Annotated in this window: 38 protein-coding genes, 1 rRNA gene and 1 other RNA gene (1 of these 40 running past the window's edge); 25 read left to right on the top strand and 15 right to left on the bottom strand. The window is 71.9% G+C overall.

The window, feature by feature from the left end; all coding sequences use genetic code 11:
- The first annotated feature begins 148 nt into the window (after nucleotides 1–148).
- Nucleotides 149–265, top strand: a 5S ribosomal RNA gene (rrf, locus tag ACWC5C_RS25010).
- 278 nt (nucleotides 266–543) lie between these two features.
- Here rrf and ACWC5C_RS25015 read toward each other — a convergent pair.
- Nucleotides 544–1,758 carry a hypothetical protein gene (locus ACWC5C_RS25015; protein WP_450878718.1) on the bottom strand — a complete coding sequence of 405 codons (1,215 nt, stop codon included), beginning with the start codon at nucleotides 1,756–1,758 and terminating at the stop codon, nucleotides 544–546.
- A 149-nt stretch (nucleotides 1,759–1,907) separates the two neighbouring features.
- On the opposite strand from ACWC5C_RS25015, the gene mtnA reads away from it, so the two are divergent.
- From mtnA to ACWC5C_RS25050, 7 genes are all read left to right on the top strand, one after another.
- On the top strand, nucleotides 1,908–3,065 hold the full coding sequence (mtnA, locus tag ACWC5C_RS25020; protein WP_450878720.1) for an S-methyl-5-thioribose-1-phosphate isomerase: 1,158 nt from the start codon (nucleotides 1,908–1,910) through the stop codon (nucleotides 3,063–3,065).
- Nucleotides 3,062–3,739 carry a two-component system response regulator MtrA gene (gene mtrA / locus ACWC5C_RS25025; RefSeq protein WP_385436830.1) on the top strand — a complete coding sequence of 226 codons (678 nt, stop codon included), beginning with the start codon at nucleotides 3,062–3,064 and terminating at the stop codon, nucleotides 3,737–3,739. Before mtnA ends, mtrA begins: the two co-directional genes overlap by 4 nt.
- Nucleotide 3,740: 1 nt before the next feature.
- Nucleotides 3,741–5,789: an MtrAB system histidine kinase MtrB gene (mtrB, locus tag ACWC5C_RS25030; protein WP_450878722.1), complete on the top strand. Its 2,049-nt coding sequence runs from the start codon at nucleotides 3,741–3,743 to the stop codon at nucleotides 5,787–5,789.
- Complete coding sequence (locus ACWC5C_RS25035) at nucleotides 5,779–7,647, top strand: LpqB family beta-propeller domain-containing protein (RefSeq protein ID WP_450878724.1); 1,869 nt, start codon at nucleotides 5,779–5,781, stop codon at nucleotides 7,645–7,647. The genes mtrB and ACWC5C_RS25035 overlap by 11 nt, the downstream gene beginning before the upstream one ends.
- Nucleotides 7,648–7,776: 129 nt before the next feature.
- On the top strand, nucleotides 7,777–8,559 hold the full coding sequence (locus ACWC5C_RS25040; protein ID WP_450878726.1) for a ComF family protein: 783 nt from the start codon (nucleotides 7,777–7,779) through the stop codon (nucleotides 8,557–8,559).
- A gap of 317 nt (nucleotides 8,560–8,876) precedes the next feature.
- Nucleotides 8,877–9,569: a ribosome hibernation-promoting factor, HPF/YfiA family gene (hpf, locus tag ACWC5C_RS25045; RefSeq protein ID WP_358632107.1), complete on the top strand. Its 693-nt coding sequence runs from the start codon at nucleotides 8,877–8,879 to the stop codon at nucleotides 9,567–9,569.
- Between the two features lie 210 nt (nucleotides 9,570–9,779).
- Nucleotides 9,780–10,517 (top strand): response regulator, encoded by a 738-nt coding sequence (locus ACWC5C_RS25050; RefSeq protein WP_385436837.1) that lies wholly within the window; start codon nucleotides 9,780–9,782, stop codon nucleotides 10,515–10,517.
- 22 nt (nucleotides 10,518–10,539) lie between these two features.
- Here the strand turns inward: ACWC5C_RS25050 and ACWC5C_RS25055 are convergent, their stop codons facing one another.
- Complete coding sequence (locus ACWC5C_RS25055; RefSeq protein WP_450878729.1) at nucleotides 10,540–11,724, bottom strand: winged helix-turn-helix domain-containing protein; 1,185 nt, start codon at nucleotides 11,722–11,724, stop codon at nucleotides 10,540–10,542.
- 50 nt (nucleotides 11,725–11,774) lie between these two features.
- Nucleotides 11,775–12,404 (bottom strand): GNAT family N-acetyltransferase, encoded by a 630-nt coding sequence (locus ACWC5C_RS25060; RefSeq protein ID WP_450878731.1) that lies wholly within the window; start codon nucleotides 12,402–12,404, stop codon nucleotides 11,775–11,777.
- 242 nt (nucleotides 12,405–12,646) lie between these two features.
- Between ACWC5C_RS25060 and secA the strand changes: the two genes are divergently transcribed.
- The gene (secA, locus tag ACWC5C_RS25065) at nucleotides 12,647–15,490 is read left to right on the top strand and encodes a preprotein translocase subunit SecA (protein WP_450878733.1); all 2,844 of its coding nucleotides are present in this window, start codon (nucleotides 12,647–12,649) and stop codon (nucleotides 15,488–15,490) included.
- Between the two features lie 40 nt (nucleotides 15,491–15,530).
- Here secA and ACWC5C_RS25070 read toward each other — a convergent pair whose 3' ends face one another.
- On the bottom strand, nucleotides 15,531–16,115 hold the full coding sequence (locus tag ACWC5C_RS25070) for an Rv3235 family protein (protein ID WP_450878734.1): 585 nt from the start codon (nucleotides 16,113–16,115) through the stop codon (nucleotides 15,531–15,533).
- A 365-nt stretch (nucleotides 16,116–16,480) separates the two neighbouring features.
- On the opposite strand from ACWC5C_RS25070, the gene ACWC5C_RS25075 reads away from it, so the two are divergent.
- Nucleotides 16,481–16,987, top strand: coding sequence for a DUF6912 family protein (locus tag ACWC5C_RS25075; RefSeq protein WP_450878736.1), 507 nt, complete (start codon nucleotides 16,481–16,483; stop codon nucleotides 16,985–16,987).
- 19 nt (nucleotides 16,988–17,006) lie between these two features.
- Nucleotides 17,007–17,675, top strand: a complete 669-nt coding sequence (locus ACWC5C_RS25080) for an HAD family hydrolase (protein ID WP_385436847.1) — start codon at nucleotides 17,007–17,009, stop codon at nucleotides 17,673–17,675.
- 114 nt (nucleotides 17,676–17,789) lie between these two features.
- Here the strand turns inward: ACWC5C_RS25080 and ACWC5C_RS25085 are convergent, their stop codons facing one another.
- Nucleotides 17,790–18,389, bottom strand: coding sequence for a DJ-1/PfpI family protein (locus ACWC5C_RS25085; protein WP_450878739.1), 600 nt, complete (start codon nucleotides 18,387–18,389; stop codon nucleotides 17,790–17,792).
- Between the two features lie 428 nt (nucleotides 18,390–18,817).
- Here ACWC5C_RS25085 and ACWC5C_RS25090 point away from each other — a divergent pair, with 428 nt between their 5' ends.
- Nucleotides 18,818–23,791 (top strand): NAD-glutamate dehydrogenase, encoded by a 4,974-nt coding sequence (locus ACWC5C_RS25090; RefSeq protein WP_450878741.1) that lies wholly within the window; start codon nucleotides 18,818–18,820, stop codon nucleotides 23,789–23,791.
- Nucleotides 23,792–23,861: 70 nt separating this feature from the next.
- Here ACWC5C_RS25090 and ACWC5C_RS25095 read toward each other — a convergent pair whose 3' ends face one another.
- Nucleotides 23,862–25,616: a serine/threonine-protein kinase gene (locus ACWC5C_RS25095; protein WP_450878743.1), complete on the bottom strand. Its 1,755-nt coding sequence runs from the start codon at nucleotides 25,614–25,616 to the stop codon at nucleotides 23,862–23,864.
- Nucleotides 25,617–25,824: 208 nt separating this feature from the next.
- Between ACWC5C_RS25095 and ACWC5C_RS25100 the strand changes: the two genes are divergently transcribed.
- Both ACWC5C_RS25100 and ACWC5C_RS25105 read left to right on the top strand, forming a co-directional pair.
- On the top strand, nucleotides 25,825–28,125 hold the full coding sequence (locus ACWC5C_RS25100) for a bifunctional glycosyltransferase/CDP-glycerol:glycerophosphate glycerophosphotransferase (protein ID WP_450878745.1): 2,301 nt from the start codon (nucleotides 25,825–25,827) through the stop codon (nucleotides 28,123–28,125).
- Between the two features lie 143 nt (nucleotides 28,126–28,268).
- A complete protein-coding gene (locus ACWC5C_RS25105) occupies nucleotides 28,269–30,260 on the top strand; it encodes a glycosyltransferase family 2 protein (RefSeq protein ID WP_450878747.1) in 1,992 nt (663 codons plus the stop codon).
- A 16-nt stretch (nucleotides 30,261–30,276) separates the two neighbouring features.
- Here ACWC5C_RS25105 and ACWC5C_RS25110 read toward each other — a convergent pair whose 3' ends face one another.
- Nucleotides 30,277–32,286, bottom strand: a complete 2,010-nt coding sequence (locus ACWC5C_RS25110) for a glycosyltransferase (protein ID WP_450878749.1) — start codon at nucleotides 32,284–32,286, stop codon at nucleotides 30,277–30,279.
- A 435-nt stretch (nucleotides 32,287–32,721) separates the two neighbouring features.
- Between ACWC5C_RS25110 and ACWC5C_RS25115 the strand changes: the two genes are divergently transcribed.
- A complete protein-coding gene (locus ACWC5C_RS25115; protein WP_450878751.1) occupies nucleotides 32,722–33,672 on the top strand; it encodes a hypothetical protein in 951 nt (316 codons plus the stop codon).
- Nucleotides 33,673–33,805: 133 nt separating this feature from the next.
- Nucleotides 33,806–34,771, top strand: a complete 966-nt coding sequence (locus ACWC5C_RS25120; RefSeq protein ID WP_450878753.1) for a serine hydrolase domain-containing protein — start codon at nucleotides 33,806–33,808, stop codon at nucleotides 34,769–34,771.
- Here the strand turns inward: ACWC5C_RS25120 and ACWC5C_RS25125 are convergent.
- From ACWC5C_RS25125 to ACWC5C_RS25150, 6 genes are all read right to left on the bottom strand, one after another.
- Nucleotides 34,755–35,819: an FkbM family methyltransferase gene (locus ACWC5C_RS25125; RefSeq protein ID WP_450878755.1), complete on the bottom strand. Its 1,065-nt coding sequence runs from the start codon at nucleotides 35,817–35,819 to the stop codon at nucleotides 34,755–34,757. The genes ACWC5C_RS25120 and ACWC5C_RS25125 overlap by 17 nt on opposite strands.
- Nucleotides 35,792–37,678, bottom strand: coding sequence for a stealth family protein (locus tag ACWC5C_RS25130; RefSeq protein ID WP_450878757.1), 1,887 nt, complete (start codon nucleotides 37,676–37,678; stop codon nucleotides 35,792–35,794). Before ACWC5C_RS25130 ends, ACWC5C_RS25125 begins: the two co-directional genes overlap by 28 nt.
- 359 nt (nucleotides 37,679–38,037) lie before the next feature.
- A complete protein-coding gene (locus tag ACWC5C_RS25135) occupies nucleotides 38,038–38,919 on the bottom strand; it encodes a carbohydrate ABC transporter permease (protein ID WP_450878759.1) in 882 nt (293 codons plus the stop codon).
- A complete protein-coding gene (locus tag ACWC5C_RS25140; protein WP_450878761.1) occupies nucleotides 38,916–40,286 on the bottom strand; it encodes a carbohydrate ABC transporter permease in 1,371 nt (456 codons plus the stop codon). The genes ACWC5C_RS25135 and ACWC5C_RS25140 overlap by 4 nt, the downstream gene beginning before the upstream one ends.
- 23 nt (nucleotides 40,287–40,309) lie before the next feature.
- Nucleotides 40,310–41,689 carry an ABC transporter substrate-binding protein gene (locus tag ACWC5C_RS25145; protein WP_450878763.1) on the bottom strand — a complete coding sequence of 460 codons (1,380 nt, stop codon included), beginning with the start codon at nucleotides 41,687–41,689 and terminating at the stop codon, nucleotides 40,310–40,312.
- 161 nt (nucleotides 41,690–41,850) lie between these two features.
- Nucleotides 41,851–46,716: an FHA domain-containing protein gene (locus tag ACWC5C_RS25150; RefSeq protein ID WP_450878765.1), complete on the bottom strand. Its 4,866-nt coding sequence runs from the start codon at nucleotides 46,714–46,716 to the stop codon at nucleotides 41,851–41,853.
- 499 nt (nucleotides 46,717–47,215) lie between these two features.
- On the opposite strand from ACWC5C_RS25150, the gene ACWC5C_RS25155 reads away from it, so the two are divergent.
- The 4 genes from ACWC5C_RS25155 to ACWC5C_RS25170 all read left to right on the top strand — a co-directional run bounded on the left by ACWC5C_RS25155 (nucleotide 47,216) and on the right by ACWC5C_RS25170 (nucleotide 52,755).
- The gene (locus ACWC5C_RS25155) at nucleotides 47,216–48,952 is read left to right on the top strand and encodes a serine/threonine-protein kinase (protein ID WP_450878767.1); all 1,737 of its coding nucleotides are present in this window, start codon (nucleotides 47,216–47,218) and stop codon (nucleotides 48,950–48,952) included.
- A 174-nt stretch (nucleotides 48,953–49,126) separates the two neighbouring features.
- A complete protein-coding gene (locus ACWC5C_RS25160; RefSeq protein WP_450878769.1) occupies nucleotides 49,127–50,557 on the top strand; it encodes a serine/threonine-protein kinase in 1,431 nt (476 codons plus the stop codon).
- 65 nt (nucleotides 50,558–50,622) lie between these two features.
- Nucleotides 50,623–51,735 carry a peptide chain release factor 2 gene (gene prfB / locus ACWC5C_RS25165; RefSeq protein WP_450878771.1) on the top strand — a complete coding sequence of 371 codons (1,113 nt, stop codon included), beginning with the start codon at nucleotides 50,623–50,625 and terminating at the stop codon, nucleotides 51,733–51,735.
- Nucleotides 51,736–52,059: 324 nt separating this feature from the next.
- Nucleotides 52,060–52,755 (top strand): LPXTG cell wall anchor domain-containing protein, encoded by a 696-nt coding sequence (locus ACWC5C_RS25170; protein WP_450878773.1) that lies wholly within the window; start codon nucleotides 52,060–52,062, stop codon nucleotides 52,753–52,755.
- A 119-nt stretch (nucleotides 52,756–52,874) separates the two neighbouring features.
- On the opposite strand, the gene ACWC5C_RS25175 is transcribed toward ACWC5C_RS25170, so the two are convergent.
- The gene (locus ACWC5C_RS25175; protein ID WP_055555454.1) at nucleotides 52,875–53,075 is read right to left on the bottom strand and encodes a hypothetical protein; all 201 of its coding nucleotides are present in this window, start codon (nucleotides 53,073–53,075) and stop codon (nucleotides 52,875–52,877) included.
- A 327-nt stretch (nucleotides 53,076–53,402) separates the two neighbouring features.
- Between ACWC5C_RS25175 and ftsE the strand changes: the two genes are divergently transcribed.
- The 5 genes from ftsE (at nucleotide 53,403) to ssrA (ending at nucleotide 57,281) form a co-directional block, all read left to right on the top strand.
- Nucleotides 53,403–54,092: a cell division ATP-binding protein FtsE gene (gene ftsE / locus ACWC5C_RS25180; RefSeq protein WP_201857601.1), complete on the top strand. Its 690-nt coding sequence runs from the start codon at nucleotides 53,403–53,405 to the stop codon at nucleotides 54,090–54,092.
- A 9-nt stretch (nucleotides 54,093–54,101) separates the two neighbouring features.
- Nucleotides 54,102–55,013 (top strand): permease-like cell division protein FtsX, encoded by a 912-nt coding sequence (ftsX, locus tag ACWC5C_RS25185; protein ID WP_450878776.1) that lies wholly within the window; start codon nucleotides 54,102–54,104, stop codon nucleotides 55,011–55,013.
- 68 nt (nucleotides 55,014–55,081) lie between these two features.
- A complete protein-coding gene (locus ACWC5C_RS25190) occupies nucleotides 55,082–56,296 on the top strand; it encodes a S41 family peptidase (RefSeq protein WP_450878778.1) in 1,215 nt (404 codons plus the stop codon).
- Between the two features lie 18 nt (nucleotides 56,297–56,314).
- Nucleotides 56,315–56,800 (top strand): SsrA-binding protein SmpB, encoded by a 486-nt coding sequence (gene smpB, locus ACWC5C_RS25195; RefSeq protein ID WP_450878780.1) that lies wholly within the window; start codon nucleotides 56,315–56,317, stop codon nucleotides 56,798–56,800.
- 110 nt (nucleotides 56,801–56,910) lie between these two features.
- Nucleotides 56,911–57,281: a transfer-messenger RNA gene (gene ssrA / locus ACWC5C_RS25200) on the top strand.
- A gap of 60 nt (nucleotides 57,282–57,341) precedes the next feature.
- Here ssrA and ACWC5C_RS25205 read toward each other — a convergent pair.
- A protein-coding gene (locus ACWC5C_RS25205; protein ID WP_450878782.1) for a bleomycin resistance protein crosses the window boundary here: on the bottom strand, nucleotides 57,342–57,671 show its end. Its footprint extends 372 nt past the window's final position; the window shows 330 of its 702 coding nt (coding positions 373–702); its start codon lies beyond the right edge, outside the window; the stop codon is at nucleotides 57,342–57,344.

Raw genomic sequence — 57,671 nt, forward strand, 5'->3', positions numbered from 1 at the left:
GGTTGATAGGCCAGATATGGAAGCCGGGTAACCGGTGGAGTTGACTGGTACTAATAGGCCGAGGGCTTGTCCTCAGTTGCTCGCGTCCACTGTGTTGGTTCTGAAATAACGAACTGTGTCCTTGTCCGGTTTGTTTGTTTCATAGTGTTTCGGTGGTCAAAGCGTTAGGGAAACGCCCGGTTACATTCCGAACCCGGAAGCTAAGCCTTTCAGCGCCGATGGTACTGCAGGGGGGACCCTGTGGGAGAGTAGGACGCCGCCGAACAATCTTTAGCCTCGGTCCCGAGCATTTCATGCTCGGGACCGAGGCATTTTTGCGTTCAGCACCAGGTTCCCAGTCGAACTGATGTATCACCGGATCGAGTGAAACGGGGCTGTGGCCCTGGCGCGGCGTGTGCGGGACCGCTCAGAATCGCCAGCAGGAGGGGTGAGGAGAAGCGGGGGTGCCCCATGTGGGTGATGCAGGTCGGGAGGGCGGTGGAGGTGGCGTCAGGGCCCGTTACGGGGTCGGCTCTGACGCCACCACCTGCCACCGTCACCACATCAGTTGCCGTAGCCCGCGGCGCGGGCGAGTTCGAGGTCGAGTGCCTCGCGCCGGATGCGCTGGTCCATGTAGAGGAGAGCGGTCACACCGGCGCTGATCGGAAAGGTGATGGACGAGCTGATCACCCCGCCGATGCCGACGACGATCAGAAAGGCCCAGCCGACGGAGACGGACTCGCCGGACAGGTAGTCGATGGCGCTGTCCCCGCCGAGCACCATCGCGACGGCGCTGGTCGGTACCTCGACGATGGCGGCCACGAGGAAGACCAGCACGATGGAGAGCAGCTGGATGCCGAAGACGCGCCACCACGCTCCGCGTACGAGCTTGGCCGAGCGGCGCAGTGCGGCGATGATGCCCTGCTTCTCCAGCATCAACGCCGGGGCGGCGAGGCTGAAGCGGACCCACAGCCAGATGGCGACGCCCGTTCCCGCGAGGGCTCCGAGCGAGGCGAGCGCGGCGCCCTCGCTGCCCACGCCGGCCGCCACGAGGAGCATCCCCGGAGCCATGCCCAGGCCGATGACGCCCGCGGCGATGGCCGGGATGAGCAGGAGCAGACCGCACAGCTGAAGCAGCCGCGGCCGGGCACCGCCCCAGGCCTCCCCGGTGGACACCGGGCGGCCCAGGACCGCCCGGGCGGTGACCATGGTCAGCAGGGCGGTGGTGACGATGGTGCCCAGCACGCCGACGAGCAGGGTCACCGAGCTGCTGCCCAGAGCGCCGCGCACGGCCTCCAGGGCCTCGCCGAGCGTGGGGTCCGGCTTGTCGACCGTGCCGGTGCCGGAGGTCGTGCGGAACCACAGGCCGGTGACGACGGTGATCAGTCCCTGGGTCACGACCGAGACGGCCAGCGAGATGCCGAGGACCGTGCGCCAGTGGGCACGCATGGTGGCGATCGCGCCGTCGAGGATCTCGCTCACACCGAGCGGCCGCAGCGGGATGACGCCCGGGCGGGGGACGGGTGGTGGCTGTCGCCAGCCGGTGCCCCAGCCGGGGCCGTTCGCCGGTCCGGCAGGTTGCGGGGGCGGCGGGGTGGAGATGCCGCCGCCCGGGGCCGACCAGCGTCCGGCGGGCGGCTGCCGCTTGGCCCAGGTGGCGCCCCGCGCAGGCCGCTCCGGCACGGGGTGGTCGACGGGCTCGTTCGGCTGCTGACTGCCGTGGTCGGGCTCGTCGGAAGGGGACGATCCGGGCGGAGCCCAGCCCGGAGAGTCGTTCATCGTCGCTCCGTAGGTCGTTCGTTGGCCGGTCGCCTATGCGGCGACGGCCGCTTCGTAGCCATCGTGCCACGGTGCGTTGTGGTGCGTACCGGTCGCTGGGGCTGGCTGACCACTTCATCAGAGGGTGCCGCAGGGGGCAGACTGGGCGGATGGCTGATCAGCACCGGGTCTCCCCGGAAGGCGCCGCGGCGCCCAATGCTTTCGCACTGCGCTGGGAGGAACCACCGGAGGGGCCCGTCGTGGTGCTCCTCGACCAGACCCGGCTTCCCGCCGAGGAGGTCGAGCTGGTGTGCACCGATGTGCCGATGCTGGTGGAGGCGATCCGCTCACTGGCCGTACGAGGCGCCCCGCTGCTCGGCATCGCCGGGGCCTATGGGGTCGCCCTCGCCGCGGCGCGTGGCTTCGATGTGGACGAGGCCGCCGAGTCGCTCGCCCATGCCCGCCCCACCGCCGTCAACCTCGGCTACGGCGTGCGCCGGGCCGCCGCCGCGTACCACGCGGCGGTCGGAGACGGGGCGAGTCCCGACCGGGCCGCCGCTGCCGCGCTCGCCGACGCCCGCACCCTGCACCGTGAGGACGCCGAGGCCAGCGAGCGGATGGTCGGGCACGGCCAGGCGCTCCTCGACGAGCTGCTGCCCGCCGGGGGCTACCGCATCCTCACCCACTGCAACACCGGTGGGCTGGTCTCCGGCGGTGAGGGCACCGCCCTGGCCGTGGTCAAGGCGGTGCACCGGGCCGGGCAGCTGCGGCGGCTCTGGGTGGACGAGACCCGCCCGCTGTTCCAGGGATCCCGCTTGACGGCGTACGAGGCGGCACGGGAGGGCATGGCCTACACGCTGCTCACCGACAACGCGGCGGGTTCGCTGTTCGCGGCCGGGGAAGTGGACGCGGTGCTGATAGGCGCGGACCGGATAGCCGCCGACGGCTCGGTGGCCAACAAGGTCGGCAGCTATCCGCTCGCGGTGCTGGCCCGCTACCACCATGTGCCGTTCATCGTGGTGGCCCCGACCACCACGGTGGATCCGGAGACCCCGGACGGGGCGGCGATCGAGGTCGAGCAGCGGCCCGGGCATGAGGTGACGGACGTCATAGTGCCGCATGTTCCCGGTCCCGGTGCCGAGACGGCGATGGGAGTTCCGTTGGCCCCACTGGGCACACAGGCGTTCAACCCGGCCTTTGACGTCACCCCGCCGGAGCTGGTGACCGCGATCGTCACCGAGCGTGGTGTCGTCGCTCCGGTCACCGAGGGAGGTATCGCAGAGCTGTGCGCCAGGTCACGATCAGGTAATGGGATGATGGCCTCATGAAGGGACGCGTCCTTGTCGTCGACGACGACACCGCACTGGCAGAGATGCTCGGCATCGTGCTGCGCGGCGAAGGCTTTGAACCGTCGTTCGTCTCGGACGGAGACAAGGCTCTTGCCGCCTTCCGCGAGGCCAAGCCGGATCTGGTGCTGCTCGACCTCATGCTGCCCGGACGGGACGGAATCGAGGTGTGCCGGCTGATCCGGGCCGAGTCCGGGGTGCCGATCGTCATGCTCACCGCCAAGAGCGACACGGTCGACGTGGTGGTGGGGCTGGAGTCCGGTGCCGATGACTACATCGTCAAGCCGTTCAAGCCGAAGGAGCTGGTGGCCCGCATCCGGGCGCGGCTGCGGCGGTCCGAGGACCCGACGCCGGAGCAGCTGGCGATCGGCGATCTGGTGATCGACGTCGCCGGGCACTCGGTGAAGCGGGAGGGGCAGTCGATAGCGCTGACCCCGCTGGAGTTCGATCTGCTGGTGGCCCTGGCCCGTAAGCCGTGGCAGGTGTTCACCCGCGAGGTGCTGCTGGAGCAGGTCTGGGGCTATCGGCACGCGGCCGATACCCGGCTGGTCAATGTCCATGTGCAGCGGCTGCGCTCCAAGGTCGAGAAGGACCCGGAGCGGCCGGAGATCGTGGTGACCGTGCGCGGCGTCGGCTACAAGGCCGGGCCCAGCTGAGATGACGGGTGGCGGCACGGCTCCGCGGCCCCAGGGTTCGGGAGGCGGGGCGCCGGAGAGCGGCCGGGCGGGGCGACCCGATCCGGCGGGTGACATTCCGTTGCTCCGGAGGCTGTGGAGCGGGGGGCATCTCCTGCCCGACGGGGCCTCCGGCGGACCGGCCCACCCCTTGATCCGGCTGTTCGGGCGGTGGGTGCGCCGTCCGCTGCTGCCCGCTGCCCGGCTGTGGCGGCGGAACATCCAGCTGCGGGTGGTGGCCACCACGCTGCTGATGTCGCTCGGCGTGGTGATCCTGCTGGGCCTGGTCGTCATCGGCCAGGTGCGCAACGGGCTGCTCGACGCCAAGCGGCACGCCGCGCAGGGCCAGGCCGTGGGCGGGTTCGAGGTGGCCGAGCAGATGGCCGACCGTAAGAGCGATTCCGGCGGCCAGGACGGCGCGGGCCCCGGCAGCCGCGGCGCCCAGGACGCCGGGGCCTGGCTGAACGCACTGGTGGAGCAGTTGGCCAGTGGTGGCAAGGGCGCGTATTCGGTGGTCGCGCTCAGCTCCGACTCCGGTGAGACGCCCTATGTGGCCAGCCGCGGCCCCCGGGCCTCCGGTGACGTCAAGGCGGACAGCGTGCCCGCCAATCTGCGGCAGCGGGTGGACGAGGGCCGGACCGCGCCGTACGAGCAGTACGGGCGGATTGAGCACCTCGGCTCCGGCGACAGCGAGGCCGCGCTGATCATCGGCAAGCGGCTGGACGACAACCACGGCGACGCCTATCAGCTGTACTACCTCTTCCCCTTCACCCAGGAGGAGAAGTCGCTGAGCCTGGTGAAGGGCACGCTGGCCACGGCCGGGGTGTTCGTGGTGGTGCTGCTGGGCGCCATCGCGTGGGTGGTGGTGCGGCAGGTCGTCACGCCGGTGCGGATGGCGGCCGGGATCTCCGAGCGGCTGGCGGCCGGTCTGCTGCAGGAGCGGATGAAGGTCACCGGGGAGGACGACATCGCCCGCCTCGGCGAGGCGTTCAACAAGATGGCCCAGAACCTTCAGCTCAAGATCCAGCAGCTGGAGGAGCTGTCCCGGATGCAGCGGCGGTTCGTCTCGGACGTCTCGCATGAGCTGCGCACACCGCTGACGACCGTGCGGATGGCGGCGGACGTCATCTACGAGGGGCGCGAGGACTTCGATCCGATCACGGCGCGCTCCGCCGAGCTGCTGTGGGGCCAGGTCGACCGTTTCGAGTCGCTGCTCTCCGATCTGCTGGAGATCAGCCGGTTCGACGCGGGCGCGGCCGCCCTGGAGGCCGACCAGATCGATCTGCGCGATGTGGTGAACCGGGTGGTCGACGGGGCCGAGCCGCTGGCCGACGCCAAGGGCACCCGGATCGTGGTGCGGGGCGCCGAGGCGCCGGTGGTGGCGGAGGCGGACGCCCGCCGGGTGGAGCGGGTGCTGCGCAATCTCGTGGTCAACGCCGTGGAGCACGGCGAGGGCCGGGACGTGGTGGTGCGGCTCGCGGCGGCGGGCGGCGCGGTCGCTGTGGCCGTGCGGGACTACGGGGTGGGGCTGAAGCCCGGCGAGGCGACGCGGGTGTTCAACCGCTTCTGGCGGGCCGATCCGGCGCGCGCCCGGACGACGGGCGGCACCGGTCTCGGGCTGTCGATCGCGGTGGAGGACGCGCGGCTGCACGGCGGCTGGCTCCAGGCGTGGGGCGAGCCCGGTGGCGGGTCGCAGTTCCGGCTGACGCTGCCGCGCGCGGCGGGCGATGTGCTGCGCGGTTCGCCGATCCCGCTGGAGCCCGACGACTCCCGGCGCAACCGGCAGCCGGCCGACAGCGGGCAGACGCAGCCGGCGGCGGAGCGGCTGGCCTCGGTGCCCGCGCAGCCCCGCTCCGCGCTGCCGCCCGCCGACGCCCCGATGCCCTCGGCCGACCCCACGGCGCTGCCGGGGAACGGGGCGCGGGTCGTGCGCGGCGCCGCGGAGCCGTCGTACGGGGAGGCCAGGGAGCCCCGGGAGCGCCGCGAGCGAACGACACCGAACGAAGGGGAGGGCCGCCCCCGTGGGCGCTGACCGTGCCGACCGCCACCGTTCCCGCTCCGGCGCGTACCGCCGTGCGCGGGGCACGGGCACGCTGCTCGCGTGTGGTGTGCTGCTGCTCTCCGGCTGTGCCTCGATGCCCGATAGCGGGGATGTGCGCAGGGTCGACTCCTCGCCGCGCTCCGATGTGGATTCGCAGGTCCGGGTGTACGGGGTGAGCCCGGGCAAGGGCGAGCAGCCCGCGGAGCTGGTCTCCGGCTTTCTGGAGGCCACGACGAGCGACGAGGAGAACTTCGCCACCGCGAAGGAGTATCTGACCCGGGGCGCGTCCAAGGACTGGGATCCGTTCGCGCGGACCACGGTGTTGGAGCAGGCGCCGGATGTGCGGGTGGAGACCGATCCCGGCGACCGGGACGGCAACAGCAAGACGGTCGTGCTGTCGGGCGAGCGGATCGCCACGGTGGACGCGACCCACGCCTACCGGCCCGATGAGCACAGGTACGAGGAGCGCATCCACCTCACCCTGCGCGGTTCGGAGTGGCGGATCGACGGGCCGCCGCCGGGGCTGGTGCTCGGCGAGTCCGACTTCCAGCGCATCTACCACTCGGTCAACAAGTACTACTTCGCGAAGCTGGGCCCGGACGCCGAGGACTCCCGGGTGGGGGACGAGGTCCTGGTCGCCGATCCGGTCTATCTGAGGCGGCGCATCAATCCGGTCACCGCGACCGTGAAGGCGCTGCTGGACGGCCCGACGGACTGGCTGGATCCGGTGGTCAGCTCGGCCTTCCCGGCCGGTACGGCGCTCGGCCGCCACACCGACAAGCTGTCGCTGGACGATTCGAACGTGCTGAAGGTCCGGCTGAGCGACCAGGCGGCGCAGATCAGCCCGGGCCGCTGTGCCCGGATGGCGGCGCAGACGCTGTTCACGGTGCAGGACCTCTGGGAGGGGTCGGACGAGGTCAGCGGGGTGCGGCTGGAGCGGCAGAGCGGTTCCGAGCTGTGCGCCCAGTCGAGCGACGCGGCGCGCGCGTACGCCCCGGACCATGTCATCGGGCGGCCCCAGCACCAGTACTTCGTGGACGCGCAGCACCGGATGGTCCGGCTGTCCGACGACGAGGACAAGCCACGGCCGGTTCCGGGGCCGTTCGGCGCGGATGGCGCGGGTCTTGGCACCGTGGCGGTCTCGCGCGACGAGCGGGACGCGGCGGCGGTCAGCGAGGACGGCCGGTCGCTGTATGTGACGGAGCTGTCGTCGGGTGCCGAGCGGGGCCGGGTGCGGGTGCACAGCCAGGGCGGCAGCCCCGAGCACGGGCTGACGGCGCCCAGCTGGGACGGGCTGGGCGGGCTGTGGGTGGCCGACCGGGACCCGCAGCGGCCGCGGCTGCTGCGGCTGCGCGGCGGTACCGGCCAGGCGGACGAGGTCGAGCTGCCCGCGCTCGACGGTGGCCGGATCACGGCGCTGCGGGTGTCCGCGGACGGTACGAGGATCGCGATGCTGGTCAAGCGCGACGGGCATACGACGCTGCGGCTGGGCCGGATCGAGCGGCGCGGCACGGCGGACGATCCGAAGCTGTCGGTGCGGGCGCTGCACGCGATCGCGCCGAAGCTGCAGGACGTCGACACCGCGTCCTGGGCGGGGGACAGCCGCCTGGTGGTCGCGGGCCGTGAGTCGGACGGTGTGCAGCAGCTGCAGTACGTGGAGACGGACGGCTCCCCGGCGGACCTGCCGGAGGTCCCGGGGCCGAACGGGGTGGAGACGGTCGCCGCCTCGGAAGACCAGACCCGGCCGCTGATCGCCGAGACCAGGGAGAACGGCATCGTCCGGCTGCTGCCGAACACGGACTGGAAGACCGTCGACGAGGACGGTTCCGGTCCGGTGTACCCCGGATAGCCGTATGGCGGGGGAGGCAGAAGCGGCCTTGTAACGGCCTGCGCCGGCGCGGGGGCGGCCGGTTGTCCACATGCGCGTGGTTTTCCACAGGGGGTGGCGGCCCGGGCGGTGTGACGGGACAGTGGGGCCATGCGGGGCTGGTGGCAGGAGATCGCCGATCTGGTGCTGCCGGCCGACTGCGCGGGATGCGGTCGGCCGGGTGGCCCGCTGTGCGACCGGTGTCATGGGGCGCTGCGTGGGCCCGGGGCGCGTCGGGTGCTGCCGAGCCCGGTGCCGCCGGGGCTGCCGGTGGTCCACGCGGCCGTGGATTACGTGGACGAGGCCCGCGCGGTGCTGCTCGCGCACAAGGAGCGGGGAGCGCTGCGGCTGGCGGGGCCGCTGGGCGAGGCGCTGGCCGGTGCGGTGCGGGCGGCGGCCCGCGGGGCCGTGCCCCGGGCCCCGGGGAGGCCACCGCTGCTGCTGGTGCCGGTGCCCTCGGCGCGGCGTGCGGTGGGGGCGCGGGGCCATGATCCGGCCCGGCGCGTCGCGTGCGCGGCGGCGGGCGTGCTGCGCCGCGAGGGGTGTCCCGTGCGGGTGCCCGCGGTGCTGCGGCAGCGGCGCCGGGTGACCGACCAGTCGGGTCTTGGCGCCCGTCAGCGCCGGGCGAACGTGACGGGGGCGCTGGAGGCCGTGCCGGGTGGCGGGCGGCTCCTGGTGGCGGGTCCGGTGGTGCTGGTGGACGATCTGATGACGACGGGGGCCTCGCTCGCGGAGGCGGCACGGGCGGTGACGGAGGCGGGCGGACAGGTCGTGGGCGGTGCGGTGGTGGCCGCGCCACAGGTCCCCGCGCCGGGGATTGCCACCCCGCCGGTCCTCGCGCCTTCGGTGTCTTCCGGGCGTCTCAGACCCTTCGCGAGCGATAAGCGGAACTGAATACGAAGCCGCGTCGTTGCAGGCTGTAAGGATGCCAAAGCACCTGATCGGAGGTACGGCCCGGTAGGGGGTGCCGACATCCGCCCGGGCGAGCTATGTTCGGTTGTGAGGAGTGGCAGGTGCTATGACTCGCAAATCCGCTTGGCGTGCTTTGGGTGCTTTCTTGTGAGCCGTTAACCGATACGGGGTGGACTCGTTCCCCGTGGGAAGGAGAGGTGAAAGCCGCCAAGCCGGTGGCTCCGGAAGACGCCGGAGCCTAGTGCACAAGGGATGAGCTCCGGTGGATGCTCCGGAGCGACCCGGGAACGGAGTTCTGCGTGGACATCGTCGTCAAGGGCCGTAAAACAGATGTGCCCGAGCGGTTCCGGAAGCACGTGGCCGAGAAGCTGAAGCTGGATAAGATCCAGAAGCTCGACGGCAAGGTGATCAGCCTCGACGTCGAGGTCTCCAAGGAGCACAACCCGCGTCAGGCCGACCGGTCGGACCGAGTGGAGATCACCCTTCGCTCCCGTGGCCCGGTCATCCGGGCGGAGGCCGCGGCGGCCGATCCGTACGCAGCGCTGGACCTGGCGGCCGGCAAGCTGGAAGCGCGGATGCGCAAGCAGCACGACAAGCGCCATACCCGGCGTGGCAACGGTCGCATTCCGGCCAGCGACGTGGCCATCACGGTCCCCAACGCGGCACGTATCAACGGGCATGGCGAGATCGCCGCCCAGCGCACCCCGTCCGACACGGTGCCGACCACCCGGATGGGACCCCTGGAAGTCCAGGGCGAAGGCCCCCTCGTGGTCCGTGAGAAGACCCATGCCGCGGTCCCGATGACGCTCGACCAGGCTCTCTACGAGATGGAGCTGGTCGGGCACGATTTCTATCTGTTCGTCGACTCCGACACCAGCCATCCCAGCGTCGTCTACCGGCGGCATGGCTATGACTACGGGGTCATTCATCTTCAGCCGGAGGCGTTCGCCGGGGAGGAGCCCGGTGGCGCGGGCGGCGCACTCGGCGCCTGAGGCCCACTGAAGCCCGACCGCTTCTGGGCGGGTGCACAGAGAGTGAGCGGGATCGCGCGGTGGATGCGCCGCGCGGTCCCGTGGCCGGTCCGGGCATGAAATCATGGCTCGACGGCCAACCGGCATGGGGAAACGACTGGTTGATGCCGTACCGCACCGTGCACCGCAGAGTGCAAACCGCAAGGGCCATGGCCTTCAGGGGGAGGAACGATGGCGGACAGCTTCGGGCCCGTGTCCGACGATGGCGATGACCAACGTCTGGGGCCGGACAGGGGCGAGTCGCGCAAGGAGCCGATTCGGGTCCTCGTAGTGGACGACCACGCACTCTTCCGGCGTGGGTTGGAGATCGTCCTGGCCCAGGAGGAGGACATTCAGGTCGTCGGCGAGGCCGGGGACGGCGCCGAGGCCGTGGACAAGGCGGCGGATCTGCTGCCGGACATCGTCCTGATGGATGTGCGCATGCCCAAGCGCGGGGGGATCGAGGCCTGCACGTCGATCAAGGAAGTGGCACCCAGCGCCAAGATCATCATGCTGACGATCAGCGATGAGGAGGCCGACCTCTACGACGCGATCAAGGCGGGCGCCACCGGCTATCTGCTCAAGGAGATCTCGACCGACGAGGTGTCGACCGCGATCCGGGCGGTGGCCGACGGCCAGTCGCAGATCAGCCCGTCGATGGCGGCCAAGCTCCTCACCGAGTTCAAGTCGATGATCCAGCGCACCGACGAGCGACGGCTGGTGCCGGCGCCCCGGCTCACCGACCGTGAGCTGGAGGTGCTGAAGCTGGTGGCCACCGGCATGAACAACCGCGATATCGCCAAGGAACTGTTCATCAGCGAGAACACCGTGAAGAACCACGTCCGGAACATCCTGGAGAAGCTGCAGCTGCACTCCCGGATGGAGGCCGTGGTCTACGCGATGCGGGAGAAGATCCTCGAGATCAGGTGAGCGGGGACGGAATCGGCCGCGGTCACGTGACCGCGGCCGCCAGCGGGGCGGCCAGCTCCGGGCGGTTGACGCGCTCGATCCGCACCGCGTCGCAGCCCACCCAGTCCGCCGCCTCGCGCAGCGCCTCCGCCATCGGTGCCACGGCCTTCGGCGTGTCCAGCGACACCTGCCGGGCCACCAGCGTGGTCCCCTCACGGGCCGGATCGACCCGGCCGAGCAGCCGCCCGCCCGACAGCAGCGGCATGGCGAAGTAGCCGTACACCCGCTTGGGGCGGGGCACATACGCCTCCAGCCGATGGGTGAAGCCGAAGATCCGCTCGGTGCGCGCCCGGTCCCATATCAACGAGTCGAAGGGCGACAGCAGGGTCGTGCGGTGCCGTCCGCGCGGGGTGCTGGCCAGCGCCTCGGGGTCCGCCCAGGCCGCCTTGTCCCAGCCCGCGACCGACACCGGCACCAGCCCCGAGTCCGCGATCACCGCGTCGACCTGCTCCGCCTTGAGCCGGTGGTAGTCCGCGAGGTCCGCCCGGGTGCCCACGCCGAGGGACTGGCCCGCGAGCCGCACCAGCCGCCGCAGACACTCCGCGTCGTCCAGGTCGTCATGGAGCAGCGCGTCCGGCACGGCGCGCTCCGCCAGGTCGTACACCCGCTTCCAGCCGCGCCGCTCCACGCACACCACCTCGCCGTACGTGAGCGCGCGCTCGACGCCGACCTTCGCCGCCGACCAGTCCCACCACGGGCCGCCGTTCTTGGCGCCGCCCAGCTCCGTCGCGGTCAGCGGGCCCTCGGCCCGCAGCTGCGCCACCACCTTCTCGTACACCCCGTCCGGCAGCTCGTGGTGCCAGAGCGGGCGGGCGCGGTAGGCGCGGCGGCGGAAGGCGAAGTGCGGCCACTCCTCGATGGGCAGCACACAGGCCGCGTGCGACCAGTACTCGAAGGCGTGGGTGCCGGTCCAGTACGCCGACTCGACCGCCGGGCGGCCGACCGCGCCCAGCCGCGCGTACGGAATCAGCTCGTGCGAGCGGGCCAGCACCGAGATCGTGTCCAGCTGCACCGCGCCCAGATGGCGCAGCACGCCGCGCACCCCGCCGCGCCGGTCGGGCGCGCCCAGGAACCCCTGGGCGCGCAGCGCGATCCGGCGCGCCTCGTCGGCGGACAAGCTGACCTCGGGCTTGCGGTTCGCGATGGCCCCGGCGGTGGGATTCGTCATGCGCGCCACCGTAGCGGCGACCACTGACAACGCCCGTCCCGAGAGGCACCTCAGACCGGCGCGGGGAGATACGGAGTGGCCGTGGGCAGGCCCCAGTCGGAGGGCAGCAGCGCGCCCCGCCAGGCGTCCCGCCGGGTGCCCTCGCGGACGATGCCCGCCCGGTCCGTCCCCTCCATCCGGAAGCCCACGGCGAGCGCGACCGCGCGCGACGCCTCGTTCCCGGCCTCCGTGCACCACTCCAGCCGCTCCACGCCCAGCCCGGTGAACGCCCACTCGGCCACCGCCCGGGCCGCCTCGCCCGTGTAGCCGCGCCGCCGGTGCTCCCGTGCCGTCCAGTAGCCCAGCTCGGCCTGGCGCTCGGGGCTGCGCAGCCGGGCCAGCCGTATCAGGCCCATGGCCCCGACGAGTTCCCCCGAGCCCTCGCCGCCATCGGAGTCCCCGGAGCCCTCGCCGCCCTCGCCCCTGGTGACCAGCGCGAAGTTATAGGTGCGGTCGTCCCGCCAGCCGTCCGGGCAGGTTCGCCGTACGAAGTCCTCGGCGTCCGCGCGGGCGTACGGAGCGGGCACGTGGGTCCAGCGCAGGATGTCCGGGTCCTGACAGGCAGCGTGGACCGCCGGGGCGTCGGACGGCCGGAAGGGGCGCAGCACGAGTCGCTCGGTGGTGAGGGTGACGGGCTCCATGGGCCGAGTCTGGGCCGCTGCCGCGCCGGGCCGCGAGTGGTTTTGGTGAATTCGGGGGCACCCCGGCGACCTCTCACGCGTTGACACGGTGTGGTGACACCCGGCCCGCGTGGTGACGGACCTCCCGGCCAGGCGGGGTCTGTCTTACGATGGCCGTTGCGGCGGGGCTTGTGCCCCTTGACAATGCCGCGCCAGCGCACCCCACAACCGTGCCAGGCCCGACCGGCAAGGAGCCAGCCTACGTGTCCGTCTTCAACAAGCTCATGCGTGCAGGCGAAGGAAAGATCCTGCGCAAGCTGCACCGCATCGCGGACCAGGTAAATTCCATCGAAGAGGACTTCCTGTCGCTCTCCGACGCCGAGCTGCGTGCCCTCACCGACGAGTACAAGGAGCGGTACGCCGACGGCGAAAGCCTCGACGACCTGATGCCGGAGGCGTTCGCGACGGTGCGCGAGGCGGCCAAGCGAGTGCTTGGCCAGCGTCACTACGACGTCCAGCTCATGGGCGGCGCCGCGCTGCACCTCGGGTATGTCGCCGAGATGAAGACCGGTGAGGGCAAGACCCTGGTGGGTACCCTGCCCGCCTATCTGAACGCGCTGTCCGACAAGGGCGTCCACCTGATCACGGTGAACGACTATCTGGCCGAGCGTGACTCCGAGTGGATGGGCCGGGTGCACAAGTTCCTCGGCCTCGAGGTCGGCTGCATCCTCGCCAATATGACCCCGGCGCAGCGCCGCGAGCAGTACGCGTGCGACATCACCTACGGCACGAACAACGAGTTCGGCTTCGACTATCTGCGCGACAACATGGCGTGGTCGCAGGACGAGCTGGTGCAGCGCGGCCACAACTTCGCGATCGTCGACGAGGTCGACTCGATCCTGGTGGACGAGGCCCGTACGCCGCTGATCATCTCCGGCCCGGCCGACCAGGCCACCAAGTGGTACGGCGACTTCGCCAAGCTCGTCCTCCGGCTGACCCGGGGCGAGGCGGCCAACCTCCAGCGGGGCCAGGAGGAGACCGGCGACTACGAGGTCGACGAGAAGAAGCGCACCGTCGGCATCCACGAGTCCGGTGTGACCAAGGTCGAGGACTGGCTGGGCATCGACAATCTGTACGAGTCCGTCAACACTCCGCTGGTCGGCTATCTGAACAACGCCATCAAGGCCAAGGAGCTGTTCAAGAAGGACAAGGACTACGTCGTCATCGACGGCGAAGTCATGATCGTCGACGAGCACACCGGCCGTATCCTCGCCGGTCGCCGCTACAACGAGGGCATGCACCAGGCGATCGAGGCGAAGGAAGCGGTGGAGATCAAGGACGAGAACCAGACTCTCGCCACGATCACCCTGCAGAACTTTTTCCGCCTCTACGACAAGCTCTCCGGCATGACCGGTACGGCGATGACCGAGGCCGCCGAGTTCCACCAGATCTACAAGCTGGGCGTCGTCCCGATCCCGACCCACCGGCCCCTCGCCCGCGTCGACCAGTCCGACCTGATCTACCGCACCGAGGTCGCCAAGTTCGACGCGGTCGTCGATGACATCGTCGAGAAGCACGAGAAGGGCCAGCCGGTCCTGGTCGGCACGACCTCCGTGGAGAAGTCCGAGTATCTGTCGCAGCAGCTCGCCAAGCGCGGTGTGCCGCACGAGGTGCTGAACGCGAAGCAGCACGACCGGGAGGCGACGATCGTCGCCCAGGCGGGCCGCAGGGGTGCCGTCACGGTCGCGACGAACATGGCCGGCCGTGGTACGGACATCAAGCTCGGCGGCAACCCCGACGACCTCGCCGAGGCCGAGCTGCGCCAGCGCGGTCTCGACCCGATGGAGCACTCCGAGGAGTGGGCGGCCGCGCTGCCCGCCGCCCTGGAGAAGGCCGAGGCCGCGGTCAAGGCCGAGTTCGAGGAGGTCAAGGATCTCGGCGGGCTGTATGTGCTGGGCACCGAGCGCCATGAGTCGCGCCGTATCGACAACCAGCTGCGCGGTCGTTCCGGCCGTCAGGGCGACCCCGGCGAGTCCCGCTTCTACCTCTCGCTCGGCGACGACCTGATGCGGCTGTTCAAGGCGCAGATGGTCGAGCGTGTGATGGCGATGGCCAACGTTCCCGACGACGTACCGATCGAGAACAAGATGGTCACCCGCGCCATCGCCTCCGCCCAGTCGCAGGTCGAGCAGCAGAACTTCGAGACCCGTAAGAACGTCCTGAAGTACGACGAGGTCCTCAACCGGCAGCGTGAGGTCATCTACGGCGAGCGCCGCCGTGTCCTGGAGGGCGAGGATCTGCAGGAGCAGGTCGTCCACTTCATGAACGACACGATCGACGCGTACATCCAGGCGGAGACCGTCGAGGGCTTCGCGGAGGAGTGGGACCTGGACCGGCTGTGGGGCGCGTTCAAGCAGCTCTACCCGGTCAAGGTGACCGTCGACGAGCTGGAGGAGGAGACCGGCGACCGCGCCGGGATCACCGCCGAGTTCATCGGTGACGCCATCAAGGACGACATCCACCAGCAGTACGAGACCCGTGAGGAGCAGCTCGGCTCCGAGATCATGCGCGAGCTGGAGCGGCGCGTCGTGCTGTCCGTGCTGGACCGCAAGTGGCGCGAGCACCTGTACGAGATGGACTACCTCCAGGAGGGCATCGGGCTGCGCGCGATGGCCCAGAAGGACCCGCTGGTCGAGTACCAGCGCGAGGGCTTCGACATGTTCCAGGCCATGATGGAGGGGATCAAGGAGGAGTCGGTCGGCTACCTGTTCAACCTGGAGGTCCAGGTCGAGCAGCAGGTCGAGGAGGTCCCGGTCGAGGACGCGGAGGCGAAGACCTCGCTGGATAAGGACGTGCAGGACGCGGTCCCGGCGGGCGCGGGCGCGTCGTCGACGGGTCGTCCCGAGATCCACGCCAAGGGCCTGGAGGCCCCGCAGCGGCCGGACCGGCTGCACTTCTCGGCCCCGACGGTGGACGGCGAGGGCGGCATCGTGGAAGGCGACTTCACCAACGGTGAGACCCCGCCCGCGCCGCGCTCCGAGTCCGACGGGCTGACCCGCGCGGAGCGGCGCAAGGCGGCCAAGGGCAGCCGCCGCCGTAAGAAGTAGCGCGCGCGGACAGACGCGAGAAGGCCGGGGCACCGTGCGGTTAGCACGGTGCCCCGGCCTTCGCGTGTGACAGCGGGCCGACGTCGACGGCGGCGCAGCGCCAGCGGGCGTCGGCGCCCAGCTCCAGCCGGAACGCGAGCGCGCTGAGCCGGTCGCCGGAGGCGATCAGGGCGTACGCCTCGATCACCCCGTGCCGCGGCCGGTACTCCCCGCAGCGCCGTACGCCGGGCGCGGCGCGTCCGGCGGCGGGGCGCAGCGGCGAGCGGGGCGCGAGGGCGACCAACTGGTCGTAGGCGTCCGGGAGGGCGTGCCCGAGCAGGGTGTGGACGGGCCGCTGGCCGCTGAGGGTGAGCAGCAGCCGGTGCGCGAACCAGTAGCGGGGCAGCCGGTCCCGCTCCCGCTGTACGGCGGCGAGCGCGGCCGTACGCGAGACGGCGGCGGTGCGGCGGGCCGGTGTGGTGCGGGGGCCTGGCCGGACGGCGGTCGCGCCGCCGGGGGCGCTGTCCGGCCGCCGTGCGGGGGCGCCGCCCGGCCGCCGGGAGTCGCGCCGCCCGGGCGGCCCGCCGCGGCGCCGCGCGGCGGTGCCGGTGGTCGACGTCGTCCGGGTGGTGATCTCGTCGTGCATGCGCTCCGCCGTCTCTGCCGGGCCCGGTGCGATACCGGGCAGTAGCTTTTCGTCGGGGAGACTTCTACCGACGCGTTTCCGCCACCCGCAACGCCCCTGGGCCCGGCCGATGGGTTCACCTATCCGAGGGAACCGATCTGGTGGAAGCCCTGGTGACGGGCCCGGGGACACCGGGGGAGCCCCGGGCGGCAGCCCTCCGGAAGTCACCCCGAACGGGGACGGGGATGCCCGCCCTCGCCCCGCCGAAGGGGGCTTACGGCAGGGCCAGCGCCGTGCCCATGCGGGGCCGGGGGAGAACCGCGCCCTCGAAGGGGGCGCCGAACGTATGCTGGCGGGACCTGATGTCTCGTGAAAGCGGCGGCCCCATGCGTGTCTACGTCCCCCTGACCCTCTCCGGTCTCGCCGAGGCGCACAAGGCGGGGGAGTTGGGGCCGGGGCCGCTGACCGCCTATGCCGTGACGCCCGCGCTGCGCGAGTGGTACGTGTCGGACGACATCGAGGAGCTGGAGTACGCCGCGCTCAGCCGGGCCGCGCAGGCGTCCCTGCGGCTGCTCGCCGTGGACCCGCAGGTGCCGCGGCGGCGCGTGGTGGTGGCCCTGGACGTGCCCGACGGGCAGGCGGTCGCCGATCCGGACCGGGGGCTGGACCAGTCCGCGCTGGGGGAGGTGCGGATCGCCGCCGCCGTACGGCTGTCCAAGGCCGCAGCGGTGCACCTGGACGCCGGGGACGCCGAGCGGGACGTCGCCGCGGCGGCCGACGCGCTGGGCGCGGCGGACCTCGGGGACGACGACGCGCAGTTCACGGTGGACGGCGCGGAGGACCACGAGCTGCTGTGGTACGCCACCCAGGAGATCCCGAATCTCATCGAGTGAGCCCGGGTACCGTCGAAGGATGGGGAAGAACCGTGTAACGCACATCGTGTGGGACTGGAACGGCACGCTCTTTCACGACATCGACGCCGTGATCCTGGCGACGAACGCCTCGTTCGGGGAGATCGGCCTGCCGCCGATCACGCTGGAGCGCTACCGGGAGCTGTACTGCGTCCCGGTCCCGCTCTTCTACGAGCGGCTGATGGGGCGGCTGCCCACCGATGAGGAGTGGGAGGTCATGGACGAGGCCTTCCACCGGCACTACTGGGCGCTGGCCGAGAGCGCGGGGCTGGCGCTCGGCGCCCGGGAGCTGCTCACGGAGTGGCAGGAGGCGGGGCTCACCCAGTCGCTGTGCTCGCTCGCGCCGCACGAGAATCTGCTGCCCCTGGTGCGTACGCACGGCATCGAGCGCCACTTCGTCCGCGTGGACGGCCGCACCGGGCAGAGCACCACCGGCAAGGCGGAGCAGATGGTGCGCCATCTCGCCGCGCTGGAGCGGGTGCCGCCGCAGCGGATCGTGGTGATCGGGGACGCGGTCGACGACGCGGTGGCGGCGGAGCATGTGGGGGCGCGGGCGGTGCTCTACACGGGCGGCTCGCACAGCCGGACCAGCCTGCTGGCCGCCGGGGTGCCGGTGGTCGACACCCTGGCGGAGGCCGTACGGGAGGCCGAGGCGCTGGCTGACAGCTGACAGCTGACAGCCAGCGGGTGGCAGATGACAGCTATCAGATGACAACTATCAGATGGCAGAGAGCAGACTTCAGCTGGCAGCTTTCAGGTATCAGCTGACAGATGACGGAATCTGTCAGCTGATCGGTGCCTTCGTCCGCAGCACTGCCAGGAACTCCCGCATCCACACCGGATGGTCCGGCCAGGCCCGCGACGACACCAGCGTGCCGTCCACCACGACCTCCGCGTCCTGGAACGTCGCCCCCGCCGCCTGCATGTCCAGCTCCAGCGCCGGGTAGCAGGTCACCCGGCGCCCGGTCAGCCCGCCGACCGCCGCCGTCAGCAGCGGGCCGTGGCAGATCTGCGCCACCGGCTTGTCGGCGTCGAAGAACGCCTTGCAGATCTTCCGCAGCTCCGGGTCGTTGCGCAGGTATTCCGGGGCCCGGCCGCCCGGGATCACCAAGGCGGCGTACTGCCCCGGGTCGACTTCGGAGAAGGCGAGGTCGGCGGGGAAGCTGTAGCCGGGCTTCTCGGTGTACGTGTCGTAGCCGTCCTCGAAGTCGTGCACCACGAAGCGCAGGGTCTTGCGGGACGGGGCCGCGATGTGGACGTCGTACCCCTCCTCGCGCAGCCGCTGGTACGGGTAGAGCACCTCCAGGGACTCGGCCGCGTCCCCGGTCACCAGCAGGATCTTCGCAGTCGCAGTCGCAGTCACAGCCGTGCCGCTGCCGCTCATGCCGCCCACCTCCACGTTTCCACGCTTACCACCGTCGATGTCACCCTGCATCCGCACGAATGGTTTGCCAAGAGCGCATGACGATCGCGGGCGCCCTCCCCTCTCTGTCCATTCCGTCAAACATCCGGGCCGAGTTTTGTACACGAACGGCTCATGACGTGGCCCTGGGGTGGGGCGATAGCCTTACTGCGTGATCAGCGCGATAGTCCACGGGGGCAAGGAGGCCCTCGCTCCCAGCCCGGGGCGCCTCCGGGCCGGAGCCGCTGCCGCTGGTCGACGCCGCGTGGGGTCTTGGTCACTTACGGCCGAGTACGCCGCGGCCATCTCCCGATCCGGCATACCGTCGTACGTGACCGGATTTCCCGAGTCGCGGCGTCATGCCACCGCCACCTATGTCACGCAACGGCGCGCGACAGGAGCCAGAGGACATGCAGACCAAGCTGGACGAAGCCAAGGCCGAGCTGCTCGCACGGGCCGCCCGGGTCGCTGAGAACAGCCCTGCCGGGGGGCAACCACCGGTACAGGGCCCGGGCCCGGAGACCCTGACCGCATACCTCCAGCACTACTACCTGCACACGCCACCCGAGGATCTCGCGGACCGCGACCCGGTCGACGTCTTCGGCGCGGCGCTCTCCCACTACCGGCTTGCCGAGGCGCGCCCCCAGGGCACGGCGAACGTACGGGTGCACACTCCGACCGTCGAGGAGCACGGCTGGACGTGCAGCCATTCGGTCGTCGAGGTCGTCACCGACGACATGCCGTTCCTGGTCGACTCGGTGACCAACGAGCTGACCCGCCAGGGCCGCGGCATCCATGTGGTGATCCACCCGCAGGTGGTCGTGCGCCGTGACATCACCGGCAAGCTGATCGAGCTGCTGGACGCCTCGTACGACCGCAAGGCCCGTGAGGACCTGCCGCACGACGCCGTCGTCGAGTCCTGGATCCACGTAGAGATCGACCGGGAGACCGACCGCGGCGACCTCAAGCAGATCACCGCCGACCTGCTGCGCGTCCTGTCCGACGTCCGCGAGGCCGTCGAGGACTGGGACAAGATGCGCCAGTCGGCGCTGCGGCTGGCCGAGGTGCTGCCGGAGGAGCCCAAGGCCTCCGAGGTGCGCGACCAGGAGGTCGAGGAGGCCCGGGAGCTGCTGCGCTGGCTCGCGGACGACCACTTCACCTTCATCGGCTACCGCGAGTACGAGCTGACCCAGGCGCCCGCCGAGGCCGGTGGCGAGGAGGACGTGCTGAGCGCGGTGCCCGGCACCGGCCTCGGCATCCTGCGCTCCGACCCGGCCCACCAGGACGCCGACGAGAGCGCCCACACCGGGGCCGCCCCGGGGTCCCCGTCGTTCAACCGGCTGCCCGCCGACGCCCGCGCGAAGGCCCGCGAGCACAAGCTGCTCGTCCTCACCAAGGCCAACAGCCGCGCCACCGTGCACCGGCCGTCCTACCTCGACTACATCGGCGTGAAGAAGTTCGACGCCGAGGGCAATGTGATCGGCGAGCGCCGCTTCCTGGGGCTGTTCTCGTCCGCCGCGTACACCGAGTCGGTGCGCCGGGTCCCGGTCATCCGCCGCAAGGTGGCCGAGGTGCTGGCGGGCGCCGGGTTCGGGGCCAACAGCCACGACGGCCGGGACCTGCTGCAGATCCTGGAGACGTACCCGCGCGACGAGCTGTTCCAGACCCCGGTCGACCAGCTCCGTTCGATCGTCACCAGCGTGCTCTACCTCCAGGAGCGCCGCAGGCTGCGGATGTTCCTGCGGCAGGACGAGTACGGGCGCTACTACTCCGCGCTGGTCTACCTGCCCCGCGACCGCTTCACCACCGATGTGCGGCTGCGGCTGACCGACATCCTGCTGGAGGAGCTGAGCGGCCGCACGCCGGTGGACTTCACCGCCCTCCACACCGAGTCGGTGCTGTCCCGGCTGCACTTCGTGGTGCGCGTCCAGCCCGGTACGGAGCTGCCCGACCTGACCGACGCCGATGTCGAGCGCATCGAGAACCGGCTGGTCGACGCCGCCCGCTCGTGGGCCGACGGCTTCTCCGAGGCCCTGGTCTCCGAGGTCGGCGAGGAGCGCGCCGCCGAGCTGCTGCGCCGCTACCAGCATGCCTTCCCCGAGGGCTACAAGGCCGACCACACGCCGCGCGGCGCCGTCGCCGACCTCCAGCACGTGGAGCGGCTGACCGCCGACGACAGCCCGCAGGACTTCGCGCTCAGCCTGTACGAGCCGGTCGGCGCGGCCCACGCCGAGCGTCGCTTCAAGATCTACCGGGCGGGCGGCCAGGTGTCACTGTCGGCCGTGCTGCCGGTGCTCAACACGCTCGGCGTCGAGGTGGTCGACGAGCGCCCGTACGAGCTGCGCTGTGCGGACAAGACCACGGCCTGGATCTACGACTTCGGGCTGCGGCTGCCGCTGCGCGAGGGCGAGGCCCTCGCCGACGACGCCCGCGAGCGCTTCCAGAACGCGTTCGCCGCCGTGTGGACCGGCCAGGCCGAGAGCGACAACTTCAACCAGCTGGTGCTGGGCGCCGGTCTTGACTGGCGGCAGGCCATGGTGCTGCGCGCGTACGCCAAGTACCTGCGGCAGGCCGGTTCCACCTTCAGCCAGTCGTACATGGAGGACACTCTCCGTAACAACGTGCACACGACCCGGCTGCTGGTCTCCCTCTTCGAGGCCCGGATGTCGCCCGAGCGGCAGCGGGCGGGTCTTGAGCTGACCGACGCCCTGATGGAGGAGCTGGACGCGGCGCTGGACCAGGTGGCCTCGCTCGACGAGGACCGCATCCTGCGCTCGTTCCTCACCCTCATCAAGGCCACCCTGCGCACCAACCACTTCCAGAAGAACGCGCACGGCGCCCCGCACGACTACCTGTCGGTCAAGCTCGACCCGCAGGCCGTGCCCGATCTGCCCGCGCCGCGCCCGGCGTACGAGATCTGGGTGTACTCGCCGCGCGTCGAGGGCGTGCACCTGCGCTTCGGCAAGGTCGCGCGCGGTGGTCTGCGCTGGTCCGACCGGCGTGAGGACTTCCGTACCGAGATCCTGGGCCTGGTCAAGGCGCAGATGGTGAAGAACACGGTCATCGTGCCGGTCGGCGCCAAGGGCGGTTTCGTCGGTAAGCGGCTGCCGGACCCGTCGGTGGACCGGGACGCGTGGATGGCCGAGGGCATCGGCTGCTACAAGACCTTCATCTCCGGTCTGCTCGACATCACCGACAACCTGGTCGGCGGTCAGGTCGAGCCGCCGAAGGACGTCGTACGGCACGACGGGGAGGACACCTACCTGGTCGTCGCCGCCGACAAGGGCACCGCGACGTTCTCCGACATCGCCAACGAGGTCGCCCAGTCGTACGGCTTCTGGCTCGGCGACGCGTTCGCGTCCGGCGGTTCGGCGGGCTACGACCACAAGGGCATGGGCATCACCGCGCGCGGCGCCTGGGAGTCCGTCAAGCGGCACTTCCGCGAGCTGGACCACGACACCCAGAGCCAGGACTTCACGGTCGTCGGCGTCGGTGACATGTCCGGTGACGTGTTCGGCAACGGCATGCTGCTGAGCGAGCACATCCGGCTCGTCGCCGCCTTCGACCACCGGCACATCTTCATCGACCCCAACCCGGACGCGGCCACCTCGTACGCCGAGCGGCGCCGCCTCTTCGAGCTGCCGCGCTCGTCCTGGGAGGACTACGACACCGAGCTGATCTCGGCGGGCGGCGGCATCCACCCCCGGACGGCCAAGGCCATCCCGATCACCCCGCAGGTGCGGGCCGCGCTCGGCATCGAGACCAAGGTCGCCAAGATGACCCCGGCCGACCTGATGAAGGCCATCCTCAAGGCCCCGGTCGACCTGCTGTGGAACGGCGGCATCGGTACGTACGTCAAGGCGTCCACCGAGTCGCACGCCGACGTCGGCGACAAGGCCAACGACGCGATCCGGGTGGACGGCCAGGACCTGCGGGTCAAGGTCGTCGGCGAGGGCGGCAACCTGGGCCTGACCCAGCTCGGCCGCATCGAGTTCGCCGGGGGCGGCGGCGGGATCAACACCGACGCGATCGACAACAGCGCCGGGGTGGACACCTCCGACCACGAGGTGAACATCAAGATCCTGCTCAACGCGCTGGTCACCGAGGGGGACATGACGGTCAAGCAGCGCAACAAGCTGCTGGCCGAGATGACCGACGAGGTCGGCGCGCTGGTTCTGCGCAACAACTACGCGCAGAACGTGGCCCTCGCCATCTCCGCCGCCCAGGCACCCAGCCTGCTCCACGCCCACCAGCGGCTGATGCGCCGCCTGTCGCGCGAGGGGCGGCTGGACCGCGGGCTGGAGTTCCTGCCCGCTGACCGGGTCATCCGCGAACGGCTGTCCGCCGGGCGCGGTCTGACCCAGCCCGAGCTGGCCGTGCTGCTCGCCTACGTCAAGATCACGGTGGCGGACGAGCTGATCGGCACCGGGCTCCCCGACGACCCGTACCTCCAGCGGCTGCTGCACGCCTACTTCCCGCAGGCGCTGCGCCAGAACTTCCCCGAGTACGTCGACGGGCACGCGCTGCGCCGCGAGATCATCACCACGGTGCTGGTCAACGACACGCTCAACACCGCCGGTACGACCTTCCTGCACCGCATGCGGGAGGAGAGCGGGGCCTCCACCGAGGAGGTCGTGCGCGCCCAGACCGCCGCTCGGGCCATCTTCGAGCTGGGGGCGATCTGGGACGAGGTCGAGTCCCTGGACACGGTCGTCAGCGCCGAAGTCCAGACCCGGATGCGGCTGCACTCGCGGCGGCTCGTCGAGCGCGGCACCCGCTGGCTGCTCAACAACCGGCCGCAGCCGCTGGAGCTGGCCGGGACGATCGACTTCTTCTCCGAGCGGGTCGCCGCCGTGCGGGCGCAGCTGCCCAAGCTGCTGCGCGGCAGCGACATCGAGTGGTACCAGGGCATCCACGACGAGCTGACCGCCGCCGGTGTCCCGGACGAGCTGGCGACCCGGGTGGCGGGCTTCTCGTCCGCCTTCCCGACGCTGGACATCGTCGCCATCGCGGACCGCACCGGCAAGGACCCCCTCGCGGTCGCCGAGGTCTACTACGACCTGGCGGACCGGCTGTCGATCAGCCAGCTGATGGACCGCGTCATCGAGCTGCCGCGGGCCGACCGCTGGCAGTCCATGGCCCGCGTCTCCATCCGCGAGGACCTGTACGCGGCCCAGGCCGCCCTCACCTCCGACGTCCTGTCGGTCGGTAACGGCGGTTCCACGCCCGAGCAGCGGTTCAAGGCCTGGGAGCAGAAGAACGCCGCGCTTCTCTCCCGCGCGCGGACCACCCTCGATGAGATCCAGTCGTCGGAGACGTTCGACCTGGCGAACCTCTCGGTGGCGATGCGGACGATGCGGACGCTGCTGCGTACGCACAGCTGATCCACCGCGAAGGGGCGGTCGGCGGCCGATGTGGCCGCTGACCGCCCCTTCGGCGTGTGCGGTGCGTTGGCTACTTGGCGCGCTTCCAGAGTGTCACCGAGGTGCTGTAGCTGGGGATGTCGGAGTCGTCCTCGGGCGGGATGACGGCGGTGATCTTCAGCATCGCGAGATTGCCGCTGGACGTGACCATGCACAGCCGGTCGCCCTTGGCGATGAGCTGTTCATCGATCAGATCATCCGGGTCCAGGGTGTCTTCCAGCGGATCCGTCGTCACCGCTTCCTCGCACTCCTTCGGCGTGGTGCCGGGGCTCTTGGCCATCGCCTCCCCGGCCCTGAACTCGTTGACGAACATGGAGATGTCCTGCACGTCGGAGGCGAGGCCCCCGGCGACGTCCACCTTGGGCTGATCGAGGTCGAAGTCGGTGGTCGGGCCGAAGTGGTCGGGCGCCCGCAGTTGCAGGGTCTTGTTCTGGTAGATCGGGGTGTAGGCGGCCTTGGGCGAGTCGGTGTCCTCGGCGTTCTCGGTGTCCTCGGGGCTCGGGGAGGCCGACCCCTTCGCCGACTGCCGCGGCTGGGCCGTGTGCTTGCCGTCGGCCTTGTTCTGCTCCGCGCCCTTGGTGTCGTCCCCCTGGGTGAACACATACGCCGCCACCGCGACCATGATCAGCGCCAGCGCGCCGCCGCCGACCGCCAGCATCCGGCCCCGGCCCCGGCCCCGTCCTCCGTCGCGGCCGCTGTCGCCCGGCGTCGGCGGGGCCGGGTACCCGGCGGCCTGTGTCGGCGCGGACGCGATGGGGTGGTGCGCGGGCGCCTGCGCGGGCGCCTGCGCGGGGGCGTAGGTGGGGGCGTACGTGGGCGTCTGCGTCGGGGTGTGGGCAGGCATCGGGGGCTGCGCGGGCGTCGGCGGCTGCTGCGCCATCCGCTCCCGCCGCTGGATCTCCTCCGTCAGCGGCGCGGGCAGCCAGCCCGCGAAGTCGCGCAGCTCACGGCCCGCGGCCTGGTGGCACAGGTCGGCCAGCTCCGCGGGCGTGGGCCGCCGCTCGGGCTCCGCGGCCAGGCAGCGCTCCAGCAGCGGCCGCAGTTCGTCCGGGTAGCCGCTCAGGTCCGGCGGCTGCTGGGCGGTGTTGGCGATCTGCGCGGCGATCGAGATCCCCGCGCCGTCCCCGTACGGGTGGCGGCCGGTGGCCACGACCGCCGCGATCAGGCCGAGCGCGAAGATGTCGGTGGCGGCGGTGACCGGCTTGCCGAAGGCGTGCTCCGGCGACATGTACTGCGGTGTGCCGATGAACCCGCCGCTGCGGGTGAGCTGGGTGGCGTCGGCCGCCCGGGCGATGCCGAAGTCGATCACGAACGGGCCGTTCGAGCTGAGCAGGATGTTGCTGGGCTTGAGGTCCCGGTGGATGACGGACGCGGCGTGCACCGCGTGCAGCGCCTGCGCCGTACAGCCGATGAGCTGGAACGCCGCGGGCATCGGCAGCGGGCCGAAGCGGCCGAGCGCGTCGTCGAGCGCGAGCCCGGGGACGTAGGAGGTGGCGAGCCAGGGCAGGTCACCGCTGGTGTCGTGGTCCACGACCGGCACGATGTGGTAGCCCTGCACCCGGCGGGCGGCGGTGACTTCCTGTTCGAAGCGGCGGCGGAAGTCCTGGTTCTGCGCGAACTCACGCCGGATCACCTTGAGCGCGACCGGCTGGTTGCCGCGGGTGCGGGACAGGTACACCGAGCCCATACCGCCCTCGCCGACTCTGGCGAGCAGCTGGTATCCGGCGACTTCCCGTGGATCGTCCGGCCCCAGTGGGCTCAGCACGGCGTGGTCGGCACTGGTCATGGTTCCCCCGAAGATCTCGTGACTCGAAGATCGTACAGATGCCGTGTTCATGACCTCGCGGCGATTCCCCGGTTTCACCCGGTCGGCCGTCCACCCAAGGGCTTATCGGGCATATCGGGACGTACGACCCTACGGTGGTGAGTCAGTGAGCGCTTCGAACCGCTGCCGCCAGCGCCTGGACCCGCCGTCGCGTCCCGAGGAGCCCCGCATGCCCCGCTTCAGCATCGTCATCGCCGCCTACCGGGTGCAGGGCTATCTGCAGGCCTGCCTGGACTCCGTGCTGACCCAGTCGTTCCGCGACGTGGAGGTGGTGGCCGTAGACGACCGCTCGCCGGACCACTGCGGCGCCATCATCGACGCCTGCGCGGCCCGCGACAGCCGGGTGGTGCCGGTGCACCTGCCCGTCAACTCCGGCCCCGGCCGGGCCCGTAACGCCGGTGTCGAGCGGGCCTCCGGCGACTATCTGCTCTTTCTCGACGGGGACGACACCCTCGCGCCCAGCACCCTGGAGGGCCTGGCCGAACGGCTCGCGCTCAATGAGGACCCGGACATCCTCTACTTCAACCATGTACGCACCTACTGGTCCGGGCGCAGCACCCCCAGCGTCTTCGGGGAGCTGCTGAACTCGGCGGGCACCGATGTCTTCTCCATCCTGGAGCGCCCCGAATTCCTGCGGATCTTCGCGATGTCGTCCAACCGGGTCTACCGCCGCGCCTTCTACACCGAGCACGGATTCTCGTTCAGCGAGGGAATCTACGAGGACGCGCTGCTGTCCTATCTGACGATGCTGACGGCGCGGCGCATCGCCTGTGTGGATCTGGTCGGCCTGGAATACCGTCAGCGCCGGGTCGGTGCCAGCACGGGAAGCCCAGGCGAGAAACACTTCGTCATATTCGACCAGTACGCGCGGCTGTTCGCCTTCCTCGATGAGCACCCCGATCTGAATCCGCTGCGGGATCTGCTCTTCGAGCGGGCCGTCTCCCATTTCCTGTTCTGCCTCGACCGCCGCTCCCGGGTGGCGCCGGGCGACCGGCCGCGTTTCTTCCGCCGGGCGGCTTCCTGGTACCGGACCCACCTCCCGGACGGATTCACGCCGCCCGCCGGAGCCGAGTGGCGCTTCGCGGCGCTGGCCCGTGGCTCGTTCGCCCGCTACCGGGAGCACGAGCGGGCGACGCGGGCCGTCGCCGGGGCCCGCAAGGCCAAGCGGATGGCCCGGGCGGCGCTGGCCGTACGGGGCAAACGGGCCCTCTACCGGGCCCACCGGCGGCGGCCCGCCGACCCCAACCTGGCCGTCTACAGCGCGTACTGGGGGCGGGGGGTGCTGTGCAATCCGGCGGCGATCTACTACAAGGCCCGGGAACTGGCCCCGCACATCCACGGGGTGTGGGTGGTGAAGAAGTCGGAGATCGGATCGCTTCCGGAGGGCGTCGACTACGTCGTCGCGGGCACCCGGGACTTCTACCGGACGGTGGCCCGCGCCACGTATCTCATCAACAACGTCAATTTCCCCAACGATGTCGTCAAGCGGCCCGGCGCGGTGCATTTGCAGACCTTTCACGGCACCCCGCTCAAATGCATGGGCCTGGACCAGCAGCGCTATCCCGCCGCAGCGGCGGGAATGAGCTTCGGGAATCTCCTCAAGCGCATCGACCGCTGGGACTTCGCGCTCTCCTCCAATCCGCATTCCAGCGAGGTGTGGGAGCGGGTCTACCCCGCCTCCTACCGGCTGCTGGAATGCGGATATCCGCGCAACGACGTGCTGGTCTCGGCCACCGCCGACGACGTACGGCGCGCCCGCGCCGCGCTCGGCGTCCCGGACGGCCACACCGCCGTCCTCTACACGCCCACGATCCGCGACTACCAGAAGGGGTTCACGCCCCGGCTGGATCTGGAGCGGGTCAGCCGCGCCCTGGGCCCCGGTACGACGCTTCTGGTGCGGGCGCACTACTCGTACCGGCCGTCGGCGGCGCTGCGCGAACTCGACGAGGCGGGGCTGGTGCGGGACGTGTCGAGCCATCCGCGGGTCGAGGAGCTGTGCCTGGCCGCCGACGCGCTGATCACCGACTATTCGTCGATCATGTTCGACTACGCCGTGCTGGACCGGCCCATCGTGATCTACGCGGACGACTGGGACGCCTACCGGGCCGCCCGCGGCGTCTACTTCGACCTGCTGTCCGGCCGCCCCGGCGACACCCCGGGCCCGGTGGCCCGCACCCTGGACGAGCTGATCGCCGTCTTCCGCGACGGCCGCTGGTGCGACGCCGAAGCGGCCGCGCTGCGCGCCGCGTTCCGGGACCGCTTCTGCCCGTACGACGACGGCCACGCGGCCGAGCGCGTCGTACGGACGCTCATGCTGGGCGAGGACGTCACGGCTCCCGGGTCGCTGCCGCCCCTCGCCCAGCGGCCGGAGAGCCGTACGGTGCCGTCACTCCAGGGGGTACGGGCGCACGGCGGCACTCTGCCCCCGCACGCCGCGCAGCCCACCCGCGCCTTTCCCGACCGCGACTGATCCGACTGCCACTGACCGACCGCGACTGATTCTGTAGTCGACCGCGACTGATCCCGTAGTCCGCCCTGAGCCGGAGTCCGGAGGTCGCCATGCCCGAAGCGTCCGCAGTGCCCGCAGCGTCCCCTTCCCATCCCCGCGTCAGCGTGATCATTCCCGCCTACAACGCCATGCCGGAGCTGACCCGGTCCGTCACCTCCGCGATGGAGCAGACCCTCGGCCCGGACCTGATCGAGATCATCGCGGTGGACGACGGCTCCACCGACGGCACCGGTGACGAGCTGGAGCGGCTCGCCCGCACGTGCCCCGCCCTGCACGTCGTCCACCAGGAGAACTCCGGCTGCGCGGGCGGCCCCCGCAACACCGGCCTGGACCGGGCGCGCGGCGACTACGTCTTCTTCCTCGACTCCGACGACTACCTGGGGCCCGACGCGCTGCGCCGCATGGTCGCCATGGCCGACGAGAACGGCACCGACATCGTCCTCGGCCGGATCGCCTCGGTCGGCGGACGCGCCGTGCCCCGGGCCGTCTTCTCGCACAACCAGCCGCGCACCGACATCTTCTCCTCCCACGCCTATCTGACCCTGGGCCCCTGGAAGCTCTTCCGGCGCTCGCTCATCGAGCGGCTGCGGCTGCGCTTCCCGCCGTACCGCAACTGCGAGGACAAGCCGTTCACCGCGGCCGCCTACCTCAACGCCTCCGGCGTCTCCGTGGTCGCCGACTACGACTGCTACTACGTCCGCTACCGCGAGAACCGCAGCAACCTCACCCTCACCGCGTCCGATCTCGCCCACCGCGTGGACGGCATCCGGCTGTGCTTCGAGACGGTGGCCCGCTATCTCGAACCGGGCCCCCGCCGGGACCAGATCATGCGCCGTCACGTCGAGTGGGAGCTGTGCGGTCCGCTGCGCGGGCTGCTGCCCCGGGAGAGCGAGCGGGACGCGCGGGAACGCTTCTTCCCCGTGTTCCGGGACCTGGCGCGGACCTGGGTGACCGACCCCATCGTCGAGCGGATCGACGCCCCGGACCGGCTGCTCATCCATCTGCTGCGCGCCGACCGCTTCGAGGACGTCCTGACCGTCGCGCGCGGCGCCAAGGAGGACGCGGGCCGCGGCCGCCTTGTCGACAAGGGCCGCGTCTACTGGCTCCACCCCTTCTTCCGTGACCACACCGCCGATATCCCCGACGCCTGTTTCGACATCACGGACCGGCTGCCGGTCCACCACCACCTCGATACGGCGCGGTGGCGCGGCGGAGTGCTGCGGCTGACCGGCCGCGCCGCCATCGAGGGCATCGACGCGGTCGACGCGGTCGACGCGACCGAGCCCGGCACCGAACTCGTCCTGCGCAAGTACGAGGCCGACCGCCCCGAGATCCGGGTGCCCGCTGTGCCGCGCCCCGATGTGACCTCGGGCTTCACCGTCGACATCGACCCGGCCACCGCGGACGGCGGCGTACCGCTGGAACGCGGCCTGTGGAACCTCTACCTGGACGTCCGCGCCCAGGGCGTCACCCGCACCGTGCGGTTCGGCGGCAGCCGCGAGGGCGGTGCGGCCACCCGGCCGCCCCGGCGCGCCGTCACGACGCCGCGCGGCGAACCCGTGGTGGTGGTCCCGTACTTCACCCCGTACGGCAATCTCTCGCTCGACGTCGGCGAGGTCGCCCACGCCGCCCGCGACGCGCGCGAGGCCCCGTGCCTGGTGACCCGGACCGCCTGGCACGGCGCCAGGAAGAGCGTCCTGATCGTCGGCGGGCGGCTGACCGGCGGATTCCCCCGGACGGGAGCAGGGCTACGGCTGCGCGCCGAGAGCGGGGCGGGTGCGGTGCGCGAGGTCGCGGCGCGGTTCGAGCCGGGCGCGTCCGGGGACTTCACGGCCCGGCTGCCGGTCGGACGGCTGACGGCGGGGCGCTGGACGCTGACGCTGATCGTGGAGGGCCGCAGCGTCGTCGTGCCGTGCCTGGGGCGGCTGGCTGGGACGCGCTGGTTCCGGTTCGGCCGTCCGTACTACGCCAAACCCCTCACCCGGCGCTCGGCCCCGGCGCTCGCGCTGGAGGTGGCGCCGGTGAGGGTCGCCGTGGGGGTGCGTCGGCGGATGCGGCGGGCCCGGGCCCGTACTCGCGCTCGTATGGGCAGGTAGGTCGTCAGAAACCCAGTCAGAAACGGCCGCCCAGGCGGTTCCGGGCGGCGGCGAGGAGGCGTACGGGCGCGATGCGCAGCTCCAGGGTCGCCTCGCCGCGCCCGGTGAGCGGCTTGGCGTAGTACGGACGGCCACGGCGCAGCCAGCGGGTGCCCGGCAGCCGCTCGGGCGGCGGTACGGGGGCGGCGCGCGGCGGGCCGTCGCCGTGGCCCACCAGGGCGAGCGTCACGGTCCAGCGGCCACGGCTCAGGTCGCGCACCGGCAGCCGGGCGGTGAACGCGCCCGCCGGGTGGCCCGCCGCGTACCGCACGGGGTGGTCCAGGACGCGGCCGTCGGTGTGCTCGGCGCGCAGCCGCAGCACCCGGTCGCGGGGCGGCGAGCCCGGCGGCAGCAGCCGTCCGGCGACGACCAGCGTGCCCTTGTCGGACGGATGCCACAGCGCCTCGGTCACCTCGCAGGGCGCGCCGCGCGGGGCCGGGCCGATGTCGAGGGAGAGATTGCCGTACGGGGTGGTGAAGTACGGCGTCACGCGGGCGCGCAGCCCGGGGCCCGCGCGCACCACCCGGCGCGCGGTGCCGATGTCGAGCCCCTCGTCGTGGCGGTTGCCGAAACGTATGGTGCGGCTGACGCCCTGGGCGCGCACGTCGAGGAAGACGTCCCAGACGCCCGGGCGCAGCGGGGCGCCGTCGTCGGCGGTGGCGATGTCGATGTCCGCCGCGAAGTCCCCGTCCTCCGTCCCGTCCTCTGCGGCCGTGACCGGCACGCACAGTTCGTCCGGGGCCTCGCGGCGGCGCAATATCAGCTCGGTGCGGTCCTCGGGACCGGCGTCCAGGCCCTTGACCTCGGCCCGGCCACGGACCCGCAGCGTGGAGCCGCCGTGCCAGGCCGCGCCGGTGAGGTGGTGACGGACCGGCAGCCGGTCGGTGACGTCGAAGCAGTCGTCGGGGACGTCGGCCGCCGGGTCGCGGAAGAAGGGGTGCAGCCAGTACACGCGCCCCTTCTCGACCAGACGGCCGCGGCCCGCGTCCTGCTTGGCGGCGCGGATGACGGTCAGCAGATCGTCGAAGCGGCCGCTGCGCAGCAGATGCACCATCAGCCGTTCGGGCGCGGTGAGGGTGCGGAAGAGCGTGTCCGAGCAGTGGTCGGTCGCCCAGCGGCGCAGCTCGGGCAGGAACCGGGCCCGCGCCTCCGCCTCGTCCTCGCGGGGCAGGGCGCGCAGCGCGCCGCACAGCTCCCGGCGGATGTGCCGCCGCATCACATGGTCGCGTCGCGGACCGGGCTGGGTGTAGCGGGCGGCGGTCTGGAACAGCAGCCGGATGGCGTCGATGCGGTCGGTGAGCCCGGTGCGGGCGGGGTGCGGCCCGGCCTCGTGACGGGGGGTGGTGAGGTGGTAGCAGTCGTAGTCGGCGACGACGGAGATGGCGGAGGCGTTGAGAAACGCGGCTGCCGTGAAGGGCTGGTCCTCGCCGGTACGGCACTCCTCCGGGAACCGCAGATGGAACCGTTCGATGAGGTCGCGGCGGAACAGCTTCCAGGGGCCGAGGGTGGAGTAGGCGTGCGAGTCGAGGACGTCGGTGCGCAGCTGGTTGTGGCGGAACACCGCCCGGGGGACGCCGCGTCCGGTGGGGGAGGCCATCTTGCCGACGACGACGTCGGTGCCGTTCTGGTCGGCCATGGCGACCATGCGGCGCAGCGCGTCGGGGCCCAGGTAGCCGTCGGCGTCGAGGAAGAACACGTAGTCGCCACGGGCGAGGTCGAGACCGGTGTTGCGCGGCCTGCCCGGCCCACCGCCGGGCTCCTCGTGGACGACCTTGAGGGCGGGGCAGTCGGCGGCCAGCCGCTCCAGCTCCGCGCCGGTGCCGTCGGTCGACCCGGCGTCGATCGCGATGATCTCCAGCCGGGCGATGCCTATCGTCTGGTCCATGGCGGAGGTGAGGGCGCGGGTCAGCGCGGGCATGGCGTTGCGGGCGGGGACGATCACGCTGACGCGGGGGCGCGGGCCGGGGCGTGGGGTGCGCGGCAACATGCGGACTCCGGTGGGTGAGGTGGGGCTCAGGCGGCGTCGCCGGGGTATGCGGGGGCGCGGCGGCTGACGCGGCTGCGGTCGGCGGCCATGACGTGCTGCGTTCCCATGATCGCTTGTGACTCCTGGTGGCTGCTCATGGTCGGGGCCGGGGGTGAGGGACGGGTGTGGGACGCACGGCCGGCGGATGACGGACCAGCGTCCGGGGCGCCCCCTTCGACGCACGACACGCCGGACCCGTTCACTCCACGCCCGACGGCACGGGCCCGCAGGGAGTCCGAACACCGAGGCGATCCATGGCCCATGCCCTTCGCGGCGGATACGTCGTCCTGAACGGAACCCTAGGCGAACCGCCGTATATGCGCCTTTTGTCGCTGTCGAAGGAGTGCGCGGGGCCGGGCCGGTGCTGAGGCCGGTCGCATGGGAAGGTTTGTTCGCATGACGCGCACGACGCCCGAGCGGCCGGTCGATATCGAAGCGATGTTTCCGGAGCTGGCCGAATACCGCAGGACGACCACCCGGCTGCATCCCCGGCCGGGTTCGCCGAAGCCGCACGAGAGTTCGGTGGCGGGCCCGTTCCTCTGGCCCGTCGACGAGCCGTGGCCGATGTGCGAGGCCGTCCACGAGAAGGGCTGCGGGGAGCTGCTGTCCGACGTACGGCTGGAGCGCCGGTTCCTCGCCCATAGCCGAGAAGGCTGCCACCTCCCGGAGCTGCGGGACGACGACCCGATTCCCCTGCTCGCCGCGGCCCAGCTGTTCACGCGGGACGTTCCGGATCTGACCGGCCCGGAGGGGTGCGATCTGCTGCAGGTCTTCTGGTGTCCGTTCGAGGCGCACGGCCCGGACCGGACGATGGATGTGGTGCTGAAGTGGCGGCGGTCGCAGGACGTGGGGGACATCCTCACGGAGAATCCGGAGCCGGTCGTCGTGGGCCGGGCGGAATGCGTTCCGAATACGTGCGTACTCGACCCGGAGCAGGTCGTCGAGCATGAGTGGCCGGAACTGCTGAGCGAGGACGTGCAGGAGAGGATCGATGCCTGGGAGGAGGAACTCATGGACGCGGCCACGGAAGAGGACGCGTACGAACTCTCCTATACGGGTGACCTGTCCATCGCGCCGGGCTGGAAGGTCGGCGGCTTCGCCCGGTGGGGGCTCACCGGTCCGGCCCGGATCGACTGCTCCTGCGGTGTGGCCATGCGGCCTCTGCTGACCGTCAGCGACAGCGAATGGGACCGGGGCTCACTGACGTGGGTGCCTCTGGAGGACCGGGAAGTCATGGACGCGATGGGAGCCAACGACCCCACCGGCGTATACGTCGGGCGCGGTCAGATGCGCATCTTCACGTGCCCTGTTGACCCCACGCACCCCCACCGGCTCAACTTCCAGTAATCGGCGGCTATACGGGAGCGGGGATATGGACGGGGCGAGTGGGGTCGGGGATCCGTGGGAGGGCGTGGACGCTGGGGCTGTGGCGCGGGCTGTTCGGGGGCAGGGGGAGCGGTCGGTGCCCGGGGTGGGGGACATGGCGGCGTATCTCGATGCGCAGGTGGCCGACGGCTCCCATCGGGAGGTCATCGGGCCGCTGCTGGATGGCGGGGGTGCGAGTGGGGTCGTGGTGCGGCGGGGGGTGGTGATCGGGTCGTGGGGGGATCCGGCGCGGGTGGAGATGGCGTACAGCGCGACGAAGAGCGTGCTGGCGTTGGTGGCGGGTGTTGCTTATGACGACGGGTTGCTGGAGCTGGACGAGCCTGTCCGTAAGCGGGTTGGGCTTCCGGAGTTCGACGGGGTGCAGGGGCGGGCGGTCACCTGGCGGCATCTGCTGGATCAGACGAGCCAGTGGGAGGGTGAGCTGTGGGGGAAGCCGACGTCGGTCGACGCGCAGAGCACGCGGGAGGGCACCGAGTCAGCCGGGGGGCCGCCCGGTGAGGGGTGGGCGTACAACGACGTGCGGGTGAATCTGGCCGCCCTGGCGCTCACGGTTCTGTTCCGGCGCGCGCTGCCGGATGTGCTGCGGGAGCGCGTCATGGCGCCGATCGGGGCGTCGTCGTCCTGGTCCTGGCACGGTTATGAGAATGCGTTCGTGGACGTTGACGGCGACCGGGTGCCGGTGGTCTCCGGGGGCGCCCACTGGGGCGGGGGCCTGTGGATCAACGCGCTCGATCTGGCCCGCATCGGGCAGCTGTGTCTGCGCGGTGGCCGTTGGGGGCGGGCCCGGGTCGTCTCCGCGCGCTGGATCGAGCAGATGTGGACGCCGTGCCCGGTCAAGCCGAACTACGGGCTGTCGTGGTGGCTCAACGACCACCGCACCGTATGGCCGACCGCCCCGGCCACCGGGCGCTGCGCCCGGGGTAACGGCGGCGGCCATCTGCTGTGGGTCGATCCCGCTCGCGATCTGGTGGTCAGTTCCCGGTGGGGTGCGGAGGTGGAGCGGCTGCTCGGCGCGGTGTCGGAGGCCGTCGCACCGGGGCCGGTCAGCGCGGCGTGGTGACCGGCGGAGTGGGGGCGGGGAAGGCGAAGCGGCGGGCGCGGGCCGCGGCGGCGGACAGGCGGGTCAGGGCCGGGGTCAGGGTGCGCGGGCGGTAGGGGGCGTTCCACCCGTACGGGAAGGACGCCTTGTCGGGGGTGAGGAGGTTCGTCGTCTCGTCGCAGGCCAGGATCGCGATCAGCCAGCGGCGCATGGCCCGGTGGAAGGCCGGGGTGAGCGGGCGGGGGGCCAGCAGCCAGTCGCGGGACTGGGGGCTGACCGCCTGCTGGTACGTCGTCTCGTCGTAGCGCTGCCAGGGGGACTCCGGGGTGATCGGGTGCAGGCCGTAGTCCATGGCGGTGAGCGGGGCCAGGGCGGTGCGGAGGGTGCCGTGGTCGGCGCTGGGGAGGAGTTCGCAGATGATCCACGGGCGGTGGCGGCGGATGGTGGCGAGGGCGCCGGTGAGGACGGCCGCCTCGTAGGTCTCGACGTCGATCTTGATGAGGTGGGGGACGAGGCTGCGGTCCTCGGTGAAGGCGTCCACCGTCGTGACCGGGACGGTCACCGATTCGGAGTGTTTGCGGTGGGCCGGGTTGAGGGAGTTGGACGACTCCGTTTTATGGGAGAAGTACAGCTCGGCGGTGCCGGGTTCGGAGGAGAGCGCGGCCTGCTGCACCTCGTAGTCGAGGTGGTTGCAGTGGCGGATGCGGCGGCAGAGGGCGGCGGTCTGGGGGGTGGGCTCGAAGGCGATGGTGTGGGGGCCGGTGCTGGTGCGTGTGCCGTTGGTGTGCGGGCCGTTGGTGTGCGGGCCGGTTCCGTAGACCGCGTCGACCAGGGCCGAGTACAGCCCGATGTGCGCCCCGATGTCGTACACCGCGCTGCCTGCCGGGGCCTGTCCGGCGAGGGCCAGCAGGGTGGCCTGGGTGGTGGGTTCGTAGCCCGCGAGGCCCGAGCGGCGCAACTGCCGCTGCACCGCGGTCTGTTTGCGGCTGAGCACGTTGAGCGCGCGGGGGTACGGGCCGCTGGCGGCCAGGACGTCCGGGTTCAGCGGGAGGGTGATGGCGAGGGGCATGGCTGCCGCGCCTCCTGTCGGGTGACGGCCCGCTCCAGCGGGCTGGGTACGGGGAAGTAGGCGTCGAGGAAGGGGCGGAGCAGGGCCAGCTGACCGGCCAGGTCGTGCTCGGAGGAGACCGTGTCGTTGAGGCAGAACGCCTGGCAGTGGCGTGTCCGCAGCAGTCGCGCGAGCCGGTTGTGGATGGCGGGCCGGGCGAGGTCGACGTAGTCGTAGCGCAGCTGGGCCGGGATCGCGCGGCCGGTGAGGAACGCGTAGTAGTGGTGGAGCGAGGACGGCAGGGAGATGTCCGAGGTGGAGCGCACCCGGTTGGCCATGGTGGCGCGGATCGGGCCGGGGAACTCCCGCTCGATCTCGGCGAGCACGCTGGTGCGTACGGCGTGCGGGGTGTGCTTCATCTTCTGCGTGACGGTCGCCCCGAACCGGCCCTCCAGCAGCCGCCGGTTGTTCTTGCCCGCCGCCGATACGGGGACGTCGAGGTGGTCGGCGGGGGCCAGCGGGATCAGCGCGCGGGAGGGGAAGAACTTGGTGACGCCGTTGGCGAGGAAGAAGTCCTGCGGGGTGACGGGCGAGCCGAGGAAGACGTCGTCGTTGAAGTAGAGGAAGTGCTCGGCGAGGCCCTTGATGTGGTGCAGGCGGGTCTCGATGGCGTGCGAGTTGAAGGTGGGCAGGAGGCTCGGGTCGTCGAAGATGTCCTGGTGGTCGACGACGGTGATGCCGGGGTGGTCGAGCGCGAGCCAGGCGGGGACCTGGCGGTCCGTCACGATGTAGATGTGGCGCACCCAGGGGGCGTACAGGTGGAGTGAGCGCAGGGAGTAGCGCAGCTCGTCGCGGTTGGTGTAGCGGGCGGCGTTGGCGGCCTGCGCGTGGTAGCCCGCGCCGTCGTCTTCGGTTACGGCGGCGGCGCGTCGCTGCTGCCACTGTGGGTCGGAGCCGTCGACCCAGGTGTAAACGACGTCGATGGGGAAGCGGACGTCGTCGGGGAGCCGGGTGGTGAACTCGGGCCGGGTACGGACGAGGCGGCCCGGGGCCCAGCCGGTGGCCGGGGTGAGGCGGGTGAACATCTGGTCCGGGGTGCGTACGGCGTTGCCGGTGAGGGGGACGGAGGCGGTGGTGCGGTTGGGGCGGGGGGCGTGGAGGAGGGGCGCGCCGCTGGTGTCTGTTGGGCCGTCCACCGGGCCGCTCTCCCAGAACTCGATGTCGCAGCCGTGCGACGAGCCCAGGACGAGGTCCCCTCGGGGGGTGGTGTGGAAGCGGGTGAAGCGGACGACGGGCTCGGCGGCCAGCGGGCGCCAGGCGCGGGCCGCGACGCCCAGCCGCAGCGGTCCGTTCCGGCTCTTCTTGTGCGGGGGCGGCGAGACGTACCCCGCCTCCCGGGCGCACAGCGCGCGGAGCGCGGCGACCACCTCGGCCCGCTGATCCGCCCGTACGCCCACGGCGGAGGCGACGTTGCTGTAGCAGCGGATGACGAAGTGGTCGAGCCGCGCCTGGTCCAGCGCCTCGCACACCAGCCGCAGGTTCTCGGCGCGTGCGAACAGGGGGGTGGGCGCGGGGACGGCGGTCGCGATCCGGGTGCCGTGGTCGTCGGCGATCACCATGCGGCCGGGGGTGGACAGCAGCCCCGTACGCACCAGCCGCCCCAGCCGCCGCCGTGCCCAGCGCAGCCGTAGCGCACCGGAGGCGGTGGACACCCGGCCCAGCCCGCGCATGGCCGCGCGGCGCAGCTCGGCCCCGGTCAGGGCGATGACCGCGCGACGGACCCGCAGCGGGACCGTACGCCGGTAGCCGCGCACCAGGGGCGGATCGGCGAGCCACGACGGGGGGCGGGGGGCGGCGGGCGGCGGTGCGGTGAGGGGCATCGTGCGTCCTGGGGCGGGCGGCGGCGCGGGACGGGTGGTTCCTCACACCATCATCTGAACGCCGCCGGGATGGGGCGCCGCCATGGCGAACACCCCCAAACTGCCCCCATTCGGCCCAGCCGCTCCGCAGGCGGGCTGAACTTCCCCAACCCCGCCCCTCCCCGACCCGGGCCTCCGGCGTGTCTCAGATCCGTCGCGCCGGGAGGGCCAGGTTGTGGCGCGGGGGTGCGGAGACGGGGTGTCCTCTGCCGGGAGGCGCCCGGCACGTAAGGGCGTGCCTGCCCCGGGGCCCGGGACCCCGAGGTCTGGGGCGGGGCCCCTGGGTCGGGAAGGGGCGGGGTGGGGGAAAGTCCCCCGGGTTACTTCACCGCGCCTGCCATCACGCCCGCCACGAACTGGCGCTGGAAGGCGAAGAAGACGGCCAGGGGGATGACCATCGAGACGAACGCGCCGGGGCCCAGGATGTCGATGTTGTTGCCGAACTGGCGGACCTGCTGCTGCAGGGCCACCGTGATCGGGGGGTTGCCGCTGTCGGCGAAGATCAGGGCTACCAGCATGTCGTTCCAGACCCACAGGAACTGGAAGATCCCGAGCGAGGCGATCGCCGGGGCGCCCAGCGGCATGACGACGCGGAAGAACAGCCGCAGCTCGCCCGCGCCGTCCAGGCGGGCCGCCTCCAGCAGCTCGCGCGGGATCTCGGCGAAGAAGTTCCGCAGCAGGAAGATCGCGAAGGGCAGGCCGAAGGCGGTGTGGAAGAGCACCACACCCGTGGTGGTCTGGAAGATGCCGATCTCGCCGAAGAGCTTGGCGACCGGGATCAGGGCGACCTGGACCGGGACGACCAGCAGGCTGACGACGATCAGGAACCACCAGTCGCGGCCGGGGAAGTCCATCCAGGCGAAGGCGTAGCCCGCCAGGGCGCCGATGATGACGACCAGGAGGGTCGCCGGGACGGTGATGGCGAGGGTGGTCCACAGCGAGTCGGTGATCAGCTGGTTGCTGAGCAGCTTGTCGTACGCGTCGAAGGTCAGCTGCGACGGGTCGCTGAAGACCTTCCACCAGCCCGAGATGTCCACCTGCGACGGGTCGCGCAAGGAAGAGAGGAGGAGCCCTGCCGTCGGCATCAGCCAGAAGAGGCCGATGAGGACGAGGGCGACCTGCACCACCCCGCCCCCGGCGCGCTCCGCGATGCGTCCGATCAGGGACCGCTTTGTCTTTACGACCGTGTCCGCGCTGGTCATCGGCGGCTCTCCCTTCGGATCCGGCGGAGGTTGACGAACATGACGGGCAGCACCAGCAACAGCAGCAGGACGGCGATCGCGCTGCCGAGGCCCTGGTTGACGTCGGTCCCGAAGGACGACTGGAAGAGCTGGAGGGCGAGGACGTTGGCGTCGTCCTGCGAGGGGCCCGGGGCGATGATGTAGACCAAGTCGAAGATCTTCATCACGTTGATCATCAGCGTGACGACGACGACCGAGAGCACCGGCGCCAGCAGCGGCACGGTGACCCGCCGGAAGACCTGCCACTCGCTGGCGCCGTCCATCCGCGCGGCCTCCATCAGCTCACGCGGCACGCCCGCGAGGCCCGCCGCGATGAGCACCATCGCGAAGCCCGCCCAGATCCAGACGTACGAGCCGATGATGGCGGGGGTGACGAGGGACGGGCCGAGCCAGTCGATGCCGTTGTACGGGGCGGAGAAGTTCCAGGCGGGCAGCCGCAGCTGGGCGCCCTCGGCCTTGGCGGGGAGGGTGTACGTACCGTCCGCCGCCGAGGTCGTCTTCGCGACCACCTTGCCGTCCTTGACCGCCTCGATCTTGAGGTCGGCCATCGCCTTCTCGCCTGGGTCGATGGCGCCCTGCTTGCCAAGCCCGCCCTTGGTGAAGTCGAACCAGACGGTGCCGGTGACCTTCCCGGCCTCGGGCCGCGCGGCCTTGGCGTCCTGCGCGCCGCTGATGTCGTCGCGCTTGGCGGCGACCAGCGGGATCGAGGCGGGGGACCCGGCCCGGACGGTGTCCTGGGTGGTGAAGGAGCCGTTCGACGACTCCGTCAGCCCTGCGGCCGGGCGCGGATGGGCGCCGGGGAAGGGCGGCGAGGCGCTGAACGAGTCATGCACGCCCACCCACATGGCGTTGGCCACGCCCTTGTCCGGGTCCTGTTCGTACACCAGCCGGAAGATGATGCCCGCGGCCAGCATGGAGATCGCCATCGGCATGAAGACGATCAGCTTGAACGCGGTGGCCCAGCGCACCCGCTCGGTGAGCACGGCGAAGATCAGGCCGAGCGCGGTGGAGATGGTCGGCGCCAGGATCAGCCAGATGATGTTGTTCTTGATCGCCGTCTTGGTGGCGTCGTCGGAGAACATCTCCGTGTAGTTGTCCAGCCCGACGAAGCCGTTGCCGCTCGCGTCGAAGAAGCTGCGGTAGACGGAGTAGCCGATCGGATAGACGACGAGCGCGCCGAGCAGCAGCAGCGCGGGCAGCAGGAACACCGCCGCCAGCCAGGGCCGGGTGCCCAGGACGCTCTTCTTCTTGGTACCGCGCGGGGTGGCGGGTGGGGCGGACGACGCCCGGCCAGGTGTGGCCGCGCCGCCCGCTGTCGCGGTCGACATATGTGGATCTCCCGGTCGAGTCGTCAGTTCTTGTACGCCTTGGCGGCATCGGCTTCCAACTGGCGCTGGATTCCTTCCACGTTCCTCGGGTTCTTGAGGAAGTCCTGGAGCGCTTTCCATTCGCCCTGGGCGGGCTTTCCGCCGAAGGAGGCCGGGGCCTGGTCGGACATGTCGAACCGGAAGTCATTGCCCGCCGCGATGAGCGCCTTGGCGATGTCGCGCATCGGGTCATTGGGATAGGCGCTGAATTTCACGGCCTTGTTCGCCGAGATGAAGCCGCCGGACTGGGCCCAGATGGTCGCGGCGTCGGGCGAGGCCAGGAAGGTCAGCAGCGCCTGCGCGGCCTTGCTGTTCTTCAGCGCCACGCCCACGTCGCCGCCGGTCACCACGGGTGGCTTCGCGCCCACCGCCGGGAAGGGGAACACCTTCGCGTCCCCGCCGAGTTCCGCGCCCGCGTCGGCGACGTTGGCGGCGACGAAGTCGGCCTCGAAGACCATGCCCGCGTCGGGCTCGGCGGCGTTGCCGAACGCCTTGGTCACCGAATCCGGGAACGCGGTCTGCAGCGCGCCGCTCCGGCCGCCCGCGACCAGACCCTTGGCGCCCCACAGCTGGGCGAGCGTCTCCAGGGCCTTCTTGACGGACGGGTCGGTCCACTTGATTTTGTGCTGGGCCAGCTCGTCGTACTTCTTCGGCCCCGCCTGGGAGAGATACACGTTCTCGAACCAGTCGGTCAGCGTCCAGCCGTCCTGGCCGCCGACCGCGACCGCGTCGGTGCCGGAATCCGAGATCAGCTGGGCCTGTTTGAGGAGTTCCTTCCAGGTCTTCGGCTCCTTCGCGCCCGCGTAGTCGAAGGCCGAGGTGTTGTACCAGATCAGGGACTTGTTGCTGGCTTTGAAATAGACCCCGTACTGCTTGCCGTCGTACGAGCCGAGATCCTGCCAGCCCTTGGCGAAGTTCTTGTTCACCTCGGCCTTGGCGGCGGCGTCGAGCGGTTTCGCCCAGCCCTTCTGCGCGAATTCGCGCATGACGCCGACCTGGCCGACCATCGCCACGTCCGGCGGGGAGCCGCCCGCGATCTTCGAGCCGACGAAGCCCGCCATGTCGTCACCGCTGGGCACGAAGGTGACCTTGGCGCCGGTGCGCTTCTCGAACTCCTTCAGCACCTTGGTGAAGTTCTCCTGCTCGGTGCCGGTCCAGACGGCGGTGACCTGGAGCTTCTGGCCCTTGAGGCTGGGCAGCTTCACGGTGACCGGCGGCGGGCCGCCGCTGACCGTGTCCCCGTCGTCGCTACCGCAGCCCGCGGCGGTGAGCATGAGCGCTCCCGCCGACGCGGTGGCGAGCGCGGCTCGTACCGCTCGCTTCTTCCGCTTCCTGCTCCCGTTCCTGCGAAGCGATTTCTGCATCCCCGTTTCCCTCCGATGCCGACCGCCTCGCGCGCGGTCGTGTCCCGTGCGACAGTCCTACGCCCGGTCACCCAACGTGGCAATACTGTTTTCGGCGTTCACTCACGGTCGTGACCGTGCCGTGATGATCGCCGGACGGGGAGGAATGGACAGGCGGACGGTCAGATCAGCGCGGGCGCGGTCGGCGCGTCCGCCGACTGCGCGGCGCGCTGGAGCGCGCTGGCGAGCAGCGCCAGATCGGTCGGCCCGTTGCCCAGTTCGCGCAGCGGGCGGCGGGCCGGGGGATCGCCCATCCGCTCCCACTCCAGCGGGACGACCGTCGGCCGCTGGGTCGCGGTGCGCGGTATCCGCCCGGTGACCCGGCCCGCCTGGAACGGGGTCGTCGCGGCGTCGTCGGGGCCCAGCAGGCGGCCGCGGCCCGGGGCGTGCTCACCGCCGGACTCCCCGGACGCGTAGCTCTCTCCTTCCGGCTGCTCGGGCGAGGCGGGCGCCAGCGGACGGGGCTCCAGGACGATCCGCAGCGCGGCCCGCTCGACCGCCGCCGTATCCGCCGTACGGTCCGGGCGGCCGGACGCCGCCACCAGGTGGACGCCGAGATGGGCGCCGTCGCGGGCGATCGCCTCCAGCGCGCGCACCACCGAACCGGCCGCCGGGCGGCCCGGACTGCCGAGGGCCGGGGCCACCAGCGCGTCGAAGTCGTCGACGAGGACGACGAGGCGGGGGAAGGGGGACGGGGCGGCCGCCTCGGCGTGCTGCGCGTGTTCGTCGTGCTGGTCCTGGCGGCCGCGCTGGGGGCGCAGCCGAAGCGTCGTACTGGGCGCCGGATCGATGTCACCGGCGGAACGGGGCGCGATCACCCGCGGGGCGCTGTTGCCGCCGGACGAACCCTCCCGGATCCGGGTGTGCCAGGAGACGAAGTCCATCTGGCCCAGCAGCTCGGCCCGGCGCTTCAGCTCCGAGCTGAGCGCCTGCGCGAACTCCCGCATCCGCACCGGGTCGGAGGCCGCCAGATACGTCGACACATGCGGCAGATCGGTGCACACCCGCAGCCCCTCGCCGCGCTCCGCCCCGCCGCTCGCCCCCGCGCCGTCGAGGAGCACCAGCTCCAGCCGGTCGGGTCGCTCGGCGGCCGCGAGGGAGGCGGCCAGCGACCGCAGCAGCTCCGTCTTGCCGGTGCCCGCCCCGCCGTCGATCAGCAGATGCGGGCCGTCGGCCGCCAGATCGACGGCGACCGGTCCGCGCGGTCCGGCGCCCAGCACCGCGAGCGCCCGGCCGCCCGCCGGGACCTCGTCCGCGGCGGCCGCCCAACGGGCCAGCAGCGACGCGGGGGTGGCCCGCGCGAGCCCCAACTCGTCCAGCAACCGGGCCGAGTCGGGCAGCGGGGCCGCCACCTGCCGCCCCGGGCCGCCCTCGTCGCCCTGGCCGGAAGCGGCCGGGCGCAGGGGTGCGAGCGCCCGCGCGAACCGCTCGGCCCACGCCCCCGACACCGCGTCCACGGTGGCCGCCGTGGTGGCCCCGGCCACCCACATGGGCACGCCCGCGCCGCCGGTGGCGGCATCCCGGCGCACGATCTGCAGGCCGGTGGCCACATCGCCGCTCAGCAGCGCCGCCACCTCGCACGACGCGAACGCCGCCGAGCCCGCGCAGGCCGTCTCGTAGCTCACCGACAGCGGTGAGGCGGGCGACGCGGCCGGAGCCTCGGACAGGCACAGGAGGTGGATCCCGGCCCCCGGGCCGCCGACCGCCAGCCGCCCGAGCGTCTCGCGCAGCGCGGGCGGTCCCGGATCGCCGTCCACGATCACCACGGTGTACGGCCCGGACGGGCCCGCGGCGGTGTCGTCCAGCCGCCGCGTCAGCTCCGCCGTACGGGCCGTCACCTGCTCAGCGTCGTACGCCAGCAGCAGTCGGCAGTCCTGCCCGCGCAACGGCTGCAGCTGCGGCAGCCAGCCCAGCCAGGACCACTCGGCGGGCCGGTCCTCGGTGCTGAGCAGCACGATCTCCAGCGTGCCGGGGGAGTGCAGCGCCGCGAGCTGTGCCACGACGGACCGGGCGAGCCCGGCCAGCCGCCCGCGCGGCCCGGCCAGCCCCAGCGAGCCCGCCTGCCGCAGATCGACGGTCACGGGCGCGGCGGGCAGCAGCCCCCCGGCGCCGGAGAGCCGGTCGGCGGAGCCGAGCCGCACGGTGAGCGCGTCCGGGTGGCCCGGCCCGCGCTCCCACAGCCGAGGCCCCGGGCCGAGCGCCGTCATCAGCACGGCGGCGGGGTCCGGCCACCGGCGGTGCAGCGCGGCGGCCTCCTCGGCCGCCCGCGCGGCCCGGTCCTCGGCGCCCGCCGCCTCGTCCACGCCCCGCTCGTCCGCGCCCCGCCCCCCGGTCAACTGCCGCACCCAGGCCCCTATCCCCCGCCGCCGCACCTGCGCCCCGGGAGCGTCGTAGGCGTACGCCCCCGCCTCGCCGATCCCCTCGGGCACGGTGGTCCCCCGCAACGGCGTCCCCCGCCCCCCGCGAGGCCCCCGCCCGCCCGCAGCGGGACGCCCGGTGTCAGCCGGACCGCCAGGCGCCACCCCGGGGCGTCCGGCCCGCATGTCGTACGCCGGTTGCCCGCCGCCGCGCGGCCCGCCACCAGCCGGACCTCCGTGCGGCGCCCCGCCGCCCGCCCTCGGGTCCCCGGCCCAGGCGCCGTGCGCGCCGCGCTCGGGCGCTCCTGGCTGCCCGCCGCCGTCCGCCCCGGGGCCTCCGGCCCAGTTGTCGTGTGCGCTGCGCCCAGAGCTGCCCGACGAGCTGGTGCGCCGGTCGGTCGCGCCGTGCGGTCCGTCGTACGGCGTGCCGCCGCCCGCCCCCGGGCCTCCGGCCCGGGGCTCCGGTACGCCGCGTTCGGGGGCGCCCGGCTGCCCGCCGCTGCCCGCGCCGGGGTCTCCGGTCCAGGTGTCGTACGCCGGTTGCCCACCGGGGCGCGGGCCGGTTCCGGCCGGACTCCCGTGCGGCGCCCCGCTGCCCGCCCCCGGGCCTCCGCCCCAGGCGTCCGGCGTGCCGGTGCGCCGGTCGGTCGCGCCGTGCGGTCCGCCGTCGGCCGGGTTGCCGTGCGGCGTGCTGCCGCCGGTTCCCGGGTGGCCTCCGGCCCGGGGGCCCGGTACGCCGCGTTCGGGGGCGCCCGGCTGCCCTCCGGGGCCTGCGCCAGGGTCTCCGGTCCAGGTGTCGTACGCCGGTTGCCCACCGGGGCGCGGGCCGGTTCCGGCCGGACTCCCGTGCGGCGTGCCGCCGCCCGCCCCCGGGCCTCCGGCCCAGGCGTCCGGCGTGCCGGTGCGGCGGTCGGTCGCGCTGTGCGGTGTGCCGCCGCCCGTTCCTGGGCCTCCGGCCCGGGGGCCCGGTACGCCGCGTTCGGGGGCGCCCGGCTGCCCGCCGCTGCCCGCGCCGGGGTCTCCGGTCCAGTTGTCGTGCGCGCCGTGCCCGGTGCTGCCCGGCGCGCCGGTGCGGCGGTCGGTTGCGCCGTGCGGTCCGCCGTCACCCGTTCCCGGGCCTCCGGCCCGGGGCTCCGGTACGCCGCGTTCGGGGGCGCCCGGCTGCCCGGTGGGGGCGTGGGCGGTCCGGCCGCCCTGCTCGGCGTTCGTGGGCGGGTTGCCGTACGGCCCACCGCGCCCGTGGGTCTCGCGGGCTCCCGGCTGGCCGCCCGGGCGCCGGTCGGCTGCGCCGCGCGCTCCGGCGTCGGCCGGGCCGCCGTACGGTGCGTCGCCGCTCCCCGGCCCTTCGGCCCAGGGGCCCCGCTCGCCGTGGCGGGTGCCTGCGGCCGCGCCGGACTGTCCGCCCGGGTCCCGGCGGTCGGCCGGGTCGCCGTAGGGCGCGTTGCCGCCCGCGCGCGGCTGTCCGGGGCGTTCGCGTTCGTCGGTCGGGCGGCGGTCGCCGTGTGGTCCGCCATACGACGCGTTGCCGGGGCCTGCGGACCGGCCGCCTGGGTCCCGGCCGGGCGGGTTGCCGCCCGTGCTCGGCTGGGTCGGGCGTCCGCGGTCGTCGTGCGGCGCCGCCGCGCTTCCGGCTGCGCCGGGCTGGCTGGTGGGGCCGTGGCCATCGCTCGGCCAGGCGGTCTGGGCGCCTGGGGCAGGGGCGCTGCCGCCCTGGGCCTCGCGGCCGCCGGGCGGCTGGCCCGTGGTGTCCGGCTGGGTGCCCGTGCCGTGGGTGGTGGTGCCCTGGGGGGCGGCGTGGGTGACCGGGGTCCAGCCCCGGCCGGGGTGGCGGGGGGTGGGGGCGCCGGTCCAGGGGCCCTTGGCGTGGGCCACGCCGTCCGCGCGGGGGGTGACCCTCAGGTGACCCTCGCCGTCCGGCTGGGCGGGGAGGCGGGCGGGGGAGGACGGGGCCTCCCCCGGGGCGCGCAGCCGCAGCGCGGATTCGCCGATCCGGAGCAGCGCGCCCGGCGCGAGCGGTACGGGGTCCGGGCCGACGGGGGCGCCGTCGGCGGCGGTGCCGTTCGTCGAGCCGAGGTCGGCGATGGTCACCCGGCCGTCCTCGGCGACCGTCACGGCGCAGTGCAGCCGGGAGACGTCCGGGTCGTCCAGGGGGACGTCGGCGTCGGCGGAGCGGCCGATGCGGACCTGGCCGCCGTGCAGCAGGTGGACGCCGCCCGCGTCGGGCCCGGCGATCACGTCCAGGTGGACCGTGGCGTCGGACACGGCGGCCTCGGGCAGGCCCGGGTACCCCGGGTAGCCGGGGTAGTGGTCGGGGTCGGCCGGGGCGTGGAGGGAGAGCACCGCGCCGTCCACCAGCGGGGGCTCGCCGAGCGCGCAGCGCTGGGGGTCGAGCCGCTCCGAGCCCGCGTACACGACGACCGCGCCGGTGCCGCCCCCGGCGTCGTGCCCGGCGGCGGCGACGGCCGCGGCGAGGCCGCTCGTCACGGAGGCGAGGGCGGTGCCGACGGGAGCGGTCACGAGCACGTCCACCGCGCCCGCGAGGGCGTGCGGCGGTGGCGGCGCGGGCGCAGGATGGCCGGAACGGCCCGGGTGGGCGCTGCGCGGCCCGAGGACGGTCAGCCGAATCTGCATCGCCGTCAACGGTCCCTTCTGTCCGGGGAGCCGGTCGGGGGTGCCAACCCCGCCGTCCAGCCCCCAGGCGCTTCGGCACGTACAGGTCCGTACGGGGTCGTACGGATCACGGAGCGTGAGCCCCCCGCCGCTCGGCGCTTCCGTGCTGCGTGCATCCTCGCACCTGCCACTGACACTTCGCCCGCCGCCCGGCGGCACATGATCTTGATTGGTCGGCTACTCGGCCGAAACTGGCTGATTGCGACCGGATCCGCTGTGTTAGCGGGACCGGATCGGCTGTGTTAAGAGGACGGGAGTGGGCAACCGACTCCCCGGATCACGCGTCTTTCCCCCGGGTTCCGCGGTGGCCCGGCACGCCCGTCGTGCCCCGCTCAAGCGGTGATCAGCGGTGACCGGTACGGCACCTCGTCCGTCCCCATTACAGTGGGCGGACGAGCACGGCAGGCAGTAGCAGTAGTACAAGCGATGCAAGCGATATGACCACGACCAGGGAGCGCACGTGCGGCCGGTAGGCAGCAAGTACCTGCTCGAGGAGCCGCTCGGACGCGGAGCCACGGGCACCGTCTGGCGGGCCAGCCAGCGGGAGACGGCGGGCGCCGAGGCGGCCGTGGCCGGGCAGCCCGGCGAGACGGTCGCGATCAAGGTCCTCAAGGAGGAGCTGGCGAACGACGCGGACATCGTCATGCGCTTTCTCCGCGAGCGTTCCGTACTGCTCCGCCTCACCCACCCCAACATCGTCCGCACCCGCGATCTCGTCGTCGAGGGCGATCTGCTCGCCCTCGTCATGGACCTGATCAACGGTCCGGATCTCCACAACTACCTGCGCGCCAACGGCCCGTTCACCCCCGTCGCCGGGGCGCTCCTCATGGCGCAGGTGGCCGACGCGCTCGCCGCCAGCCACGCCGACGGCATCGTGCACCGCGACCTCAAGCCCGCCAACGTGCTCCTCGCGGGCACCGGCGAGGGCGAGCAGATGCACCCGATGCTGACCGACTTCGGCATCGCGCGGCTCGCCGACTCGCCCGGTCTGACCCGGACCCAGGAGTTCGTGGGCACCCCCGCCTACGTGGCGCCGGAGTCCGCCGAGGGCCGTCCGCAGACGTCCGCGGTGGACATCTACGGCGCGGGCATCATGCTGTACGAGCTGGTCACCGGCCGTCCGCCGTTCGCGGGCAACACCGCGCTCGAGGTGCTGCACCGCCACCTCAGCGAGGAGCCGCGCCGCCCCACGACCGTGCCCGAGCCGCTGTGGACGGTCATAGAGCGCTGCCTGCGCAAGAACCCGGACGAGCGCCCGAGCGCCGAGAGCCTGGCCCGGGGGCTGCGCGTGGTCGCCGCCGGTGTCGGCGTGCACGCCTCGGCCGCGCAGGCGGAGGCCGCCCTCGGCGTCGCCGCGCTGCTCGCGCCGGACCCGGCACCGGCCCCGGTCCCGGACACCGCCCCGGCGGACCCGGGCGACGCGACCCAGGTGCTGCCGACGAACGCGCCGAACGCGCCGGGCAATCAGTACGATCCGGCCGCCGCCACCAACGTGCTCCCCACCACGGGCCCCAACGCCGACCCCACCCAGGCGATGCCCACCGGCGGCCCGAACGGCCCCGGGGCGGACCCCACCCGGGCCATGCCCCCCGTACCGCCCGGCGGCGTCCCCGGCCAGGACGATCCGAACCACCCCTGGCAGAACCAGCTGCGCGCGGCCCGCGACCGCAACGAGCAGACGCAGGTCCAGTACCTCGACCCGAGCGAGGACCCGCTGCGCCGCCGCCCCCACCGCCCCGCACCGCAGCAGCCGCCTGGGCAGTACCAGCAGCAACAACAGCAGTATCAGCAACAGCAGTACCAGCAGCAGGGGTACCAGCAGCCGCAGCAGCCCCCGCAGCCGCCGCCGTCGCGCCGTCAGCAGCGCCGCCAGCAACAGCAGCAGCCGCAGCAGTACGCCCCGCAGCGCCCCCAGGAGCCGCAGCCGCAGCGTTACGCGCCGCCGCCGCAGCAGCCGGAGCCGCGCCGCGAGCCCCGGCAGCGCGGGTCCAACCCCAACCGGATGAAGATCCCCGGGCTCGGCTGCCTCAAGGGCTGTCTGTTCGTGATCCTGATCCTGGTCGTCGGTTCCTGGCTGGTCTGGGAGCTGACCCCGCTCAAGGACTGGATCGCCGAGGGCAAGAGCTACTGGGACGCGGTCTCGTCCTGGGTCACCGAGGTCAAGGACTGGATCTCCAGCGTCGGCGGCCCGAGCTGACCCACGATCAACTCCTCCGTACCCCGACGATGCGCCGAGTCAGGTGATTTGTCGACATCCAAGGGGTGTTTTCCGCTCAGAAGTGACAGTTGGCGCTGTCTGATGCCCCCAACGCGCCAGTAGCCGCGTAGCTTTGTCGCCAACGTGCCCCCTGTCGGAGGATTCGGAGCAGTCTTGTCACGGAAGATCGGCAGCCGGTACACCGCGCACCAGGTCCTGGGACGCGGCAGCGCCGGCACGGTGTGGCTGGGCGAGGGTCCCGAGGGCCCGGTCGCCATCAAGCTCCTGCGCGAGGACCTCGCCTCCGACCAGGAGCTGGTGGGCCGTTTCGTACAGGAGCGCACCGCGCTGCTCAGCCTCGACCACCCCCGGGTGGTCGGCGTGCGCGACCTCGTGGTCGACGGCAACGACCTGGCCCTCGTCATGGACCTGATCCGCGGTACGGATCTGCGCACCCGGCTCGACCGCGAGCGGCGGCTGTCCCCGGAGGCCGCGGTCGCGATCGCCGCCGACGTCGCCGACGGGCTGGCCGCGGCGCACGCCGCCGGGATCGTCCACCGGGACGTCAAGCCGGAGAACGTCCTGCTGGACATGCAGGGCCCGCTCGGCCCCGGCCGCTCCCACCCCGCCCTGCTCACCGACTTCGGCATCGCGCGCCTGGTCGACGAACCGGGCCGGGCCCGTGGCGGCAGGCCGTCCCGAGGCCAGCAGCCCTCGCAGGGCCGCTCGCCCAACCCGCGCAGCGTCATCGGCACACCCGACTACCTCGCGCCGGAGATCATCGAGGGGCTGCCGCCGCGCGCCAGCGTGGATGTGTACGCCCTCGCGACGGTGTTGTACGAGCTGCTGGCGGGCTTCACCCCGTTCGGCGGCGGCCACCCCGGCGCGATCCTGCGCCGCCATGTGACGGAGACCGTCGCCCCGCTGCCCGGCATCCCCGACGAGCTGTGGCAGCTGCTGCTCCAGTGCCTCGCCAAGGCCCCGGCGTCCCGGCTGCGCGCCTCCGAGCTGGCCACGCGGCTGCGCGAGATCCTGCCCACCCTGGCCGGATATCCGCCGCTGGACATCGACGAGCCGGACGAGGACGAAGAGCACGAGCAGCGCGAGGGCGAGAGCACGCGTCCGGAGGGCGGGCACCAGCCCGCCTCCGCCGGACCGGGTCAGGGCCAGGGCCAGGGGTACGAGCAGGGGTACGGCCAGGGCGGGACGCCCCGTCGGCGGCGCGGCGCGGTCCCACTGGTCCCGGGCGCGGTACCGGACAGCAGCCGCGAGACGCACACCAGCATGCGCGTGCCCAGCGCGGACGAGCTGGCGGGCGGCGCCCACGGCACCGCGCGCGCCCCTCGCGTACACGGTCAGCGCCGGGCGGGCTCGGCGCGCCATCCGGCGGTTTCGGGGGCGCTGCGCCGCCGTCGACTCAAGGTCGCCGCGGCCACGGTGGCGGCGCTGGTCGTCGTGGGCGTCGGCGGATGGCTGGTCGCGGGCGGCGACGACGGGGACGAGGCCCCCAAGGGCGGCGAACACTCGTCCTCCCAGGATTCGCGGGATTCGCATGGCTCGCGCGACTCCGGGCAGGGGTCCGGACAGGACTCCGGCGCCCGCTGAGAGCCCGCCGGTCCTGGTAGGGCCGACGGGCCGGAGATCCTTCTATAGCGGTTAGGCTGGTGCACGTGGCAGTCGTCGATGTATCCGAAGAGCTGAAGTCCCTCTCCTCGACCATGGGGTCGATCGAGGCCGTCCTGGACCTCGACAAGATGCGGGCCGACATCGCCGTGCTCGAGGAGCAGGCGGCGGCCCCGTCCCTGTGGGACGACCCGGAGAACGCGCAGAAGGTCACCAGCAAGCTCTCCTATCTCCAGGGGCACCTGCGCCGTGCCGAGGAGCTGCGCGGCCGGATCGACGACCTCGAGGTGCTGTTCGAGCTGGCCGCCGACGAGGGCGACGACGACGCGCGCGTCGAGGCCGAGACCGAGCTGGACGCGGTGCGCAAGGCCGTCGACGAGATGGAGGTCCGTACCCTCCTGTCCGGCGAGTACGACGCCCGCGAGGCGGTCGTCAACATCCGCGCCGAGGCGGGCGGCGTCGACGCCGCCGACTTCGCCGAGCAGCTGCAGCGGATGTATCTGCGCTGGGCCGAGCGGCACGGCTACAAGACGGAGATCTACGAGACCTCGTACGCGGAGGAGGCCGGCATCAAGTCGACCACCTTCGCCGTGCAGACGCCGTACGCGTACGGCACGCTCTCCGTCGAGCAGGGCACCCACCGCCTGGTGCGCATCTCGCCGTTCGACAACCAGGGCCGCCGTCAGACCTCCTTCGCGGGGGTCGAGGTGCTGCCGGTGGTCGAGCAGACCGACCACATCGAGATCGACGAGTCCGAGCTGCGGATCGACGTCTACCGTTCGTCGGGCCCCGGCGGGCAGGGCGTCAACACCACCGACTCCGCGGTGCGGTTGACCCACATCCCCACCGGCATCGTGGTCTCCTGTCAGAACGAGCGCTCGCAGATCCAGAACAAGGCGACCGCGATGAACGTCCTCCAGGCGAAGCTCCTTGAGCGCCGCCGCCAGGAGGAGCAGGCCAAGATGGACGCGCTCAAGGGCGACGGCGGCAATTCCTGGGGCAACCAGATGCGTTCGTACGTCCTGCACCCGTACCAGATGGTCAAGGACCTGCGCACCGAGTTCGAGGTCGGCAACCCGCAGGGGGTGCTCGACGGCGAGCTGGACGGCTTCCTGGAGGCCGGAATCCGCTGGCGGAAGAAGCGCGAGCAGGAGAGCTGAGCCCCGGTTGATCCCCGGTCGGCGCCTCTCGCTGCGGTTTTCCTGATCGTCAAGTGGTCCCTCAAGGACGCTTTTTGGTCACAGTCGTGTACCCATGCGTCACACAAGTACCTTCATAGCGGACATCTCGCCGTCAAAGACGCTTGACGGTGCCATGAAAACTGGGAAGGCTGACGCGCGGCATGCGTATGACTGGGGCGCGTGTGAACGGGGACCGGCGGATCGCCTGAGCAGGCAGAGCCCGCGGAATTTCTTTCCCTGACGGCCGTGGCCCCTGCATAGCTGCTCCATCGACGAGAGCACAGCTACTGGGGGTAGCAGTAGATGACGAAGAAGACGCGGCTGCGTGTCGCGCGCATAGCGGCCGCAGCGGTGATCGCCGCCGGTGCGTCGCTGACCGCTGCCGGTGCCGCATCGGCCGTGGGGATCGACGTGGGGATCGGTGGCGTCGACGCCTCGGTCAACGCGGACAAGAAGGGTCTGGATGTCGGTGTCGGCATCCACAACCCGGACGACGAGCCCACGGACGAACCGACCGGGATTCCGACCGGCGAGCCCACCGACGAGCCGACGGACGAGCCGACCGGCCTGCCCACCGGGCTGCCGACGCTCCCGACGGACGAGCCGACCGACGAGCCCACGGGTGAGCCGACGGACGAGCCGACCGACGAGCCCACCGGTCAGCCGACCGATGAGCCGACGGGTCAGCCGACCGACGAGCCCACGGACGAGCCCTCCGGCCAGCCCAGCTCCTCGCCCAGCCAGGGCGGCGGCACGGGTGGCGGCGACGACTCGACCTGCACCGTGGACCTCGACTCCACCAACTGCGACGACAACACGGACACCGACAGCGTCGGCTCCAAGCCGGTCGAGCAGGGCAAGGCCAAGGAAGAGCTGGCCGAGACCGGTGCCTCCTCCGAGACCACCTTCCTGCTGATCGGTGCCGCGACGATGATCGCGGGTGGCATCGGCTTCCGCTTCATGCCGCGGCTCGCGAACCGCAACAACAACGTGGCCTGATTCATACGCCGCACACACGTCGAGGGGCCCGGAGCGCTGCAGAGCTCCGGGCCCCTCGGGCGTCGGTATCGAAAGTGCGGCTGGACCGAAAGTGCGGCTGGGAGAGCGGTTACGCTGCGTTACGCCGCGGCTGCCATCTCGTGGGCGAGCACGGCCACCGCGATCAGCGCCACCAGGAGCGCTATCAGCGCGGCGGGGGTCAGCCCGGCGAAGGGACCCTCCTGCTGCTGCAGGCGCTCCCTGCTGGCCCGGCAGACCGGGCAGCGGCCCTCGCTGACGGGGCTCGCGCAGTTGGCGCAGACGAGCCTGTCGTACGTCATGCGCTTTCTCCTCCCGCGCGGCGGTGCCGCAGTAGATATGGGGCCAACGCTCAGGGAAATGGGTTGGTTCCCCTTCCACTGTGCCAGCTTCCGCCCGGTTCGGCGCGCCCCGCATGATTCCGTGCCGCATCCGTACCGGTTCTGTGGCCGTTTCGGACGGTCCGACGGCCAGTTTGTCAACCGTTTGCCCCCAATAGTGCCGTGAATAAACGCACCAAGCCGGATGGGCGCTGCGCACCCGCGCGCGGTTCGCGTATGGTCACGCTCACCGACGGGAGCCGCTCCGGCGGCAGCCCGTACCGCTACCCAGGTCACCGTGGTGCATCAGTGATCCGATTCGACAACGTATCCAAGACTTACCCCAAGCAGACCCGTCCCGCACTCCGGGATGTCTCGCTCGAGATCGAGAAGGGCGAGTTCGTCTTCCTGGTGGGCTCCTCGGGGTCGGGGAAGTCCACTTTCCTCCGGCTGCTGCTCCGGGAGGAGCGGGCGAGCCACGGCGCGGTCCATGTGCTGGGCAAGGATCTCGCGCGGCTGTCCAACTGGAAGGTGCCGCAGATGCGCCGCCAGCTGGGGACGGTGTTCCAGGACTTCCGGCTGCTCCCCAACAAGACGGTCGGGGAGAACGTCGCCTTCGCGCTGGAGGTGATCGGCAAGCCGCGCGGCGCGATCCGCAAGACCGTGCCCGAGGTGCTCGACCTGGTGGGGCTGGGTGGCAAGGACGAGCGGATGCCCGGCGAGCTGTCCGGTGGTGAGCAGCAGCGCGTGGCCATCGCGCGCGCGTTCGTGAACCGTCCGATGCTGCTGATCGCCGACGAGCCGACGGGCAACCTGGACCCGCAGACCTCCGTTGGGATCATGAAGCTGCTGGACCGGATCAACCGGACCGGCACCACGGTCGTCATGGCCACGCACGACCAGCAGATCGTGGACCAGATGCGTAAGCGCGTGATCGAACTTGAGAAGGGCCGTCTCGTCCGCGACCAGTCCCGCGGCGTCTACGGCTACCAGCACTGAAAGGACGCCATGCGCGCCCAGTTCGTCCTGTCGGAGATCGGCGTCGGTCTCCGCCGCAATCTCACGATGACCTTCGCGGTGATCGTCTCCGTGGCCCTCTCCCTCGCCCTGTTCGGCGGGTCCCTGCTGATGAGCCAGCAGGTGAGCACGATGAAGGGCTATTGGTACGACAAGGTCAACGTCTCGATCTTCCTCTGCAACAAGAACGACAAGGAGTCGTCGGCCAACTGCGCGAAAGGCGCGGCCACCGAGGTCCAGAAAAAGGAGATCCGCTCCGAACTGAATCAGATGAACATCGTCGACTCGGTTCAGTTCGAGACGAGCGAGCAGGCGTACAAGCACTACAAGGAGCAGTTCGGCGATTCACCGCTCGCCGATTCGCTGACGCCGGACCAGATGCAGGAGTCCTACCGCATCAAGCTGAAGGACCCGACGCGGTACGACGTCATCTCCACCGCCTTCGCCGCCCGGCCCGGCGTGCAGGAGGTACAGGACCAGAAGGCCCTGGTCGACGATCTCTTCAATCTGCTCAACGGCATGAACTACGCGGCACTCGGCGTGATGACGCTGATGCTGGTGGTCGCGTTGATGCTCATCGTGAACACGGTGCGGGTGTCGGCGTTCAGCCGCCGCCGGGAGACCGGGATCATGCGGCTCGTCGGCGCGTCCAGCTTCTATATCCAGATGCCGTTCATCATGGAGGCCGCCATCGCGGGGCTGATGGGCGCGGGCTTCGCCTGCGTACTCCTCGTCAGCGGCCAGTACTTCCTGGTCGACAACTGGCTCGCGGGCAAGATCGACGTGATCAACTTCATCGGCTGGGACGCGGTGCTGGCCAAGTTGCCGCTGGTGCTGGCGATCGGGCTGCTCATGCCCGCCCTCGCGGCCTTCTTCGCGCTCCGCAAGTACCTCAAGGTGTGACATTCGCCTGGGGCGCCGTACCTCACAACCCGGCGTACGGCGCCCGGGCTTGCCCTACACTCACCGGCATGTCGGGCCCGTGTTTGTTCGTCCATCCCCGCCGCATTCGCCACGGGGCCGCCCTGACATTGGTCTTCGTGAGCGTGCTCGCCACCGGCGCCGCCACCGGCTCGTGGGGCGCGGAAGGTCCCGCCCGGGCCGCTGACCGGGGCTCGTCGGCCGCGCGGATACCGATCCGCCCGGTCGCCGCCGGCTCCGTCGAGAGCGACCAGGTCCAGGCGGCGGCAGCCGCGGCCGAGAAGGACGGGAAGTCCGGTTCGCAGGCCGCCCGTGACGTGGTGAGCCGCAGCGGCGACCGGTGGGGCGCGGTCTACAGCGCCCATGAGTACGAGGGATTCCGCCAGCACCTCGACGGCGCCTACGTCGGCGTCGGGGTCTCCGCGCGGGTCGGGACCGGCGGCCGGATCGAAGTGGACGAGGTCCAGCCCGGCAGCCCCGCCGACCGGGCCGGGCTGCGGGCCGGGGACCGGCTGCTGTCCGTCGACGGTACGAAGGCCACCGGCCGCCCCGTCACCGAGGTTGTCGCCCGGCTGCGCGGACACGCCGGGCGCTCGTCGGGCACGCCGGTGGCGCTCGGGCTGGAGCGCGACGGCCACCGGTGGCGGCAGACCCTGCACCGGGCGCGGCTGACCACCGAGCCGGTCACCGTCGACCGCGTCGGCGACCAGCGGCCGCGCGCCGTCCGCATCAAGGTCGACTCCTTCACCAAGGGCTCCGGCGACCAGGTGCGGCGCGCGGTGCGGCAGGTGCCCCCGGGCGACGGCATCCTCCTCGACCTGCGCGGCAACTCCGGCGGCCTGGTCACCGAGGCCGTCACCACCGCCTCGTCCTTCCTCGACGGCGGCCTGGTCGCCACGTACGACGTACGGGGTGAGCAGCGCGTCCTGGACGCCCGGCCCGGCGGCGACATCCGCAGCCCGCTGGTCGTCCTCGTCGACGGCGGCACCATGAGCGCCGCCGAACTGCTCGCCGGCGCCCTCCAGGACCGGGGCCGCGCCATCGTCGTCGGCTCCCGCACCTTCGGCAAGGGCTCGGTGCAGATGCCCAGCAAGCTCGCCGACGGCTCGGTCGCCGAGCTGACCGTGGGCCACTACCGCACCCCCGCCGGGCGTAACGTCGACGGCGAGGGCATCGCGCCCGACCTCACCGTCCACGGTGACGACGGACAGAGCGCCGAGACGCGCGCGCGGACAGTATTGAGTGGCCTCGGGGGCGGGTCCTAGTGCGAGAATGGCCTCGCTATGGCTAAAGAGACGGGTCGCAAACTGATCGCGCAGAACAAGAAGGCGCGGCACGACTACCACATCATCGACACCTACGAGTGCGGACTGGTGCTGACCGGCACCGAGGTGAAGTCGCTGCGCCAGGGGCGCGCCTCGCTCGCCGACGGCTTCGCGCAGCTCGACAACGGTGAGGCGTGGCTGCACAACGTGCACATCCCCGAGTACAGCCAGGGGACGTGGACCAACCACTCGGCGCGCCGCCGCCGCAAGCTGCTGCTGCACCGGGCGGAGATCGACAAGCTGGTCCACAAGACCCAGGAGACCGGCCACACGATCGTGCCGCTGTCCCTGTACTTCAAGGACGGCCGGGCCAAGGTCGAGGTCGCGCTCGCCAAGGGCAAAAAGGACTACGACAAGCGCCAGACGCTCCGCGAGAAGCAGGACCGCCGCGAGACCGACCGCGCGATCTCGGCGGTCCGCCGCCGCGAGCGGGGCCGGGTCTGACCTCGGGCGACGCCCGGCGGGAATGATGTGGCCCCGTAGCGGGTTGTTCACCTATGATGGCGGTGCGCCCCTTCGAGGGCGCGGCAGCACCACCTTTGATAAAAAGACATGGGGATGATCGGTTTCGACAGCGGCTGTCGAAGCAGGGGAAGCGAGCCGAGGAAGCGGCAATGATCTCGTAAACCATATGTCGCAACCAATAATCGCCAACACCAAGCGCGATTCCTTCGCCCTCGCTGCCTAAGTAGCGACTTTGCGAAGTGTCAGCCCGGGGCTGTTCCCGACCCGGATCCTGGCATCGACTAGGGAACTAAACCACTAAACCCGGTCACGGGGTGTAGTGGGAAATCAAACAGTGACTGAGCCCGTCGGAGACTTGTCCGCGTGATCTCCGGGGCCGAGAAAATCACAGCGGACTGCGCTCGGAGAAGCCCTGATTCCGCACCGTTGGACGCGGGTTCGATTCCCGCCATCTCCACTCATCCCATGTACGACGAAGGCCCCGCCACCCGGTGGGGCCTTCGTCGTGTCCGGGGCCCCTCTAGCCCCGTAGCTCCTCCAGGCGTTCGAGGTCGTCGTGGGCCGATGCGCGCTGCTGGGTGGTGAGGTGGAGCGCGGCGGCCTGGGTGAGGGCAGACGTCGTGGTCTCCTCGTCACCGAGGCGCCTGGCGACGTCCGCGCGCAGGGCGAGGAGGCGGAGCGACTGCAGGGGTGTGGGGCGCTCGTCCTCCCTGCGCAGCGCCCGGTCGAGGATCTTCGCGGCGGCCGCCGGGTCGTCCCGCGAGTCCGCGAAGAGGGACGCGTGGTGCAGGGCCCGGGCGAAGGTCTCCTTGGGGGCGGGCCGGTGGTGGGCGTTCTGGCTTGTCTGCTG

The sequence above is a fragment of the Streptomyces sp. NPDC001700 genome, from assembly GCF_053596435.1.

What these genes read in the sequence shown, in the direction of transcription:
- ACWC5C_RS25100 (WP_450878745.1), top strand. Translation starts at nt 25,825, where the DNA reads ATGCCCCGCTTCAGCATCGTCATCGCCGCCTACCGGGTGCAGGGCTAT.
- ACWC5C_RS25125 (WP_450878755.1), bottom strand. Translation starts at nt 35,819, where the DNA reads ATGCCCCTCGCCATCACCCTCCCGCTGAACCCGGACGTCCTGGCCGCC.
- ACWC5C_RS25090 (WP_450878741.1), top strand. Translation starts at nt 18,818, where the DNA reads ATGCAGACCAAGCTGGACGAAGCCAAGGCCGAGCTGCTCGCACGGGCC.
- ACWC5C_RS25050 (WP_385436837.1), top strand. Translation starts at nt 9,780, where the DNA reads ATGGCGGACAGCTTCGGGCCCGTGTCCGACGATGGCGATGACCAACGT.
- ACWC5C_RS25075 (WP_450878736.1), top strand. Translation starts at nt 16,481, where the DNA reads ATGCGTGTCTACGTCCCCCTGACCCTCTCCGGTCTCGCCGAGGCGCAC.
- ACWC5C_RS25170 (WP_450878773.1), top strand. Translation starts at nt 52,060, where the DNA reads ATGACGAAGAAGACGCGGCTGCGTGTCGCGCGCATAGCGGCCGCAGCG.
- ACWC5C_RS25120 (WP_450878753.1), top strand. Translation starts at nt 33,806, where the DNA reads ATGGCGGCGTATCTCGATGCGCAGGTGGCCGACGGCTCCCATCGGGAG.
- ACWC5C_RS25095 (WP_450878743.1), bottom strand. Translation starts at nt 25,616, where the DNA reads ATGACCAGTGCCGACCACGCCGTGCTGAGCCCACTGGGGCCGGACGAT.
- mtrA (WP_385436830.1), top strand. Translation starts at nt 3,062, where the DNA reads ATGAAGGGACGCGTCCTTGTCGTCGACGACGACACCGCACTGGCAGAG.
- ACWC5C_RS25015 (WP_450878718.1), bottom strand. Translation starts at nt 1,758, where the DNA reads ATGAACGACTCTCCGGGCTGGGCTCCGCCCGGATCGTCCCCTTCCGAC.
- mtrB (WP_450878722.1), top strand. Translation starts at nt 3,741, where the DNA reads ATGACGGGTGGCGGCACGGCTCCGCGGCCCCAGGGTTCGGGAGGCGGG.
- ACWC5C_RS25055 (WP_450878729.1), bottom strand. Translation starts at nt 11,724, where the DNA reads ATGACGAATCCCACCGCCGGGGCCATCGCGAACCGCAAGCCCGAGGTC.
- mtnA (WP_450878720.1), top strand. Translation starts at nt 1,908, where the DNA reads ATGGCTGATCAGCACCGGGTCTCCCCGGAAGGCGCCGCGGCGCCCAAT.
- smpB (WP_450878780.1), top strand. Translation starts at nt 56,315, where the DNA reads ATGGCTAAAGAGACGGGTCGCAAACTGATCGCGCAGAACAAGAAGGCG.
- ACWC5C_RS25085 (WP_450878739.1), bottom strand. Translation starts at nt 18,389, where the DNA reads ATGAGCGGCAGCGGCACGGCTGTGACTGCGACTGCGACTGCGAAGATC.
- ACWC5C_RS25150 (WP_450878765.1), bottom strand. Translation starts at nt 46,716, where the DNA reads ATGCAGATTCGGCTGACCGTCCTCGGGCCGCGCAGCGCCCACCCGGGC.
- ACWC5C_RS25145 (WP_450878763.1), bottom strand. Translation starts at nt 41,689, where the DNA reads ATGCAGAAATCGCTTCGCAGGAACGGGAGCAGGAAGCGGAAGAAGCGA.
- ACWC5C_RS25175 (WP_055555454.1), bottom strand. Translation starts at nt 53,075, where the DNA reads ATGACGTACGACAGGCTCGTCTGCGCCAACTGCGCGAGCCCCGTCAGC.
- ACWC5C_RS25060 (WP_450878731.1), bottom strand. Translation starts at nt 12,404, where the DNA reads ATGGAGCCCGTCACCCTCACCACCGAGCGACTCGTGCTGCGCCCCTTC.
- ACWC5C_RS25110 (WP_450878749.1), bottom strand. Translation starts at nt 32,286, where the DNA reads ATGTTGCCGCGCACCCCACGCCCCGGCCCGCGCCCCCGCGTCAGCGTG.
- ftsX (WP_450878776.1), top strand. Translation starts at nt 54,102, where the DNA reads ATGCGCGCCCAGTTCGTCCTGTCGGAGATCGGCGTCGGTCTCCGCCGC.
- ACWC5C_RS25040 (WP_450878726.1), top strand. Translation starts at nt 7,777, where the DNA reads ATGCGGGGCTGGTGGCAGGAGATCGCCGATCTGGTGCTGCCGGCCGAC.
- ACWC5C_RS25115 (WP_450878751.1), top strand. Translation starts at nt 32,722, where the DNA reads ATGACGCGCACGACGCCCGAGCGGCCGGTCGATATCGAAGCGATGTTT.
- ACWC5C_RS25080 (WP_385436847.1), top strand. Translation starts at nt 17,007, where the DNA reads ATGGGGAAGAACCGTGTAACGCACATCGTGTGGGACTGGAACGGCACG.
- ACWC5C_RS25130 (WP_450878757.1), bottom strand. Translation starts at nt 37,678, where the DNA reads ATGCCCCTCACCGCACCGCCGCCCGCCGCCCCCCGCCCCCCGTCGTGG.
- ACWC5C_RS25190 (WP_450878778.1), top strand. Translation starts at nt 55,082, where the DNA reads ATGTCGGGCCCGTGTTTGTTCGTCCATCCCCGCCGCATTCGCCACGGG.
- ACWC5C_RS25135 (WP_450878759.1), bottom strand. Translation starts at nt 38,919, where the DNA reads ATGACCAGCGCGGACACGGTCGTAAAGACAAAGCGGTCCCTGATCGGA.
- ACWC5C_RS25140 (WP_450878761.1), bottom strand. Translation starts at nt 40,286, where the DNA reads ATGTCGACCGCGACAGCGGGCGGCGCGGCCACACCTGGCCGGGCGTCG.
- ACWC5C_RS25070 (WP_450878734.1), bottom strand. Translation starts at nt 16,115, where the DNA reads ATGCACGACGAGATCACCACCCGGACGACGTCGACCACCGGCACCGCC.